The sequence below is a fragment of the Legionella qingyii genome, from assembly GCF_003184185.1.
The window spans coordinates 1-53,489 of record NZ_QHJG01000034.1 but is presented as its reverse complement, the minus strand read 5'-3'; the positions used below and the strand labels follow the sequence as shown (position 1 = coordinate 53,489).

Here is a 53,489-nt window from a genome sequence, read left to right as displayed (position 1 = left end):
CATTAAAACACAATGTTCACCAGCAATTGGATGAATCTTTTCAAAATCTTAATCAAGGGAAGGAGTTGATTAAGAAAGATCACCATGATCTAATGGACAAGAAGGAAGCCGCATTGAGAGAGGGGATGGTCAGAGCACAAAAGAATGTGATTTTAACCGAAAAACTACCAAGAACATGGGGACTTCATAATAAAGGAGAATAGGATGAATTATAAGGATTTAAAGTGTGCTATTGATGAGGATGTGGGTGCAATTACAGGTCTTCAACCCGATATTATTCCTGCTCGCTTTTATTATTGGAGTCTCTCGAAATTATTTTTAAATGGTCTCTTGATATTTTGGCTTATTACTTCAATCACGATTGCTTATGCAGGAATAGTTCATCCATCAAACGAAGGGCTCGCAAGAGAGGCTGCTTCTCAGGTGATTGGAGAATCAGTATTGATGGCATTTTTTATGAGTGCAGGTGCCATGTTCTTATTGTTTCAGGCACTTAATTTCTACATTCTTTTTAGGTTTCATTTGGAAAAAAGGCTTAAAACAGGATCTTTAGTTGTAAAAAAATTAAAACAGTTTTCGTACCTTTTTTTGGGGGTATTTGCTTTATTTTGTGCTCTATTTGCAAGTTATGGTGAATCTGCTGCAATCTTTATGTTCGTTGGATTTGCATTTTTTGGAAGCTTACTGGTTACCTATTTCCTAGTGAGTATGGAAATTAGTCGAATTGGTATAAGCACCATATTTACTCTAATCAACGAGTTTTTTCATAAAGGAAAAAAAATTGAGTTACCCTTGAGATAAACCAATAAAAAATCATTAAGAATTAATTTTAATCACTTTAAAGGCAGTGTTAGCTACTGCTTTGCCTAAAAGGTATAAGGAGAAAAACAGATGCGTGATGAGCCTAATTTCAAACACTATACTCGTGGTGGGCAAATTAGTTTCCATAATCTTCGCATGTGGGATCAAATTACTAAATCGTTAACCTTAATTTGCTTGTTGCTTTGGGTAGTGTTTACTGGGGTTATTATTTGGAGTATCACTTCTGTTGAAAAGCTACACCATGCATTTGCTTATTATTGGGCTCAATTTTTAAATGCTATTGGTCAAAATCATGTGTTTCATTTTTCTTTCCATGGAAAAACCTTCCAGCAAAATGTTCAGCAAATTCTTCATTATTCCTATTATCGTGATAATGCCAATGAGGTCATCAGAACTATGGGGCAATCGGCCTTAGTTGCATTTGGCATGGCATTTTTTATTGGAATAGGGTTTGCCATTTACTTTATTCGCCGAGGTAAAGAACAGAGTAAACATCAGTTTATTCGAGGAAGTCGAATCGATACACCAGCTCAGGTAAAAGAAATGATCCTAAATGATGCGGCACATTCCGACATTCATATTGATGATTTTCCTTTAATTCAAGGTAGTGAGGTGCAGCACCTATTAGTACATGGAACAGTAGGGACTGGAAAAAGCCAACTCATCATGAAGATCTTAGATGCTTTGAGAGCACGTGGAGATAGGGTCATTATTTATGATAAAGGGTGCTCTTTTATAACTCATTATTTTCGTGAAGACTGTGATATTGTTTTAAATCCTTTTGATGCACGTTGTCCTAATTGGGATATGTGGTGTGAAGCACCTCGGGATTCAGATTTTGAAAATATGGCAGAAAGCCTTATTCCTATGCATGGGGAATCTGATCCTTTTTGGGTGAATGCTGCCCGAACTGTTTTTGCATCTGTTGCATCTACCATGCGCCATGATAATGAGCGCTCACTTGATAAATTATTGCGGCTTTTATTAACTGGTGAATTTTCTACTTTAGAAGAGTATTTGCGAGGAACGGCTGCAGCCACTTTAGTCAGTGGTAAAATTGAAAAAACAGCAATTTCCATCCGTTCGGTAATCACGACTTATCTTAAATCATTGCAGTCTTTATCAGGTCTTGGGAAAGATAATAAGCCTTCTTTCTCCATTCGTGACTACATCCTTGATGAACATAGAAAAGGGTGGTTGTTTATTTCATCCAATGGAGAGCAACATAAAACTCTAAAACCACTTATGTCGATGTGGTTAGCCATGGCTTCCCTGACGCTTTTGAGTTTAACGCCAGATCGAGATCGACGTATTTGGTTTGTCTGTGATGAATTACCTAGTTTGCATAAACTTCCTTTACTTGGGGAGACGATCGCTGAAGTGCGTAAATTTGGTGGCTGTTTTCTTTTAGGGATGCAAAGCTTTTCACAGCTAACTAAGGTCTATGGTCAAAGTGGGGCTAGAGAAATTTTTGATTTACTCAACACTCGCTTTTTCTTCCGCAGTCCAAGCAGCGATATGGCGCGTCTAGTAGCTAGTGAGCTAGGGGAGGAGGAAATTGAAGAGTCTCGGGAAAATTATTCTTATGGTGCCAACAGCATCCGAGATGGTATTTCCTTAGGAAGTCAACGTGTGACTCGTCCTATTGTTGCATATCCCGAAATTTTGGAACTCAAAGATTTAACCTGTTTTTTGCGTCTTCCAGGCCCTTATCCAGTGACAAAGTTGCCTATTCAATTAATCCAACGTGATTCGCAAAGCTTAGGTTTTATCGAACGAAATGTACCTGAATCCATAACAGAGGATGTTTCAAGTGGGGATGAGGATAGTGAGTCCTTAGGGCAAGGTTTGGAACACAGCTCACAAAGAATGAAAGAACGCCAACTGATAGAATATATGGATTAGGGATAAAGATGCTTAGTATACAACCACTAAAATCAGCACAAGGTGCCGCAGACTATTATGCCGCTGCATTTAACTATTATGCAGGTGATGCAACAGCTATGCAGTGGTTGGGTAAAACTAGCTCACATTTTCAATTAAATGGGGTGATTGAAAAAGAACACATGTTGGCTTTGCTCGAAGGAAGGTTACCCAATGGACAAGTGCTGCAAAACCTAAAAGGGGAGCATCGACCTGGGTTTGACATGACTTTTTCAGCACCTAAAAGTGTATCCTTATTAGTTGGTTTAGGAGCAGCACCTGAATTAGTACGATTTCATGATGAAGCAGTTAAATATGCAATTGGTCAAATTGAACGTGAATTTGCCCAAACACGTGTTCGACGTGATGGTGAAATTTGTTATGAAAAGACGGATAACTTATTAGTGGCAGCATTTAGACAACCGAACTCACGGGCTAATGATCCTGCACTTCATACTCATTGTGTGACGATGAACATGACCTTTCACCAGGGAAAGATTCGTTCATTGGCCAGCGACCCCTCAAGAAATCATGGGGTGATTGAGCAAATCCAAAACAACGCCCATTATTGTGGATTGATTTATAGACAGCATTTGGCGAACTCGTTAAAAAAAGCAGGCTTTCCTCTTCGCATGGCTGGTGATGGTTTGTTTGAAATTGATGGTATTCCCGATGCAGTTTTGCGTGAGTTTTCACGAAGGCGAGAGGATATTGAGAAACATTTGGAAGAAAAAGGGTGGTCAGGAGCTAAAAGTGCTTCTGCTGCAACCCTTTTAACACGTCATGGGAAAGAGGATCAAGAAATGGATGTACTTGCGTTAGATTGGCAAGAGCGTGCTAAAGCTCTTGGATTTGACGCCCATCACTTTATCAAAAACCGCCATCAACATATTGAATCGCAAAACTGGTTTTCAGCTATTAAAGAGAAGCTCATTGCTTTAGTTAAAAAGAATAAACAACCCCCGGAAACAGGTGTGGCACTTGCATGTGTTCAGGTTGCTATTGAAACGTTAAGTCAGCGTACAGCAGTTTTTAGTGAACGTACTTTATTAAACGAAGCGATGAAACACAGCCTCATCTATCCTGAAGTCATCACCAAAGAAACGTTAATTACTGCAATTGGGCAAGAAAAAATAAACCAAAATCTGTATGAGGCTCAATGCCCTGAAACACGACAAACAGTTTTAACTACTCCTTGGTTACTTACAGTAGAAGCCGAAACCATTGCACGAATTGAAAACAATAAAAGGGCGTTATCCTCTATTGCATCAAAAGAACGACTGGAGTCTTTTCAGCGTGAGCGAAGTCAAATTTTACCTTATCCAATGACTGATTCACAAAAGCAATCAATGGTTGCCTTGTTAACTGGAACCGATCGCTTTTCTGCAATTCAAGGGTATGCCGGAGTTGCCAAAACCTCGATGCTTGCAGAAGCAAGGATGCTTATTGAGGAAAGAGGTTATCAGTTAAGAGGGATAACGGTTGCAAGCTCAGCAGCACATGAGCTGCAAACTAAAGCAGGTATTTCTACCGATGTATTTCCCATTGTGCATCAGGAGTTAAAAAAGGCACCTACGGCCTCTTTGTCTAAAACGGTATTTATTGTGGATGAAGCATCGATGCTTTCTGCACATCAAGGCCATGAGCTTTTAAAGCAAGTAGAACGAACAGGGGCTCGTTTGGTTTTGGTCGGTGATAAAGCACAATTACCCAGTGTTAATACAGGTAGGATTTTTAGTCTTACTCAGGAATATGGGATTGAAACGAATGTCATGGATGAAATTGTCCGTCAAAAGAATCAAAAAGCAAAAGATGCTGTAATTTGTGCAACAAAAGGGAATGTAAAAGAGGCTTTGGAGCATCTTAATGTGCAAACTCTAGGTACTCATGAAGAACGAATTCAGTGGATAGCAGATCATTGGTTATCGTTGATTCCAGAGGAGCGAGAAAAAACTCTTTTATTTGCTCCCACTCATGCAAATAGGGAGGCAATTACTCAAATTATTCGTGAAGGCCTTCAGAGTGAAGGGGTCTTAAAAGGTACATCACTTGAGCAAAAAGTTTTAAAAGCAAAAACGATTGAAGCGGTGCAACAGCGATTTGTTGCTTATTATCAAAAAGGAGATGTAATCCGTTTTAATCAGGATTTTCAAAAGGGGCGAATTAAGCAAGGGAGTTATTATACAGTCGGGACTATCACACAAGCACATCTTAGAGACAATGTTTTACCGATAGTTAATGAACAAGGAAAAGCAATTCAATTTGCGTTGAAGAACCTTCCCCATTACAAAACACATACGGCTCCTTTTGAGCGTGTCATAGAACTCTACGAAGCCAAATCACTCGAACTCTATGTGGGTGATAAAGTGATGTGGACACGTAATTTCAATAAAGACGGTATTCGCAATGGACAATGCGCCACAATTCAAGAAATTAATGATGAGGCAATTCTTTTTACTACTGCAGAGGGACAGTCTTTAACCCTTAAACAATCTCACTCTGCATTAAAACATCTTGATTACAGCTATGTGTTAACCAATTACAAAGTACAAGGGAAAGATGCTCCTTATGGAATTGGACTTATGGAATCTTATCATCGCTTTAGTGCTACTTTAAAAAATTTTTATGTGCAAATTTCCAGGGCAGTTCATGGTATGACCTTAGTCACCGATAATAAAGAAGAACTTATTGAGGCCATTCAAAGAAATTCAAATGAAAAGCCGGCTTCTCTTGATGTGATTTCAAGTAAGCAATTGATGAATCATGAAGATCGTTTTATGGGCAAGGCTCAATTATCAATCCAGTCTGTAATTGATAAGAAAATACTCTATGAAGCTAATCAGAGATTCGATCAATTACATCCTAAAAACAAAATTGAAGAGCTTTATTTCACCAAGAATAATAGCTACAACGAAAAGCCCAAAGAATCAATCAAGGAACTAGAACTATAATTTTGGAGATAAATCATGTCACGATTAACTATTTCATTACCTGATAATTTACACAATCGTATTTCATCACTAGCTATACAGCATGATGATTCGATGTCCAGTATCATTAATCGATTAATCCATGTTGGTCTACAGCACTGGTATGAGGGGCAACAAAAATCAAATCAGATTGTGGAGCAGCATTGTCAACAATTAATTATTCAAATGAATGCACTGATTAAAAATATGTCAGTAGAATTACTTAAGTTTAATCAAGAAGATTTTGAACAGTTGCAAAGGGCAGCGGTAGGGAAGTTTGCTGAATTAAGTAGCATGGCTACGAAGTGAGATATTGAAAGTTCATCATTGATTAATTATATCTTTGTAAGAACGAGCGGTCTTAGCAGCAAGCGATATCAGAATATAAATTAACGGTCATTGTAAAGGCGAGCAGAAATATTATGGCCAATAACACCTTTCCTTTAAATTTTCATTGCAATAAGTTCTTTAAAACTTAATGACTTGAGTAGTAGTTACAGTATTCAGATATAGTTTTGGAACATAATTTTCGGAAATCGAGCGATTTGTAAGATGGTGGGGGTTGGAAAGACTACACTATAAGAATATCTCAACGAGTAATGAGTTCTTATGAAAAATGTTCTTTTATTTAAAATTACTAAAGATGAATATTTAGATGACATCTTGGATGGTAATTTATTTATGAATACATATAACTTTTATAGAAAAACTGAGGAAAAAATTAATCGTGGCGATAAGCAAGAGGGAGTGGCATCTAGTTATCTAGCTGATTCTGTTAAGATTTCTATAACTAATTCTGAGGGAAAGCTTGTTCCGATTGGAGGCTTAATCAATAGAATTAATTTTATGTATCCCTTTGATCATCAAGTTAATATATTTTGTATGACCTTATTTGAACTTAATTTTTTAGAGGTGACAAATTTTAATTTTAAATTAGACAAAAGATTTTGCGGATTTGGTGATAAAGCGATATTAATTACACAACCACAAGAATTTATAGATAGAATTACAAAAAGTGTAAATGGAAAAAAATCTCCACCATGTTCCAACAAATTTTTTGATAAAGTAGATTATTTAGCTAATGAATATAGCGGACGAATAGGCTGCTTTTCTAAGCTCGAAGAATATGCATGGCAAAATGAATGGCGCCTAGCTATCTTAGATCCAGCTAGAATTGAATCTGAGCCTATTGTATTAAAAATAGGTAACATAGAATCTATATGTAGAGTATTTGAAACTGAATCACTCGCTAGGCATAGTGTTAAGGTTTCATTAAACGAGACTAGCCAATAGTGGAATTAATAGGTGGTTTCCCAAACGATGAAATATTACTAACCTAGTCTATTATTTATTAAAAAGATAAATAATTTTACGCAAGGAAAATGTCAATAGATAATAGTTTAATACTAAGGTACCCCGAAATTTCTAAAGAGTGGGATTGTATTAAAAATGACCCACTAACTCCTGGTGATGTTTCAAGCGGAAGCCAAAAAAAAGTTTGGTGGAGTTGTTCCAAAGGACACTCTTACAGGGCAACAATCGCCAACCGGACATATAGGAAAAGTGGCTGTCCTTATTGTTCTGGAAAAAAAGCGTGTAAGGATAACTGTTTCTCAACTTTGTACCCAGATATAGCAAAAGAATGGGATTTACAAAAAAATGAGAATAATAAACCAGAGCACTATACTCCAAAAAGTGGGAAAAAATTTTGGTGGAAATGTGATTTAGGTCATAGTTATTTATCTGCAATTAGAAGCAGAACTGCTGGTAGAGGGTGTCCTTTCTGTGCAGGAAAAATGGTATGTGCTGAGAATAGCTTAGAGAATTTATTTCCTGAAGTTTCTAAAGAATGGCATCCAAAGTTAAATGGCAAAAAGCGTCCTAGCAATTTTACCTATGGTTGTAAAGAAAAGGTATGGTGGTTTTGTGAAAAGGGGCATGTATATCAAACTGCAATATGTGAAAGAACAAGAAAGTCAGGTCCCACCTCATGTCCTTATTGTGCAGGAAAGAAAGTGTCTAAGGAAAATAGTTTATTAGCATTGTTTCCCGAAATAGCTAAGGAATGGCACCCTGACAAAAACCAGGGAAAGATACCTAACGAATATACAAAAGGGAGCGGACTCAAGGCTTGGTGGAAATGTCCCAAAGGTCATGAATATAAGGCCAGTATAGGGGCTAGAACAAGGGGGTCAGGTTGCCCAAATTGTAGTGGAGCCAAAGTATGTAAAGATAATAATATACAAGAACTATTTCCTGAATTAGCAAGCGAATGGCACCCTATAAAAAATGGAGAAGTTAAGCCTGAATTTTTTACAAGAGGTAGTAATTTTAAGGCTTGGTGGATATGTCCAAGAGGGCATGAGTATCAGTCTATTATTGGAGATAGAACTCGTGGTATTGGGTGTAAGTATTGTACTAACCAAACGTCAAAACCAGAGCTTAGAATTTTAACTGAATTGATGGTTGTTTTTGATGAAGTGATTAACCGAGAATCTATTGATGGGAGTGAAATTGATATATATATACCTGAATTAAAAATTGGAATTGAGTATGATGGGTATTACTTTCATAAAGGACAGAAAAAGACAAATAGAGACAATGAAAAAAACAAGGCTGTTGGCGACAGAGGCATTAAATTAATACGAGTTAGAGAGAAGCCGTTAAATAAAATAGACAGTTCAGATATTTGCGTAGGTAAAAATGAAATAACAAAAAAAGTTATAAATGAACTTTTGATAATCATAAAAAAATTAATACCCAATAAATTTCATCATAAGATTGATTCATACATAGGGAAAAACAAATTTCAAAATAGTATGACATTTAATCAATACCTATCTTATTATCCTGCCCCACTTCCTCAACACTCGTTGCCTGTTAATTATCCAGGGATTGCCCAAGAGTGGGATTACGAAAAAAACATGCCCCTAGTACCTGAAAGCTTTTCCTCTGGCAGTGGATTTAAAGTATGGTGGATTTGTCTATCTGGCCACTCATATGAAGCTACTATAGTTAAAAGGACAAATGGCCGAAACTGCCCTTTTTGCTCGGGAAAAAAAGTATCAAAAGAAAACTCATTTGCGTTAAATTATCCTTCTCTTGCAAATGAGTGGGACAATGATAAAAATGAGTTCTCAGTTGCTAAGTATACGAAAGGCAGTGGCTATAATGCCTGGTGGAGTTGCCTTCAAAACCACCACTATCAATCCCCAATAATTAGCAGAGTTCAAGGTAGCGGATGCCCTTATTGCAACAAAAGAGTAGTGACCAAAGATAACAATATTCAAATGATGTATCCAAATATAGCCAAACATTGGCACCCAACTTTAAATAAAGGCAAAAGTCCAGTTAGCTTTACTAAAACTAGTACTTTTAATGCATGGTGGAGATGTCCAAAAGGACATGAGTATTCTCGCTTAATAAGAACACAAATAAAATATAATGACTGCCCAAAGTGTACTAGCTTTGGAGTTTTATGCCCTGATGTAGCAAAAGAATGGCACCCTATAAGAAATGCTGAATTATCTTCTTTTGATTTTCAAAAATATAGTGGTAAAAGCGTTTGGTGGTTATGTCCTAAAGGCCATGAATACAAGACTGTTATTGCCTACAGGGCTGGCGGTAGTGGTTGCCCCTACTGTTCTGGTAATCAAGTGTGTTCAGATAATTGTTTTGCAAATAAGTACCCGAATTTGGCATTAGAATGGTCAGACAGTAAAAATGACTCTAAAACTCCGTTTGATTTTACCGCTGGTAGTAGTTATAAAGCCTGGTGGCAGTGTAAAAACAAACATATTTATCAGGCTGCTATTATTGACAGAGTGCAAGGCAATTCCTGCCCTTATTGTGCTGGTAAAAAAGCAAATGAAGATAATTCCTTAGCAGCAATATATCCAGCAATTGCTATTCAGTGGCACCCTTCTAAAAATGGTTCTTTATTACCTAGTCAGGTTACACCAGGGAGTGGAAAAGTAGCCTGGTGGATTTGTCCTCAAAACCATATTTATCAAAAAGTAATAAGGGATAGATGTCGGATAAAAAATAAAGACTATTGTCCACGGTGTAACAAGACAAGTGCTTTTTAACGGGTTTTAGGCTTTGTGTAGTGCTCACTAATTGAGAGCGCTAGCCTAACATAAATATATGATTATTTTTTATTTTGTGGTGATTAATTGGTGAATTAATGGTGAAATGGAGGCTGATTCCCTAATTAGATAGACGGATTTCTTTCACTAGACAATTCATCACGTATTCACCGGCATTTTTTTGCATTAAACATATAAAAATAGTTAAATATTATTATTAATCATGCAGATATAATGAATAATTTTATCGTGCGAAAGGTGTGTGTACTGTATATATAAGATAGATATTCTCATTGTCGATTACTTTGCAATTTTATCTACATTTGTTAATTATCATGAGCGCAACACAATTGCGTGTATGTGATTGGCTAAGTTTTCAGCTGATCATTCATGATCTTTGGGCATGTTTTTTTATTGCATTGATTACAGTTTCAGCGTGCTTTTCACTTTCATTAAATTCTCTTGGAAGATATTGATATTGTTTTAATGCAGAATTAATTGCATTGAGAATAATGTTTTCATTCTCAAGCTTTAGTTTTGGCCTATTGATTTTTATTAAACCAAACGCAGTGTTTGTTACATTATAATCACGTGCATAATGGAAAGGGATATTAGTGTAAATAATAGCATTGGGGAGGTTAGTGGGGTGTAGTTTTATAAGTTTATTATGTTCTTCTTGTATTTTTTTTATCTTTTCATTTTCAGCATATACATTCAGCTCTGGAAAATTCAGATCAACAAATATTAGGTAAGGTTGGTTTACCTCCTTTTCAATCGCATCTCTGAGTTTGTCGTACAAACGAATATTCTTAGCTTTCCCCTCTGTAGAGCCTAAGACATATTTTACATTACGTGTTTTTGCTTCAACTTGAACAGTAACCCCGGTTTGTATATGTGTCGCTTTACATTCAGTTACTTTCCCTACACCCAGGGTTTCATCAAATGGCTCTATGTTGAAACCAGCCCTTATCATAGTTGCCAGAACAAAGAGTTCGTATCTAGCACCATTAAAACCTTGTTTAGATTTTAATCTTGATATTAGTTTGTCAGTGATGTGGCCTTGATTATGTAAAACAAATAAATCGTACGCCAAATGTAAATAAGCAAGAGCGCTACCATTATGTTTTCTTGACTCAATCGGTTTGTTGGCGTCCATCACCGAACACTCACCATCGACTGCCCATGATAAAATTATGTGCCTTTCATTTTCCTGCTTTTTTAATTCATCATCAAACCATTCGTTACCTAGTGTAGTTTTTAGGTGTGAAGTTAAAAAATCTGCCGGTTCATCCCAATCTCCTTCTGGGGCATCGGATTGAATAAGACTACCTCCGAGAGCAACAAATCTTCTTCCTTGAAAAACTGAACTAACAATTTCAGGCGTGTAACCCATGTGATCATGGTGATATTGAGAACCAATTTTATGTTTTACTTGAAGCTCGTGAAACATTTGTTGTGTTTCTTTAGGTAAGTCATGAAAGTTAACAGTATTTTTTTTACCACAACAGTTTCTATATTTTTTTTTTGCTACCACAAGGGCATTTTCGATGGAGTCGAATAGTTGATTTTTTTTGCATTATGCAAACTCATCTAAAGATATAGGTCCATGATTATAGTGTGATTACTCACGAGAACATTATGGTTTATATTATCAGTATACTAATGATATAAAAGTAATAATTAAACTAGAAGATCTGTATTATACTTCTTCTGTTGTCTTATAAAATGACTTTTGAGCATTATCCATATTTAGAATTTGTTTCAATATATTGTCTATTCTTGTAATTTCAGACTTCCAGTCCCTAGACCAATCTTGTGACCAAATTCTCTCTATTCTCCATCCACGAGACTCCAACAGTTCCTGTCTAGTTTTATCACGATCACGAGCATAGGGCGTAGAATGAAATAATGCTCCATCACACTCTATTCCTAAAATAAAATTAGTTTGAATAACTGGATGATGAACTCCTAAATCGATATAAAAGCCACTTGATCCAATCTCAGCTGATACCTTATAGCCTAACTCTTCTAAACGGCGTTGGACATTTTTGCTGAATGAGCTTGTTTTTCGCGTAGTAATTGCACCGCCAATACCAAAGGAATCTAAGATAGCTTTTGCTTCAGGATAATTTTTATCATTGATTGCCTTTGCATATTTAAGATATCTTCCAAATAAAACCAAATCAGGGTTTTTTGTAAAATCTTTTTCTTCTGCTGGAATTAGATTTGGATCAAATGAGCAGAATACTTCTATGCTTTGTTTTGCACGAGTGATCGCAACATTTAGACGCCGCCCACCACCTTGTTTCGAAAGTGGACCAAAATTCATATACAATTTTCTACCTTGTGCAGAAGGTGCATATCCAACTGAAATGAGCACTAAATCTCTTTCATCTCCTTGAACATTTTCCAAGTTTTTCACGAAAAAAGGTATATCTGATTCGCCATCACTTAGCATTCTTGCTCTTTTTATATTATTTTTAAAACTTACATCAGAAAGTATTCTACGTTCGATAGCATCTTCAATTGCTAGCATTTGCGATTGTCCCATCGCAATCACACCCAAAGATTTTTCAGGATAAATTTGGAATAACAGAGCTAATCTGTCGACTAAGGCATCAGCCTCCACATTATTGCCTTCCTTTTGATTAAAATATGCATTATTTATTTGATGAAACTTAATAACTTCACCTTCAGTTAAATAATATGGGTTAGGGACTGCAATTAATCTGCCTCCATAAAATGCTCTATTTGAAAATGCAATTAGGGATTCAGAGCGGCTTCTATAATGCCATTCTAATATTTCAGAAGGATAAATTTGGGAAGCTAAATCTAATATACTTTGCGATAAATCCGATTCATTTTCATCGTCATCATCGTCAATAAATTCAATTGCTGAAAAGAAGTTTGTAGGGGGCATTTGTTTTGGATCACCTACAACAACCATAGAATTTGCTCTATAAATCGAGGGTATTGCATCTTCAACTCTTACTTGGGATGCCTCGTCGAAAATAATAATATCAAAAAGCCCCATTTCCATAGGTAGTATTTGGCTAATGCTTAAGGGACTCATTAACCAACAAGGCTTAAGTTTTAACATTGTAGAAAGTGCTCCACGCTCCATAATTTCACGTGGCGAAAGAACCTTACGTTGTTTGTTAGCTTCTTTCTTGAGTAAACTTAATCCTTCAAATTCCCCAACACCATTTCCCCATCTTTTGGAAACAGCATTATTTACGAATTCACGTGCAGAAAGTCGGTGTTCTGTTTCAATTTTTTTAAAGGATTCAATTTTTGTATGAAAATTATTTCGATCGAAATTTCTTAACCCAGGATATTGTGTAATGATTTCATCTATCCACCATTTGATCACTAAAGAAATAACGTATTGGTCCCAGGAGTCATCAATAGGAATGAGATTTTTAATTATTAGTTCTTTTGATAAATCACAATTAAAAGATGATCTTATGCTGTTTAAACATAAATCTATCTTATCTAATACTTCTAAATCTATCATCTTTTCAATAAGTAGATCATAATTATAATTTTCATTATCAGTATCTGAGACTAGTGGTTTTTCGAAATACTGATTTAGATTATCTTTTAACTTATCTAGTATCTCAATTTGCTCTTCCAAGTTAATTTTTGTCTGAGATAAGTCAGTAAATATTTTTTTAATTTTTATAGCAGATTGGCTGTTATAACTAGAGAGTTCAGGATTCGAGACTAAGCCTAATGTCCTCATGGCATCCCCGATACTAGTTATGGTTTTAAGTATTGGATTAATTGCATTGAAGGCTAGAATTATTTTTTCTGGATCTGACTCATTACTCTCTAATGGGAGTAACTTATTTTGAGTGATGGATTTGAATGATTTTATTGCTTCTTTTACTAATCGATATGATTTAAATGACTTATTTGTTCTATCCCAATTCGTTAGGAATTGACGTCTAAAACTCCTCATTCTCCAAAAATTTGGGGTGAACCAATCAAATACACTACGAGAAATAGAATAGTACATTTCAAGTTGTCGAATTATTTCGTCATCAGCGTTTTTATTTATCAAATCAAAATGAGACTTCTCGCTGTTAATTGTTTGTATTATTTCCTGGATTTCTTTTTGATATATCATTAAGCCAGATAAATCAGAATAAAACATGTCTGCAAATTCAAACCATTCAGAAGGTAGAGATAATTGACTTAACTCCATTAACTCATTAGATGAGGGGAGCGCTTCGATATTATTCACTCCAAGATCTTCAATCTGTATTTTAATTGCGGATATTGATTGTTCAGTGAGTTTAATTTTTTCGACCAAATCTGACATTACTTGTATAAAGCTATTGGTCAAAATAGTGTCATTTTTCCTATGAAGCCATGGATGATTAGGAATATCTTTCACTCTTGCGGCATACGCTTGCAGTTCGCTTAATTTTCCGCAAATGCTATTTAAGTCATCAAATGAATATCTTGCAAATAAATTGGCAAATTGAATATTCATTTTAACGTTTATTTGCTCAGAATGTAGTGTAAGTAACTCAGAAATATTCAATCCACTTGGATTGTGAACTGTTTCTAGTATTCGGTAATAATTATTGATTTCTGATTTAAGATTATCGAGTTCATTTGTAAGCAAATCCCATTGCTTTTCAGCTTGAGGATCATGATTTGCTTCAGCTAGTTCTAGAAATGAGCTATATAAGCTTTGTTTATTTAAATCGCTACTATGAATAAGTACTGATTGAGATACTAGGTTAGCTTTTTTTAATCGAGCATATACAACATCCAACGCGGCTCTTTTTTCTGAAACAAATAGTACTTTTTTACCTTTTGATATACCTTCTGCAATAAGATTTGTAATTGTTTGACTTTTTCCAGTTCCAGGTGGTCCTTGTATTACTGTTACTTTGCCTTTTGTTGTTTGATCTATAGCTCTATGTTGAGATGAATCAATATTTACAACAAAAAAATTATCTCGCTCTTTATAATCATCGAGAGCTTTTGTTCTTTCGTATATTTCACCTTTATCAGTAGGGATAGGTTTTCCGAGAAATAACTCTGATAAAATGGGATGCATTTCTGAATATTCAAAAATAGAGTCATAATCTCTAAGAAGTACAGTGCGGCTTGCATTAAGATGGTCTATTAAGACAATATCAATTAAATAAAACTGGTTTGCATTGACTTTGCTATATAGCTCATACTCTTTTTTCGAGAGAGCTTCTTCCAGGTTAACTGGAATCCTATCAACAAGTTCTCCTTCTTCATTTTTTACTATTTTAAAACGGGGAGGAATTTTGGGAAGAGCATCAGTAAATGATTCATCATGAATTACTGATTTACCATATTTATCTAGATAATTCTTAAACTCTTGTAAAGCATCGGATACCTGGTCAGATTCGAAGTGCTCTGGAAGCTTTATACCTAATTTTTGCCGAAGTGCAAGGCGTAATGATGGATTCAATTGTACAATATTATCTTCTAGCTTTAGACTCCATTTTTTTCTTTTATCCTTAATAACATCTACTGCAATTTTAAAAATTGGTGAGATTAATAACTCATCTTGCCTATAATTTGCGCTATCCCTCCAACAAAGAAATGGACCTAAAAGCCAAGCTCCAGGCATACCATATTCACGTCTAAACTTATCATCAGCAAGTCTTATTTTATCAAGTCTCTTAATTAAATCTGTGTTTTTAGTTTCTTCTAATAGAAGATGTTTAGTTAGATCAAAATCTGAGTTATTCATCAAGTCTTGGAATCTTGATGACATTGAGCGCATGGGTACAAATTTTTCTGAAATAATATCGTTATAAATATCTTCTGCTTTTGGAGCTTTTGATAAATTAATGCAATGCCCCCGACTTTCGCGATAATAAATTTCTTTATTTCTACGTGATAAGTTAGCTAAAAGGTCTCTATAACGTAAAATTTGTTTTTTAATAAAATCTAAAATTGACACAGCTTAATTTCCAATATTAATAGAAAATCCATTTCTACGCGATCAATCCCTTTATTAAGATTAAGGAGCTAGTAACGTTCAAGCAATGATGGTAAGGTACCGTCCTAAGATTATTTCTTAAATTAACCTTTTTTATCCAATACGATGTTTTAATTTATTCAGTGTTGATTAAAAATTTTTTGATTGTATATTAATGATCAAAAATCTTCCAATGAAAATCTAAAATTAATGCTGTTAGTAATATATTTAACCGTGATGAAAATGGGATTGCCTATTACGCCTCATTAGGGTAGTACCCTAGAAAATCAAAGGATGTTGAGGTATGAATAACTTTCATAAAAGAAACTTATTTGAGCGAATGAAATTTTAATTATTTTATTATTTGATAAATGCTTTGCGCTTAGCTTGATTGTCTCAATTTATAGTATTCCAAATCCGTTAACTCTTTTTCTAAGGTTTCTATATCCTCAATAAGTGTTATAGCTTGATCGCTTTCGATATTAATACCTTTATTATAAATGCTATCTACATCAAGCCCCATAGAGTTTAATCTTATTGAAAGAGGAGGATGACTATCTGTTGGGTGACTAGTATGTGTATTTCCTATTTCATTTTTCATGAAATCTTGTGGTATTTCTTTACATATTTGTGCAAAAAAAGTTGATATATTTATAATCTGCTTTCCTTCTGATAATACCTTTTCCATTTGTTGCTGAGTATAAAGCCAAACATATTGGTATATATGGGCTTTTAATAAAGCCGAACTCATTTCTTCTTTAGAAGATATTTTTATACCCACTGAGTCTGCATTTAACTCTCTCTTTCTACTAATGGCTTTCTCTGATTTTTCGAACGCTCCAATAAAAATATTCATAAAAATAAATGAAGGAAGCAAAGATAATTGCGCTAATCCTTGCTCATTATTAGAAGTATCTAACGATAAAATTGTATCGTTAGCTCGTCTATATATGGGATAAAATTTCCTACTCCATTTTGTATCTTCCCCTATAAAATGCCCCATTTCATGACCAAGGATAGCTAAAAACTCATTTTTTGAAAGCACTCTACAAAAGGGTAATGATATAAATAAACTCCTCCCCTGAACATTACCATCCAAACATAAAATATTTGCTTCTGTAACAAAAAAGGTCGGATCCATACCTGCAATGATTGTACTAGGTGCGTTAGTCCCCACTTTTTTTGCAACCGATTCGACAGTTTGCCATATAGTTGGATATTTTCTTTTGTCGAGTATCTTGCCAAAAACTTTAGCCTCCACATCTTTTATTGGAATAAATGATTTAATTAATACGTATATTGCAGTAATACCAGCAACTATTCCTAGACTTACAATCAACCCCAAATGGACTTTTTCAAAATAAAATGATTCAGCAAAATAAATACTAAAAATGAGGATACTTGCATTGGCGATTACCAATATTGCAGCTGAAATTTGTGACAACAATAAGCCGGGTTTAAATAAATAAAAAAGAATATTTCTATTATTTCTAGACAAAAAACCTAAAGTAAAAATTACGCAAAAGAGTAATGCAGTAAATGCTAAAGTTATTGATGAATAATATTTTAAGTTGTTTATTTGGTTGAATTCATCGCACACAGAATTTAATGCTGGATCCAGATCCTTTTCATTGCACAAAGTATTAAGTTTTAATTGATTTAAAACTTGCGGATTTTCCCTGATATCTATGCCCTTTTTATCCTTAAAAAGTTGAACAACTGTCTCTTCATATTGATTTTCATAACCATTTGAGACCATCCAACCAACTAAAACGCCTAAAACGGGTATTAAAGTGGTTAAAAATATAATGAAAATCCATTTTCTAAAATTATCCATCTAGCTCTCGCGGGCGGAGTATCTTAATTTAAATTTTAGACCAAATTAAAAACACTTTTCAGAAGTACTATAAAAGAGGGAGCACAAAATTTTTATTTGTCTGACATAGTAAGAAATTATCAATGTTTCCTAAATCTTAGAAAAAAAATAGAATCTTCGCCTACTGAATGTAGGCCCGTGTATTAAATTACACGTTAACCGAACTATTCTGTACTGGAGCGTTAAGCATTATCAATTTATTATTTTGATTCTCGTTTATTTTATAAACGATGTAGCTTATTAAAATGGTGGCGACTAAAAGAAGTAACTCAATTACTATCCACTCAAATAAATACATCTTAATTTCTGATAATGAATGAGGAGGATAGTAAGTATTTATTATGTGGCTTAAAATTCCAGCTCCAATAAATGATATCCACCATATCGGAATAATTAAGGGCGCGGACAAATTTTTCCAACTTTCGCCAGTGTTCGTGGCATCGGGTTGGCTTGCCTTCCATATTTCAGCCACCGCCTTAAATGGCCAATAAAGGCAAAGTAAGGGAATATAAAAACTCCATACGGACAAAGCAGGAGTAAACTCTAGCCCAGTAATACGTAAAGAAGATAAATTCTTGTTTGCCCTATATATCCATAAAGAAAAAGAAACAGCACATAAAATAAATATAATAACATTATACCTTGTCATGCTATCACTGAAATTTAATGAACTGATAAAATCTTGTCGTATAAGCTCTGAAGGACTACTAATGAGATTGTTTAGTAAATAAATTGAATACATATAAGATGATACTAACACAATTTTAAGTAAAAAAAACAAAGAGAAAAAAATTAGAACGGCCGTAGTAAATAGAGCATTAGACTGATAGGTTGTTCCTTCAATTCTCATCTCCAAACTCCATAGTATATTACAGTCAGCAATAAATGGTGTAATAAATATAGTATAGTTAAAAAATAAGACTTTAATTTTAAACAAAGATAAAAGAAAACTTTATGAACATAGGAATTTGCCGACTCTGCAATCAAAAGGGAGAGCTGAGAGAAAGTCATATAGTGCCAAAATTAATTTTTAGATGGCTAATCAGAACTTCAGCAACAAGCTATCTACGATTTGGAACCCAGATAAATAAACGCGTTCAAGATGGTTTGAAACTTTACTGGCTTTGTTCTGATTGTGAATGCAAACTTTGTACATGGGAAACATATTTTTCTAATAAAATTTTTCGTCCTTTACGTCATGTAGATCATGTAAGTTACAATAATAATTTTTTAAAGTTTGCAGTATCGCTTTCTTGGCGAGTATTGAAGTACTTTCAAGAGTTAGGAGGATTAAACGACTTCGATGACAAAATAGTAAAGGCGTCAGATCAGGCTTTGTTAAATTGGAAAGAATTCCTCTTTAATAATAATAAAAATCCTGGAGGGTATGAGCAACATCTTTATAATTTCATAGGGGAAGTAAGTTCCGCACATAGTGAGTTACCTGTAAATATTAATCGTTATCTACAAAGATCTGTTGAAATAGATGTACAAGCAAGTAAAAATATTGCCTTTGTATACACTAAGCTACCCGGGTTATTGTGTATAGGATATATAAAGCTAAATGATTCAAAGCCATGGAGAAAAACAAGAATATGTGTTCACAACGGTAGAATTGAGCCCATGGAATATTCAATTCCATTAGAGCTTTGGGATATTATTAAACAAAAAGCTGAGGAATCGCAGGTTTTACAAAAATCAATTTCAGAAAAACAGCAAGATAAAATTAAACAGGATTATCTGGATAATATTCAGGAAGCTAACAAATCAGGAACTATCGAAGCATTATCTAAAGACATTAATCTATTTGGAATAGACTTAGTATTTGGTAAAAAATAAACTAATATAATTTTAAATCATCAGGTAATGCTTCTTGAGCAAGACCTTTAATTAATTGATATGGTTCATCATAAGCACATTTTTCATTAACTACTATAGAAAATTGTGAAAGTAGTAATTCAAATGGTTCTGGATGAAGTCTTTTACCCATAGGCTTGCAGCCTACTCCTAGATATGTAGGAAAAACTCTATCTAATCGAATAATTGAGTTTGGTTTCTCAGGATTATTGGATTCAGGTAAGCAAAAAAATTGAGGATAGTGTAACGCTCGAATACGAGCGACTAAAATAGGTCCAAAGGTTCCGGGTTGCAACATCGTAGAAATGCTGAAAAAAGGCGCGACCAAATAACTTGTTTTTTCTAATTGTGACGCAAGTCTTCTCTGTTCAGATGAGCTTATAGAATCCATATTACTAGCTTGTATAGCAGATAAAATTATAACGGGTCTTTTTTTTCCTTTCGAAATTATTAATTCCTCAGTATCACCTAAATTCAACTTTTTTATTGGCAACCGTTCACGACTTGTAAAATGTACACTACTCATTTGTTTTATTTCAAAATTTGTAACACAATGTTCATCGGGGGTAGCTCTTTCAATATCCAGTATTCTTGTTACTTCTTCTACATTTGGAGTTGGCACCCAATAAATACTTCCAGGTTCTGGTTTTGTGCTTGGTGTATCTTCAAGGAATGTACTAAATACTTGCAGTATACCCATAATTATTCCATGTTAAGTTAATCACTTAAAGTTGCTTGGCCTTCTAGCCCTGTATCAAGAGGTTCTTCATCTAACATGTTTAATCCCTCGTAATAAACTTGATCGTAGGAGCCATGAGCTATAATACTTTTCTGTGTCCTAATATCAATAAGTATCCGAAGTTTATTACGAGCCTCTTTTATTGCTTTAGAAGAAATTTTTTTCATTTGTATAACACGATAATCATTTGGATTTTTCTTAATACAATTGGTGAAGTTTAAAATATCTCCTGGACGAGCATTTCTCATTGGATTTGTTTTAAAATAGACATAATCAAGTAATTTAGTTAAATTTTGCTGATATCTTTTCATGTCTGCTTGAATTCTTGACTGTACAGAGACAGATACTTTCAAATCAGCCAAATTTTCTGTTCTTTGATAATCAGTAATTTTATAAAGCACGCAATCTTTACCGTTTTCTTGAGATGTTGAAGGGATCGTAATAATTTTTTTCTTTGTTTCTAATGTATCTATATCCTTCATAACATTTGTTGAGAAAGGGCCATAATGCAAAAATTTCCATTCCCAATTTGGGGTAGTCTTTCCCTGACATTCTTCTGCCAAATATACTTCTAATAAATATAAATATTTAATTAAAGAAGTTTTCAGTAATGGTGAGATACCACAATTATGCGCCTCTTCTAGAATACCTAGGATTAACTGTTCATTATTCATCTAAATTAAACTTTATCTGCATTTATTAATTATTATACATTACTTGTAATAAGTAATTCCAAAAAATAGCATAAGAAGGACATTTTGAATCATATCACCATGTTCTATAACAACCACAGGGGTATATTCTTAATGGGGCTATTTAAGTCCAAATCAATTTGAAGAGTATCTTTTTAATGAAAGTTGCTTAACTGGGGTGTCACATTTTGGGTTGACTACGTCAGTTTTTATTATGAATCCTTAGACATGTCAATCTGGTTACATCATTACATGAGCAGTGGGTTTAAATATCAATGCTAAATATTGATCAAATAACTTGATGCAATCACAGATGAGTTCTTCTAGTGTATTTATCTTTTCCAATATAAGGTATCTTGCCAGGTCATGCTCCTTACATTCTGTTGCTAATGCAAAAGTATATTTCCTACTATTAAATTCTCTGGTTATTGTTAATCCATTAAATAATCCGAAAGAAACTCTTCCATACATGGTCCTCTTTTCATCGCTATGTAAATAAGTTAATTGAGACCAAGGTAATAATAGAAATTTAGCATCTTCTATTATGCGCTTAAGAGGATCATTCAAAATGAATTGTTCATCGCGATAAAAATCTATCCATTCGTCATGGGTGCAGAACCTATAGGTGGCTACATCATCTGATCCTAGAAAATAGAAATAATCACATCCTAAAGCTTTGAGTTTGCGAAAAGCTTGATAAAGCTGTAATTCGAACTTCTCAGGAAAAAAATTATGTAAACTTCCAACTTTTTGAATTGTACAGAGATCCATACTGCTACTTTTTTACATCCAGTGTTATAATAATTTACTCAAACTTTACTTGGATGTAAATGAAAAAAGTTACAATGCTCTCTGCATTTTTAGGGACATTAATTGAGGTTTACGATTTCACTATATTTCCTTTTTTGCTCCCCATATTGTCCGAAGTATTTTTTCCTTCCCATGCAAAAAATAGTGCTATTAATTTTACCATCTTAGCTTATGTCATTAGCTATATTATTAAGCCATTTGGATCTATCGGGTTTGGCTATTTAATCGATTATTTTGGTCGAAAAAAAATATTGCTGTTTACAACAGTGTTAATGACTGTAGCAACTTCGGCAATAGCTTTACTACCTCCAAATTTAATGGGTATGTATTATGGTGCTGGTTTAATTATATGTAGAATTATTCAGGGACTTTCAATTTCAGGGGAGTTTTCTTCTGCTATTATCATGGCTGTCGAGCAAGGGAGAAAATATCCGGCATTTTTTGGCTGTTTCGCTTTTGTGGGCGGCAGTACGGGATTGTTACTGGCGAACCTTAGCATCTTGATTCTTCTTTCTTTAATTCCACATGAACAAATTATTCAATTTGCTTGGCGTATTCCATTTCTAATAGGTTCATTAGGATGTCTTGTTCTGCTCTGTATTCGGAAGAGGATTGATAATCATTTTCTTGATGAACAGATGCAATTATCGGGTTTTAAAAAACTTATCAAAAATTATAAAAAAGAATTGGGGCTTACATTTATAGTATCAAATCTTTCCGCGTCCGCTTTTTATATTACATTTATTTTTATGCCTACATTCTTATCAACTTTATTAAATCTTCATTCACACCAACAATCAATTCTAATAACATTAATTGCTCTTTTTACTTATTTATCAGCTTTACCTTTTGGAGGAATATTGGCTGATAAAATAGGGGTTCTTAGACAAATAAAAATTGCATCAGTACTTTATTTGCTATTCTCATATGGGATTTTTGCTGTAATACCTCAGTTGGAAGGATTTCATTGCATGATAGTATTAGTCCTCTTTGCAATGATTCAAGCTTTTCTAAATTCAGCATTACCTGCATTTATAGTAACCCAATTCAAATTAAATCAGAGGGGAAGGGCGCTTGCCATTTCATATAACATCAGTTTGACATTATTCGGTGGATTAATGCCTTATTTAATTGTAACCTCCGAAAATCATCTGAATCCTGGCATTCCTATAAGTATTTGTGCCGCTCTATGTTTGATATTTATTCATTTTACAGGAAGAAAATATGGTTATTTACGAAGTGAACTTAACTATTCATGAAGACGTTTATACACAATTCCAATTATGGTTAAAAGAGCATGTAAAAGAAATGCTTCAATTTCCTGGATTTATAAAAGCTCGTATTTTAAGGCCGGAAGCTGAGAGTTCCTTGAGCCAAGAAAAGCTAACAGTACAATATCAATTAGAAGATAGAGAATCACTCGCTGTTTATTTTAATCAATCTGCAGCAAAAATGCGTGAAGATGGTATTAATCGATTCAAAGACAAATTCTCAGCCGAAAGAAGGATTTTCGAAGTGCAGGAAAATATTTTGAAATAATTATACGTTTAACACGTATAGTATATTGTATAAATACATTTTATAGGTATATAATGCATTTGCTTACATACACGTCAATGTATATCTATAAGGATGCAATTATGGAAAAAAAGGTTTTTAAAGAAGCAGAGGCAGCAAACTATATTTGTATGAGTCGTTCTTTTCTCTCTCAAGATAGGGCTTATGGAACTTTAGCAAATAGGACGCCTGGACCAAAATATATAAAGATAGGCCGATCTGTTAGATATTTAAAAGATGATCTTGACTCTTGGTTAGAACTGCACAGAAAATAATAAAGCTGTGATTAGATCACGGCTTTTCAAAACTAATATGTCTGAATTGCTCCGATACAGTATCTTTTAGTAAAGCATCTATCTGCGCAGCAAAAGGTTCATGGAAGGATGGGCGGCGAGGAAAAATTCTATCGTTTATCCAATAAACCGGCCATCCATCAGTAGTTTCAATACAATCTTTAGCAAAATTTGTAATTTTAAATTTTTCTTCAATTTGAATACAGCCACGTAAAAAGCTATCAACATAGGATTGGACAATTGGGAAGTCTTTAGTAGGAAGTTGATTTTCCGTTGAGGCTATAGTGTATATCCAAACTTGTTTTTGAGTTGAAAAGTTGGAAGATTGAGAGAGGAATACGAAATTCTCTGGATTAATTTGTTCTCTGCAATAAAAGCTTTCTCTTTTATCATAACTTTTAATGTTTGCCGGTTCGCTCAATTTGTAACTTACACCAATAAAAGATGAGCTTTTATTTTCAATGGCAGATAAAAATGTGGCATTAACTCCAGGTAAATTACCGTGTCCTGCCCAAATTCTTTTATATCCTTTTACCAAAATGGGAACACTCTCTTCAGCAGATGGATCTGTTCTTTTTTTGGATGCCTCATCAATTAAACTTCCATAGCCGACAATATATTGTGAAAGATTAGGATTAATGTCTGGGTGACAGTCAAAAGCAAAAGAATGGAGTGAGAACAACATTAAAAAAAATAACTCAAATTTCTTCATACAACTTTACTGTGTGTTTTTCCGTTTAATTAGTACCATGATACAATAAATTTGCACTTTATATGCACTTTATAAATTAAAACTTTGTTGGGGGGAATCCTTAACTCCTTGATTTATATGGTCGGAGTGACAAGAATCGAACTTGCGACCCCTGCCCTCCCGAAGGCAGTGCTCTACCAGGCTGAGCTACACTCCGCGCTGAGCAATAAGTAGTCTGGTACTGATAAATCTTGTGTTGACATCCCTGGTTTGCACGATACTCAGACTACTTAATACTAAAAAAATTAATAGCTTCTTTGCAAAGCAAATTGTGCCAAATTGATAAGCGCTTCTTTATATTTTGAATCGGGCAATATCATCAACGAGGATAATGCTTTGTCGATTTCTTGTGCTGCTATTTTTTTTGTATATTCTATTGCTTTTGTTTCTTCCAATGCGATAAGAATTTCAGGTAAGAAATCCAGGCTGCCTTGTTTCAGGCTGCTCATGATTTGCTGTTTCTGCAGTTCAGTTCCATGTTGTAATGCATGAATTAAAGGTAACGTAGCTTTCCCATCAGCTAAGTCGTCTCCTATGTTTTTGCCTATAGTTTTGGCATCAGAACAATAATCTAGAGCATCATCTATAAGCTGGAAGGCATTACCTAAATGGAGGCCATAGGAATAGAGACTGTCTTGCAGTTCTTTAGACGCGTTGCTGATCATGGGACCTATACAGGCAGCAGCTGCAAATAAAAGAGCCGTCTTCGCACGAATTACATCAAAATATTCATCAAAAGTTAATGCAGGGTTATGGCGGTTGGATAGTTGTTTTACTTCCCCACAGCTGATCTCGAGTGCGGTTTTGGCAAAGAGCTTAAGTACGGCTGTATTGCCGGAATCAACAATAAGCTCTATTGATTGGGTAAAGAGATAATCCCCAACCAGAATACTTGCTTTGCTGCCCCAGATGTCGTTTGCTGTCTGACGTCCTCTTCTTAGTGTAGATTCGTCAATAACATCATCGTGAAGTAAAGTGGCTGTGTGAAAAAACTCAACCATCGCAGCCAGAGTAATATGCTCTTTACCTTGGTAACCACATGCATTACTTGCTAAAAGAACCAACAATGGTCGTAGTCTTTTGCCGCCACTTTGTATTATATGGTGGGACATATCATCAATTAAGCCAATTTGCGATTCAATTTTATTTACAATTAAAGTATTAACTGCATCAAAATCGTCACTAACTAGTGCGCGTATACTGTCAATCGCCATTGTTTGTCCTCTACGATTCAATCAACAAATGCTAAGGTTTGAGCATACGAATTGTCAAGTAAAACTGGGGTTTACTTGAACTCATACATTAAATCGGAAATGCATTACATCTCCATCACAAACGATATAATCCTTGCCTTCCAGGCGTAACTTTCCGGCTTCCTTAGCACCTTGTTCACCTTTACACGCGATAAATGCATCGTATGCTATGACTTCTGCACGGATGAAACCTTTTTCAAAATCAGAGTGGATAACACCTGCTGCTTGCGGTGCTGTAGCTCCTTTAGGAATGGTCCAGGCTCTCACTTCTTTTACTCCAGCGGTGAAATAAGTTTGTAATCCTAACAACTCATAACCTGCACGAATCACTCGATGCAACCCTGGCTCGCTTAACCCTAAATCTTCCATGAACTCTTGGCGATCTGCTTCATCCAATTCGACCAATTCTGCCTCAGTTGCTGCACAGAGAGCGACAATACTGGCTTTTTCTTGCAAGGCTAAGTTACGCACTTTATCCAGTAATGGATTGTTTTCATAACCATTGTCATCGACATTTGCAATATAGAGTACTGGTTTTGCGGTGAGTAGAAATAGACGGCGTGCAATAGGTTCTTCCTCGGCACTTAATTCAAGAGTACGGACAGGGAAACCTTCATCAAGATGTGTCTTGATTTTTTCCAAGGTTTTCATTTCAAAAATTGCCTCTTTATTACCGCTACGGCTATTTTTTCCTGCTTTTAAGATGGCCTTTTCAACAGTTTCCATATCTGCTAAAGCCAATTCTGTATTAATTACTTCGATATCACTGAGTGGGTTCACACGACCTTCAACGTGCACTACATCAGTATTTTCAAAACAACGGACTACATGTGCAATTGCATCAGTTTCGCGAATATTGGCTAAAAACTGATTCCCTAAGCCTTCGCCTTTGGATGCTCCTTTCACAATGCCAGCAATATCAACAAATTGCATGGTGGCTGGGAGCGCTTGTTGTGGTTTTACTATCTCACTCAAAGCATCAAGACGGGGATCGGGAACAGTAACTATCCCGACATTGGGTTCAATAGTGCAGAAAGGATAGTTTGCTGCTTCAATACCTGCTTTGGTGAGTGCATTGAACAGAGTTGATTTACCAACATTGGGCAAGCCCACTATGCCGCATTTAAATCCCATGAGTAATACCTCTAATTGTTAAAACTATCGTGAGTCCGACATAAAAAGCAGAAAGTAACGTTCTACTTTTATGTCGTTAAACGGACGTTATCCCATAAAAATGTGAAACATTTTGTATGGGATTCATTCTAAATTATTAAGTTCGATATAAAAGGATAACTTATCTGTTTATATCGAACACACCTTAAAACCAAACTAACTGTTACTCCGTAATCTTATTCAGATCGAATAGGATTTTTTACCTTGCGAAGATGCAGTACCTAAACGTTCAATTGATTCATTGCTCTGGCCAAATCACCAGATAAGGCTAAGGGCATTGCCGCGATGCCTCTATCAATTGCATCATAAATTAATTGTCTGTCTTGTGCTGAGGGTTTACCGAGCACAAATTGATGAACTAAATCTCTATGGCCTGGATGGCCAATTCCAATTCGTAAGCGGTGAAACTCCGGGCTACCTAATTGGGCTATTATATCTCTTAAGCCATTATGACCGCCATGGCCTCCACCTGTTTTAAGTTTAATGCGTCCTGGAGGTAAATCCAGTTCATCATGTACAACCAGTATTTCTTCGGGTTGAATTCGGTAAAATTGACTAATAAGCCGAGTAGGCTGACCGCTGTGGTTCATAAAAGATATCGGCAAAACCAATTTACCTGAATGCTGATTTAATTCTAAATCAGCCAGTTCGGCTTGCATTTTCTTTTCCAATTTGAAAAAGACACTATGTCGCTGAGCTAAGGCGGAGACTAACCATGCACCGGCATTATGACGCGTATGTTCATAGACTGATCCGGGGTTACGCAAACCAATGATAAGTTTTATAGCCATGATATAGCTCTTTGATAGGGGTCGTAATTCTTGAGCTTATATAGCCAGGGCAAAGCGCTTAGGTAAACCCGGGTAAGTTTACACAAAATTTCCCGGGTTTTACTGTCGCATCACCGCGACTACGGTTTACATTTTTTCAATCAAACTTGAATATTACTCTTCATTTTTCTCAGCGCTAACAGTTGGCACAGCAGATGCTGGAACTTCTGTCGCTTCAGCTGCTTCTTCTGTTACATTTGCTCTGGGCATGTGAATGCTTACAACAGGCGCGTCATGACTTCCATCTGTAACATCAACAGTCAGTTGTACCCCTTTAGGCAATTTTAAATGAGATAAATGAACAACATCATCCATTTTAACGCCCGACATGTCTACTGTGATAAATTCAGGTAGATCTTTTGCTTGGCAACGGATTTCTACTTGAGTCATAGTATGGTTAATGATACCACCAGCTTTAATCCCTGGAGCTTTATCTTCGTTGACAAAGTGAACAGGTACTAATTTAATCAAAATGTCGGTTTTAGAAACGCGTTGTAAATCCATATGCATTACAACAGGCTTGTAGGGATGACGTTGCAATGCTTTTAAAATAACATGTTCAACTTTGCCATCGATTGTAATATCAAAAACACTGGAATAGATACTTTCAGTTTCCAAAGCTTTAACTACTTTGTTATGTTGAAAATGAATTGACATTGGCTTTTTATCACCACCGTAAATTACAGCAGGTACTTTATTTTCAAGACGACGTAGGCGGCGGCTCGCACCTTTCCCCATATCCGTTCTTGTTTGTGCTTCTAAAAGGATGTTTGACATTATATACTCCAAAAATTGATATAAGTTCTTTGTAACTATTCCGCACAGCGACTCAATCTGGCGTATTACCAAGATGTAAATGTGGTGAATTGATACAGTTCCTTTAAAATTTAATCCGCGACCAGATTAAACACCGGATAATGAATTAAAAAATCCGGAAAGGGTGGCGAAGTATACAATATTTTAAAATGAACTTGAAGTCATAGCCATAATTTCATAGAATATGCGACTTTATTGAATTTGTGATAGCCAATCAGGCGAATTGGAGAAATATTATGTATGCGGTAATCAAAACTGGCGGTAAGCAATACACCGTGAAGGAAGGTGATGTGTTAAAAATTGAATTACTGCCTGAAGATGTTGGCAATGAAATACAATTTGAAGAAGTATTAATGTTGGCTGATGGTGATACAATTGTTTGTGGTACACCATTAGTTGCCAAGGCAACAGTGAAAGCCGAAGTGCTTGATCATGGTCGTCACAAAAAAGTTAAAATTATCAAGTTTCGTCGTCGTAAGCACCACAGAAAACAAATGGGGCACAGACAATATTATTCGCAAGTTAAAATTACTGCGATAAGCAAGTAAGAGAGGATAGCAATGGCTCATAAGAAAGCAGGTGGTAGTACTCGTAACGGCCGCGACTCGAATCCCAAGTATCTTGGAGTAAAGCGTTATGGCGGTCAATTCGTTAATGCGGGTGAAATAATTGTAAGACAACGTGGTACACGTTTTCATCCAGGGCCTGGTGTAGGCTGTGGTCGTGATCATACCTTGTATGCCTTGGTTGAAGGTTTAGTACAATTTGTTGTCAAGGGTGACAAAAATCGTAAATACGTAACTATAGTTGCAGAAGCACAAGAAGCTGCTAACTAATTCCTACGGGAAACCAATATGCCGCGTACAGCGGCCTTGGTGTTATGATGTATTCTGGATTATGGTTTTACTTAATCCAGAATACATGTTATACCCAAATGCAATGTTGTTATTGACCCCGGCAACGGGGTTTTTTTTTATTTTGAGGTTGGTCATGAAATTCGTTGATGAGGCAGTGATAAAAGTAGAAGCAGGCCATGGCGGAAATGGTTGTCTAAGCTTCAGACGCGAAAAATTCATACCACGTGGTGGTCCTGATGGTGGTGATGGTGGTGATGGTGGAAGTGTATACTTTGAAGCCAGTACGGATTTAAATACCCTTGTTGATTTCCGTTATATGCGTCATTTTAAAGCGCGCAATGGTCAGCACGGTATGGGAGGAAATTGTACTGGGAAAAAAGGTGATGATTTAACGATAAAAGTACCCGTTGGTACTATGGTATATGATGTTGATACAGGAGAATTACTTGGTGACATTAAAGAACCAGACGTACCTGTATTAATTGCTCAAGGCGGATTTCATGGTTTAGGTAATACACGCTATAAAAGTAGTGTGAATCGCTCTCCAAGACAAACTACTCCAGGAAGCCCCGGGGAATCACGACATTTGCGTTTAGAATTGCGTGTTTTGGCTGATGTAGGCCTATTAGGATTGCCTAACGCCGGCAAATCTACTTTAATTCGCGCAGTTTCCAGTTCAAAAGCAAAAGTGGCCGATTATCCTTTTACAACGTTGCATCCAAGCCTAGGTGTTGTTAGCGTTTCTTCACATAAGAGCTTTGTGATGGCTGATATTCCTGGCCTCATTGAAGGAGCTTCTACCGGAGCTGGACTTGGGCATCGATTTTTAAAACATCTTTCACGTACCTGTGTGTTACTCCATGTAATTGATGTCGCTCCAATAGATGATAGTGATCCAGTTGCATCAGCTAAAGCAATTATTCATGAGTTGGCAGAATATAATCCCGAGCTTTTACATAAACCCAGATGGCTGGTATTGAACAAAATAGATATGCTTCCCGATGCAGCGAGTCGAGAGGAACGAATCCAGGACATAATAAATGGTTTGGGTTGGAAGGATAAGGTATTTGCTATCTCCGCGATCAATGGCGAAGGAACACAACAATTGTGCTATTCATTGATGCAGCTCATTGATGAGATGAAAGAGTCTGAAGCATAGCCATTCTGCAGCATGTTCAACTACTGAAGTCTTACGGTAGGGTATGTTATGGGTTTCACGACCTTTCTGAGAGTGATTACTGTAGTCAATAATTAATTGTGTTGTCCCATTTGTTGGTTGTTGCTGCCAATATTCTGCTAAACCACTTATATGAAAATACAGCTTATTTTTATGTACACTACTAAAATGGAGTAAATGATATATATGGGGTTTGGTCAGCAGTAATTGCAGTAATCCTCCAGTTGCTTCATCGATAATCGTTATTGGCTCATTGATACTTGCAATTAATTCGCGTAGGGTTTCAGAAGCTTTTTTCTCTACAGAACTAATAATGTGAGGCTCTAGAATCGGATCAACAATGGCTTTTATTTTATGCACCAAATTGGAAGTACAACGAACTTTAAATTCAATGTAAGGTGATTCCCAGCGATAGCCGGTTTGACAATCAATATTTTGAAGTGCATCCTCCAATTTTTGGGCTATTTCACTTTCAGCCAAACCAAATATTCGCCACTTAAGTATCTGTTTTTGGCTATGGGTGGTTTGCTGCAAAATAGGCATTATATAATTATTAAACATTGGCAAACATTCACGGGGTGGGCCAGGTAATAAAAAAAAGTTTTTATTATTCCACTGATAATGGCATCCTAAAGCGCTACCCACAGGGTTGGGTAAAAGTAGTGCTTGTTCAGGAAAAAGGCATTGTTGTAAATTTCCCGCATTTAGGGTTAGCTTGGCATCTCGTAAACGGTTTATTACGTGCTCAAGAGCTTCAGAATGTTGTACCAATGCCTCACCTGTAAATTGAGATAGGGCAAAGCGAGTAAGGTCATCGGTAGTTGGTCCAAGTCCGCCAATGATAATAATAATGTCATGCTTTTTTGTTAAGAACTGCAGGCAATTGACAATATCAACTTTTTTGTCGCTGCATGAAAGGTGAAGACCTAAAGATAAGCCTTCTGAACTTAAGGCATGGGCGATGTCGCGACCATTAGTATTTAGGGTATCGCCATGAATAATTTCATCACCAGTTGCTAAAATGGCTACGGTCATTGCCTATTTCCGAAGATCATATTGGCCTGATTTTATAGCATAATTTGAAAAATCTGTAATAGTTATTGACATTTATTCTGAAATTGCCTAATAACTAGAAAAGGTGGTTTTTTTTAAGATAAATACTGCTCTTTCGATTAATTTTAACAATCATTTGTGTGTAAAGGAGAAATTATGGAATTTTCAAGCCGTTATGTAGCGCATGTTCCTGACGCTCAAGGGTTTGTTAAATATTCTGCAGAAGAAAATAAGATCTGGAGTATTTTATTTGAAAGACAAATCAAATTAATAACAGGAAGAGCTTGTGATGAATTCATAACGGGATTAAAAACTTTAGCTATAAAGTCTGAAGTAATTCCTCAGATTCCCGATCTAAATGAAAGGCTTAAAGCAGTAACGGGCTGGCAAGTGTCTGCAGTTGAGGCATTAATTTCTGCTCGAGAATTTTTTGAGTTGTTGGCAACTAAACATTTTCCTATAGCTACATTTATTCGTAGTGAAGAAGAGTTGGATTATGTTAAAGAGCCTGATATCTTTCATGAAGTTTTTGGTCATTGTCCGATGTTGACGGATAAGGTATATGCTGAGTTTGTTTATGATTATGCTCAAAAAGTGTTAACCTTCCCTGAATCAGATTGGCCATTACTCCAACGTTTGTTTTGGTTTACAGTTGAGTTTGGTTTAATTAAGACCGCAAAGGGGCTGCGAGCTTATGGTGGTGGAATACTGTCTTCCATTAGTGAAACGGTATATAGTGTAGAAAGCGATATTCCGCTGAGAGTGATTTTTGAACCAATAGCCGCATTTCGCATGCCGTATCGTATCGACATGTTGCAACCAGTTTATTTTGTGATCAATAATTATCAGACTTTGTACGACTTTGTTTTATCTGACATAGGTAAACTTTTAGCTCGAACTCGAGAACTAGGGGAGTTTCCACCTTTTTTTAAGGTGGATCCAGATAACCCTAATATCCATATTAGAGCATGTTAATCTACGTATTGTAATGAACAGCTAGTCTTGTTAACATCGAGCAACCTAGTTTGTTCATTGGCTTTTAAGTCAAGGAGCATTATTTGATTAAAGTACTAATTGTTGATGACCATGCATTGGTTCGAATGGGTATTCGACGATTACTCGAAGATATGTCGGATGTAGAGGTAGTCGCTGATGCAGAAAGCGGTGAAGAAGCTTTGGCATTAGTAAAAAAACATTCTCCTGACGTGGTCCTTTTAGATATGAAAATGCCTGGGATTGATGGCTGGGAAGTAACACGTCGTCTAAAAAAATCAAATCCCCATGTTAAGGTTATTGCTGTAACCGCGATGTGTTCTGATCTGTTACCTACCCGTGTTTTGCAATTAGGCGCTATGGGGTATCTGACGAAAGAGTCAGGTGCAGAAGAAATGGCTGCTGCGATACGTAAAGTTGCCAAAGGAGAAAAATACCTTAGTGCTGAAATTGCTCAAAAAGTTGCGATTAATAGCTTGGAAGAAGTACAAGGTTCTCCCTTTGATGTATTATCTGAACGTGAAATGCAAGTGATGTTGATGATTACTAGTGGCATGAATGTGCAAGAAATTAGTGATAGGCTTTTCCTTAGCACCAAGACAATTAATGGCTATCGTTATCGCACATTTGAAAAATTAGGTATTAAAAATGATGTGGAGCTTACTTATTTAGCTCTGAAACATGGAATTATAGAAAATCCCATCGATTTAACGTCAGAAGATTAAAGGTCCTTGTGTGTGGTCTGGGTATTGCGTCTGACTTTTCCCAAAAGTATAGCACTGCCGCCTAGGCTACATTTTAAACCAAGAGTTACTGCTATTATTACATGAATATTTCTACTGAATTAGCGTTGTTTCTCACTAAGTTACCTAATGAGCCCGGTGTTTATCGTATGCTGGATGAAGTAGGCAATATTCTTTACGTAGGTAAAGCTTCCAATCTGAAAAAGCGGGTAACCAGCTATTTCAACAAACAAAATACAGGCATTAAAACACGATCTTTGGTGAGTCAAATCGCCTCTATAGAAATTTCTGTTACACGTAGCGAAACCGAAGCTTTATTATTGGAAAGTAATCTGATTAAAACATTAAAACCAAAATACAATGTTTTATTACGAGACGATAAATCTTATCCTTATATTCACCTTTCTAATCATCCTGATTTTCCACGTATAGAAAGCTATCGTTCTAAAAAAAAACCTCTTTCAGGTGATTTTTTTGGCCCTTATCCTAGTAGCGCCGCGGTAAAAGAAACTATAGTAACCATACAAAAAGTCTTTAAAGTTCGAAATTGTCGGGACAGTTATTTTAATGCACGCTCAAGACCTTGCTTGCAGTACCAGATTAAACGATGTACTGCTCCCTGCGTCAATTACATAACTCCCGAGGATTACAAACGTTCTGTACAAGACGCTATGCGATTTTTACAGGGTAAGTCCCAATTAATTCTTGATGAACTTGCCAAACGAATGGATAAAGCTGTAAGCGAATTAAATTTTGAAGAAGCAGCGCTTTTGCGGGATCAAATTAAAAGTTTGCGATTGGTGCAAGAACAACAGGGCGTTTTACAATTACGTGGGGATGCGGATGCTATTGCAATCGAGATTAGCCCTGGTTTTGCATGCGTCCAATGCGTGACTATTCGCGAAGGCCAAGTATTGGCAAGTCGTAGTTATTTTCCATCGGTACCTCAAAAAGGCTTAGAAGATGAACTCAATATCGACGATTTGTGGCAACAAACTTTTGATGCATTTATAGGATTCTATTATTTGGATGTTCCAGAGAAGATTCCTGCATTAATCATTACGAATCATGATTTGGTGGATCACCAGTCCTTAGAAGAGGCATTATCACAACAACGCGGTAAATTGTGTAAAATTCAAGTGAATCCTCGTGGCATTAAGTCCCGATGGATGGATTTTGCACTGAATAATTTACGTGTCTCGGTAGCCGAATATGTTACAAAACATTCTACAATCAGATCTCGTTTCCAAGAGTTAGAGCGGCTTTTGGGCCTTAAAAAGCAAATTGAGCGAATGGAATGCTTTGATATAAGTCACACGCAAGGTGAGGCAACTGTTGCATCGTGTGTTGTGTTTGATCATGAGGGGCCTTGTCCTAATGAGTATCGACGTTTTAATATCGAAGGAATTACTCCTGGAGATGATTATGCGGCAATGGAACAGGCAATTACCCGACGCTTTAAACGTTTGGTGGAAATTCAATCCCTACCTGATGTATTAATTATTGACGGAGGCAAAGGGCAAGTAGCGGTGGCCCAGAAAGTGCTTATGTCTTTAGGTATATCAACGGTGAACTTGCTGGGGGTGGCTAAAGGACCTTCACGCAAAGCCGGGTGGGAAAAATTGATTCTAGTGCATGAAGCACATGAATTGACTTTACCCGATGACTCTAAAGCCTTGCATTTGTTACAACATATTCGAGATGAGGCGCACCGATTTGCCATTACTGCTCATCGTAAAAAAAGACAAAAAAAGAGATTGGAATCAACTCTTGAGGATATAGAAGGAGTCGGAGCAAAACGTAGACAAGCATTACTGCATCGCTTTGGTGGGATACGAGAGCTTGCAAAGGCTCCACTGGAAGAAATTGCCAAAGTATCAGGAATTAGTGAACATTTGGCAAAACGTATTTTTCAATTTTTTCATGGCGAAAAAGTGTAGTCATAAAAAAATTGTAGCGCCGGATTGGCGCAGTGCGTTCCGGCAATCCTGAGTGCAATGAGGGGCTCCTATCAGGACATGGTGCGACAGCATGGAGATCCCTCGTTGCACTCAAGATGACGGGGTTTTGTACCTATGTTATTCATCAATAATTAGAATATTATTCATAACCCTAGCAAAAACTCTAATATTCGTACTAAACTTATTTTAGATATGCTCGAATAATAATTGGAATAAATTGATATTTAAGCACAAATCTTGCATATAAAAATAATAAGTAAAGGTGAGAGGGGGGGCATATGTATAAATTACTTTCAGCTGCATTGATGATGCTCATGGCTGCCATAGCGAATGCGGGTAATTTTTATGGCACAGGACTATGTGGATACCCACAATACGATTGTATTAAAGTAGAGTCAGGACAAAGTTGGGAGACTTTGTTTCCGGATGAAAATCAACGTGACATTGTTCAAAGAGTCAATCGGACCTATAACCCGTTATGGGCTGGCAAGATAATCGCGGTTCCGAAAAATTTAGCTTATCTCACTGTTTTTGACGTTGCACCTTTCCCATTAAAAATTCCAAATGAACATCAAAAACAAATTATTGTTGATCAGGATAAATTGGCCTTTGGGGCTTATGATGCCGAAGGTAATTTGGTGAAATGGGGACCTATTTCATCTGGAAGAGACCGATGCCCTGACGCTAATCGTTCTTGCCGCACTTTAACTGGGATTTATCGGGTGTTCAGTAAAGAAAATGAAAAATGTACATCCGATGTATTCCCCATAGGTAAAGGTGGCGCAAAGATGCCTTTCTGCATGTTTTTCCATAAGGGTTTCGCATTACATGGTTCCGACGATATCCCGGGAGTAAGAGCGAGTCACGGATGTGTGCGTATGTTTACCCAGGATGCTAAATGGTTAAATCTGAACTTTGTTGAATTATCCAGCGAACGAAATAATTTCATGGGTACAACGGTTATTGTACGTCCAATAAATGACAGTGAGTGAGAAATATAATGAATACAATAAATAAAATCACTTCAATTTCATTGATGCTTTTCTTAGGACTAATGTCTTCTGCACAACTTGAAGCAGCCAAAATCAAAAAGAATAACCCCCAAGAGGCACAAGCCAAGGCAGAAAAGGAAGAGGCACGATTTCCTATAGGATGTAGGCCGGTAGGATATAAGGAAAGTTTAAAAGTATTATCTCTTTTTCCTGGGAAAGAGGGGGCTTTGCAGTCTTTGTATTTTTTCTTTAATAAATCACCACAAACGGTCAGCTTGTACCAAATGCGTGATGAAGACAGTCAGTACACAACTCGATATAATCATTCGATAGGTGGTCGTCAATGGGCGGCGTTAGCTACAGGAGAGCCATTAGTTAAATTTATTTGTACTGCGGGTGATGGCAAAACTTCTTATGGAAAAATTATAGATTGTGCAGATACGATTAAAGTATGTGAATACGTTAATGTTAAGTTTGGTTTGAATAATAAAGGTAACTATTGGATAGTCGATGGCACAACGAGAAATGGGGCAGTTAATGAAGTAGTGCATTATGGCATAATACCTGGGGTATAAATCTGAAAATATAATGATAAAAATTCAGGTTACAATTGCCATGCAAAGAGGGAGAATTTTCATGAAATCGCTAGTACCTTGGGTCTGTTTATTCGTTGCATCAGCCGGCCAAAATGCTTTTGCTGATGAGTTTAGTGCTTATCGATTAGGGAATTATAATAAAGCAATAGAGCCTTTGATGAGTCAATCGGGGAAAAATGCAGTCGCCGATTACTACTTAGGACGGATTTATCTTTATGGATATGGTCAATTTAAAAATAACTTGTTGGCAATACGCTATTTTACCCAATCTGCACAAAAAGGATATCTACCTGCAATTCAACTGATGGCAAAATATACTTTATTGCATGAGAAGGATCCGCAACAAGCTTTTATGTGGTTTCAAAAAGCGGCCGATGCAGGAGATGTAGATGCCCAGATGTTTACCGCAGCTGCTTATATGTATGGAGTTGGGGTAAAGAAAAATACAGACGCGGCAACTCGGTATTATATTAATGCGGCAAAAAGTGGTAACTCTCTTGCGCAATTTACTTTAGCCAAGAATTTTATCGATAGCCGTAATTCATCAAATCGTAAATTAGGTCTTATTTGGTTAAATAAAGCAGTTGCCAATGGTAACCTTCAAGCAATAACCAGGCTGGGGGAGCTTTATCTTGCAGGTCAGCTGGTCGATAAAGATGAAAAGAAAGGCGAGGAATTATTAAATCAAGCTGCAGCTCAAGGCTTTGCACCTGCAATGGTGGCATTAGGTGAATTAGCTTTAGAACAAAATCAAAAAGAACAAGCTTTGCAGTGGTTTAATAAAGCAGGTGGTCAATCAAGTGATGAGGCCTATTTGGACTTGGCTCACATTTATTTACAACAAAAAAGTCCAATTTATGATCCTAAAACTGCATTTATGTGGACTTTGAAAGCAGCTCAGAATGGATTGCCGCAAGCGAAACGTGAGTTAGCTGATATGTATCAAAAAGGAATAGGCGTTGATACCAATCAAGATTTGGCAAAACAATGGCAGAATCAGGCAATTCAAGATGAAAGTGCAAAAAATCAGGAAGCAGCTTTAGCGCAAGCAGCATTGTGGCTAAGTAATGGGACAACCGATAAGCTCGAGCAAACTGATTTTCAAATGAAAGGAATACTTAGTGCTTGGCATAATCCTGCTGTATTAGGAGATTTTGCTTATAACCAAGCCCCCCAGCTGAAAAAGATAATGCGTCAGTCTATTTTTCAGCCCCAATTTGAATTAGTTCAGCCTAATGATGTTCCAATCACCAGTTATTACGATGCTCTCTTGAGTAAAATCCCAAGTTTCCAGGCAAATCAATGGACATATCCTCTTTATCCTTTAGACCCACAGCTTTCTGCTTTGGAAAGGATAAATGCCCCAATTTATGCTCAGTTGAATTTACCTGCACCTTATATAGATGCTAATTATTATGATTATGATGATAATTCACAGGCCAGTATCATGGATTTGTGGACTCAAGGTTGGCAAGCACAACTTAACTACATGTCTATGTTTAATCATTTATATTTTAGAGCGATATTAGGTGATGCTCAATCGCAGTTTCAAATCGGACAAATGTTTCAATATGGCATCGGTATAGCACAAAGTGATTCTTCAGCCATCATTTTTTATCAAAATGCGGCACAACAGCAACATTTGGGTGCAGAATACAATTTAGGCATTTTATATTTACAGCATGCTAAGGATAAAAATGATTATCAGCTTGCATTAAATGATTTAACGGATGCAGCGTTTAAAGGAAATAAAAAATCTCAATACGTTTTGGCCAGAATTCTATCCCAGGGGATAACTGGTCCGGATGGTACAGTTTATATTCAACCCAATCCAGAACAAGCAACGTCTATGTTATATCTGGCTGCAGCCAACAATTATGGTCCTGCAGAATATGAGCTTGCAGATAGCTTGGCGCGTCAAAATGATAGCGGTTTAAGTGTCAATGTAAGGAAGCACAAAATAGCTATGATTCGTCAATTGTATCAAGGGGCCGCAGATAGAGGCATTTCTCAGGCACTACTGCCTCTCGCATTTTATAATGCTATGGATCAGGATATGGCAAAGCAGGCGCAAGCTTTTCTGATTGCTAAAGAGCAAGCGACTAGTGGAGATGAAAACGCTGCGTTATTGCTGGGATTGCTCTATGACCGGGGTATTGGTGTTAAAGCGGATCCAGGACAAGCCATCACCTGGTATCAGCAAGCAGGACAAAACTCGGTAAGCGATTTTATATTAGGAACATATTCTGCAGAAGGGAAGGGTATTGCCCAAGACAAGACAAAAGGAATGGAGCAATTGCAGAAATCCGTTGATGATAAATTCTCATATGCAGATTTTAATATGGCGGTGTTGCAAAAGCAAAATGGACAAGACTTTTTACCTAATTTAATACGGTCTTATAAATTAGGTAACAGTCATGCAGGAATTGTTTTGGCCGATTTCTATTTGGCAGAAAATTCTGATCCAGAGAAAATGCAAGAAGCCAAACAAATTTATACTGGTTTGGCCGAAAAAGGAGATCAGTATGCACAATTGAAATTGGCTTTCATGCTGGAAAAGGGTTTAGGTTCCGAACCTAATCTGGCAGAGGCACAACGTTGGTATACTGCATCTGCAGAACAAGGAAATCCTCTTGCTCAATATCTGTTAGGTCAGTTTTATCAATTAGGTGAGAATGGCGAACCTGATTACAATTTGGCTAAGCAGTGGTATGAGAAAGCAGCCTTTGTTCTACCTGAAGCTTCTGTTGCTTTAGGATTTATTGATGAAACAGTCAATGATAATTATGCCCAGGCATTTAAGGCTTATCAACAAGCTGCTGCGAAAGGAGATCCTTTAGGAATATATGATTTGGCATTAATGTACTTATATGGCAAAGGAACACCAGTCAATTATCAAAAAGCGAGGGATTTATTTGTTGAAGCATCAACCCATCAAGTTCATGAGGCAATGAATCAATTAGGTGCAATTTATTTTAATGGCCTCGGACAATCTCGTGACACACAACAAGCTTTATCCTGGTATAAAAAGGCCGCAGATTTAGGTGATGACAATGCACTTTATCAATTGGGATTATTATCAGAAACAGGAGTAATTACCAAACTTGATTTTAATGATGCAATTAACTATTACCAACAATCTGCTGCTAAAGGTAACGAGAAGGCGATGTTGGCTTTAGCAAGAATGTATCATTATGGTTTGGGCGTTGAGAGAAACCCCAAAATGGCTGCAAGTCTTTATGAAAAACTCGCCGTACGACAAAATGCTTATGCACAGTATCAATTAGGTACTTATTACTTGGAGGGAACTGCTGGTGAGCGATCTCTTTCTAAGGGTAAGGAATTACTACAGCAGGCAAGTGATAATGGCAGCATACAGGCACGTAAAATTTTACAGAGAATGGAAGCACAAAATCAAGCTCGTGTGAGTTTTATTGAACCTGTATTAATGAATAAAGCCTCTTTTACTCCGGAGCAAACAGCTGATTTTATGTATCTGCAAGCATTAAATGAGTGGAATCAGGGGGATGAAGTTTTATCGCGTATGATTTTACAACGTTTAGTGACGCAGTTTCCAAATTTTGTACCGGCAAAACGTGCCATTGAGCAGTTGAATCAGGCAAAATTGGCCAGTATTTATGGATAGTTAGTTAATTCCTTGATTCCCCGGGCGAGATAAACAACGCCCGGGAAGCATAATTTATCGTTTGTTCATCTTTTCTGCCTGTTTATCGTTCCATTGATTCCAAATTAAAATTTATTCCATTTATTTTGGGATAAAATATTGCATATTTTATAATATTTACTCAAAATAGTTTTTGATTTATCTAGTATTCCAATAGAAAGTCTAACAAAATGACAGGAGTGTCACGATGAAATATACGATAACTTTTTGCGTATTTGATCATACTGTAGGAGGGAATCCTTTTTGGCATGGTTCTTTTTTTTTATCGATGCTGGATGAAAGCAAACAATTGCTTGAAGTTGTTGAGACTTGGGGCTTTTATGGTGTTACCAGTACCGGAGATAAAAGCAGTTGGTTGGAGCAATTTAAAAACAAATATCATTTAGATGTTGATTTCCAAGGCAATCATGGGATGCTAATTAATGAGGAAGTGCGTTTCATGGATCTTGGGCACGGTTTACATGGATACACTTTTGAGCTAACTCAGCATGAATTTGAATTGTTACAAAAGAGATGCGCACATGCTGTTGCAGAGCAAGAGGCTGCAATTAAAGAAATAGTAGGTGATGGTCAAAATTTTAAAGCAGATCCATCAAAAAAGGGAAGAATTTATCAAGAAGAAGCCTACTCCAGACAAATTTTTGAAATTGAACAAATAAAAGCCAAAATTGAAGGACGTCCTTCCAGGCTTAAGCCTTTTGATTTTCATTTATCATTTGATTTATCGGGACCTAGTCTGAAGAATTCCAATACCTGTAAAACTATGGCGGTTTCCCTTTTGGAAGGAATCTTAACCGACGAGCAACTTGCCCCATTTAAAAATTCCTCTTTGCCACGATTGATTCCAGGTTTAGAACCTATACTTTTGCATAGTGAGGGCCCTTTACACACACATAAAAAATCATCAGGTAAAGAAGTTTTTTATCGAGATATGAAACAGGATAAGGAAGTTAAATTATATTGGAGCGTACCCCCACAACGTTTTGATGAATTATCAGTGGATACCGAGAAGCTATTTAAAATCGATGAAGAGTATTGTGATGAAGTGAAATATATCGTCAGTCAGTTGCAGCGTTTGGAGTGGTTAATAAGAAATGCATCTTTACCTGAAAAATACAAAGAATATCAAAGGGATTTAATTCAGCGTATTGTTTCCTGTTATAAAGCATTTGCCATGATTGAGCCCAAAAATGATACTAAAATATCAGGTTGGCAAGGCTCAATTCTTGGTTTTTTTTCTGTTCCGAGAAGTAATGAAGAGAAAAAACTACAAGGTAAAATTCATCAGGCAAAAATGCTTTTAAACACTCTTTATATGGCCGTAGTAGATGGATGGTCGATTTATGATGAGTATCCTTCTGAGACCTCTACAACTGTAGATGGCGAAGACTATAACGTACTGGAAGCTTTAGTTTCTTACTTATCAACAGAAGATAAAAAGAGTCTATGTAAGATAGTAGGAAGGCCGTATTTGGAAGACGAAGTAACACAGGTAACTTTGCCGGTATAAGTACCCGTTTAGTATTTTGATCATAGCCTGGGTGAAGGCGAGTGCTGTAGCCAAGGGAGAGTATTAGTGCCGCATCCACCAGAAAAAATTTTGAACATAGCTCAATTTTTCCGAATGTAGCGAGGGAATCTCCAGTCAGGTAGTATTATAATAATGTTAATAGATAAGGTAGTCGTGAACTATTAAACGCTTTCAGCAGATAAAAAATCGAACCGGCAATTCCGGTTCGATTTTTTCGAATTGAACGATTAAGCAGCCATTGCCTTAACACGAGCTACTAGACGACTTTTAATACGAGCAGCTTTATTTTTATGAATTAAACCTTTACAAGCCGCTTTATCAATAATTGGTTGCGCTTTGGTGAAGGCAGCTTGAGCGGCTTCTTTATCACCTGATTCAACAGCTTTAATTACATTTTTGATGTAGGTGCGGAACATAGAACGTGCACTGGCATTGTGTTGACGTAGTTTTACGTTTTGGCGAGCACGCTTGATCGCTGATTTAATATTTGCCACTTAAAAATCTCCACTCATTCAGATGGTACAAAAAGATGATGATCATGCACAATGAGTTAGAATTTGTCAATAGACTTCTTTGTTTCTAAAGCATAAATTGATTCACTCTACGACGGTATGTGTCATTTATGCTCAAAATCAATTGAGTAATATGAAATCCTAATTATTCGTTCAATTTCAGTATAAAGACTATGACATCATATTTATAATTATGACAGTTGATACATTTAGGTATAATATAAGGTATTTTGCGCCTTGTATAAAAATTATGTCAGCAACAGATACAGAGATTATGGTACCTAAACGACAGAGCTTATTGCGTTCAACGACATTGGTTTCAGTAATGACCTTTATTTCACGTATTGTAGGTTTTGTGCGCGATATGGTGCTCGCCAATTTTTTTGGTGCTCAAGCAGGCATGGATGCTTTTTTTGTAGCATTCCGCATTCCTAATTTTATGCGTCGTCTTTTTGCAGAAGGAGCATTTGCTCAAGCGTTTGTTCCTGTGCTTGCTGAGTATCAAAAAACTCGTTCTCCAAGCGATGTACGTGTTTTTATCGCACGTATTTCCGGATATCTAGGTACTATTCTTAGTGTTGTCACTTTAATTGGGATATTTGCTGCACCAGTGATCATCTTTTTATTTGCCCCTGGTTTTAGTCATGACAGTGACCGTGCTGTATTGGCTACAGAAATGTTGCGTATTACTTTTCCATTTTTAATGCTCGTTTCACTAACAGCTATGGCTGGAGCGGTATTAAATACCTACGGTTATTTTGCAATCCCTGCCTTTACACCGGTATTATTGAATATCAGTATGATTCTTGTGGCGATCTATTTATGTCCTCATTTACCAAAACCTGTAGTCGGTTTGGCTTGGGGCGTGCTCATTGCAGGCATTGCGCAATTACTGTTTCAAATTCCTTTTTTGCATCAACGCAGTTTATTAGTAAAACCCCAGTTAGTCAGAAATGATGCTGGAGTGAATAAAGTGCTTAAGTTAATGATTCCAGCTTTATTTGGTGTTTCTATTGCCCAACTTAATTTAATGGTTGACAGTATTTTTGCTTCCTTTTTAAAAGTTGGAAGTGTGTCTTGGTTATACTACACCGACCGCCTTACTGATTTTCCATTAGGAGTTTTTGGTGTGGCGATTGCAACAGTGATTCTTCCTCATTTATCTCGAAGGCATGCGGAGCAGAGTATAAGCCAATATTCAAGTGCCTTAGATTGGGGATTACGCTCTATTTTACTTATAGGAATTCCAGCAGGTTTAGGATTATGTTTATTTGCTATGCCGTTGATTGCGAGTTGCTTTGCCTATGGTAAATTCACCGCTTATGATGTGATTCAGACTCAAAAAAGCTTAATCACACTTGGGGCCGGGGTGCCTGCTTTTATGATGGTCAAAGTATTAGCCTCTGGTTTTTATGCACGACAAGACATTAGCACTCCAGTTAAGGTGGGTGCGATTTCTATGATAGTTAATACTTTATTGTGTTCTATATTTATTTGGCATTTCGCTCACGCGGGTCTAACTTTAGCTTCCGCATTGGCAGGTTATGTTAATTGCGGTACTTTATTATTTTTATTAATTAAACGTGGGGTATTCAAACCTTCTCCTGGATGGTTAAAATACAGTATGCAATTACTCCTTGCTAATGCAGCAATTAGTATTTATTTAATTTTAATGAGTGGTACAGTAAGTTACTGGCTTGGTTTTTCCCCCGTGATGCGTCTAACCTTACTATCCGTCCATGTAACAGCTGCAGTAATCATTTATTTGTTAGTTCTGGGATTAACCGGGCTTAGACCTGCCCATTTCCGAGGTCAAGTGAAGGAATAAAAACATGCAAGCAAAGTTATTTTATGAGACTCAAGGTGAAAGGGCTATTCCTCTTTATTTGATTTCTCAAGGTCAATGGGAAGAGGAGGTAAGCATGCTTACTCCTGCGGTACAAAATTGTCTGTCCTTGCATCAATTTAAAGGGAAAATAGGTGATTCTTGTTTCATTCAGAATGCAGATGGTTTGATCGATAAAGCATATATTGGTACAGGTGATGGGAATCAAGTTCAGGCTTTAGCCAATGCAGCATTAATACTTCCTCCTAATATTTATCAAGTACAAGGAATATGTTCCCAAGAAGGAGCAATCAGTTGGGCTTTGGCGCAATATCGTTTTGAGGCATATAAAAAACAAGAAGTGCAACCACGGCTTTTAGTAGTTCATCCAGATAATTTAAATTCCATTTTGGCATTAACTCAAGCTCACTTTTTAGTGAGGGATTTGATAAACAAACCAACAAGTGATTTAGGTCCAAAAGAATTAGCTGAGGTAGTAGAACAATTAGCTGAAACACATAATGCGCAATTCAGACAATGGATTGGTGATGAATTGTTAAACGATAATTTTCCAGCAATTCATGCAGTTGGGCGTGCTTCTAAATCATCTCCCCGCTTGTTGTCATTAACTTGGGGAGATGAGAAAAATCCTCATATTACTCTGGTAGGAAAAGGGGTTTGTTTTGATAGCGGAGGCCTAGATATTAAATCGGCTTCTGGTATGCGGTTAATGAAAAAAGATATGGGTGGTGCTGCCCATGTAATAGGTCTTGCGCAATGGATTATGACGCGTAATTTACCGGTACGCTTACAAAATGCTTATTCCTGCTGTAGAAAATTCTATAGGTCCTGATGCATTTAGACCTGGTGATGTTTTAACCATGCGTAACGGCTTAACTGTGGAAGTGCATAATACGGATGCGGAAGGACGGTTGGTTTTGGCTGATGCTTTAGTAAAAGCATGCGAAGAACACCCCGATTTACTGATTGACTTTGCAACTCTAACAGGAGCTGCACGTGTTTCAGTTGGTACTGAAATTGCCGCACTGTTTACCAATAATGATCACTTGGCTGCAGAACTAACAGCGGCCTCTTATAAAGTGGTTGATCCCATCTGGCGATTGCCTTTATTTCCAGCGTACGAAGATTTGCTTCGCTCAAATATTGCTGATTTAGCTAACTCTAGCGATCATCCTTATGCAGGAGCAATTGTGGCAGGATTATTTCTGCAGCGCTTCGTAGCAAAATCCATACCTTGGATGCATTTTGATATTATGGCGTGGAACTTGGGTAATAGGCCTGGAAAGCCTGAAGGTGGAGAAGCAATGGGGTTACACACGGTTGCAGAATATTTGCTAAAGGTTTATGGATAACAAGAAAAAGTTGAGTTCAAAAGGAGATTCTGATGTTAATAACGTTTCATACTGATGCCTATGAAGATATAACCTATTTTGCAGATGTAGCTAAGCGTCTGCTTTCTTTAATGGGACATAGCGGCACTACTCCTGGTGCAATCAAATCAGAAAATCTTCCTGAAGCTTTGGAACGATTGCAGGCTGGCCTTAACAAAGAAAAAAAGGTGGTTGAAGAGGATGATGAAAACGAATCAGAAATCAGTTTGTCAAAGCGTGCTGTTCCTTTAATTAGTTTACTGCAAGCCGCAATAAAAAAAGATAAAGATATTCTCTGGGATTAATGTCCTGCTTTATCGTAATCGTTCACAACTAGTGTCATCCTGAGGAGCTTACGATGAAGGATTTACTACTTTGAGCATTATATTTTATTATGTTCATATCATCCGATGGAGAGCTCCCACTGCGCTGAGGATGACGTGTACTGGTGGGTATTCAGGATGACGAAACATTCGAATCAAAGAACCAGCACACTACTTCAATTCAATCTGATGCGTATGTAATTCGCAACCTTTGGCTCTATAGTCTCTGTAGTGTGCACGGCTTAATTCTTTCTCAGCTTCTACATTCACTACAATTTCGATAACACGCTTAAATTTAGGATAAAAATCTGGAATATAATTCGCAAGATTCAAGAGGATGTCGTTAAATCCTCTAGGTTCCCGTTCATAACCTATTTGTATCGGGGGAGGGGGTTCGGGGCCTTCACCTTGCAGGTTATGCGGAATAAAGCTTTCTTCTTTGAACGTCCATAGCAGCTCATCCAGAAATTCGGCATCTTGTTTGTTGTTGCATAAGACATAAACCTTATGTCCTTTAGCATAAGCTTTTTCCAAAAGACGACAAGCCACCGACCAGCGTGCATCAGTCTGGTCACTAGCTAATAGATAAAAATCAACGCGAATTGAGGGCATGGCGTATTATTTGAGTTAATAAGGGAACTGGTCTGCCAGTGGCATTACGATTTTTGCCGAAGATCCAGGCTGTGCCAGCAATGTCTAAATGTGCCCAACGATACTTTTCTGTAAAGCGAGACAAAAAGCAAGCTGCAGTGACACTGCTTGCAGTACGATCAAAACCCGCATTGATCATATCGGCTAAAGGACTATCAAGGGCATCTTGATAGTCATCATCTAAAGGCATGCGCCAGACTCTATCATTACTTTCCTTAGCCGCATCTTCAATCAATTGTGCTAATTCTTCATCTTGAGTCATAAAACCCGATGCAACAGTTCCCAGCGCAACAATAATTCCACCAGTAAGTGTTGCAACATCGATGACAAATTTCGGTTGATATCGCTCTGCATATGTCAGTGCATCGGCTAAAACCAAACGACCTTCGGCATCAGTATTAATGATTTCCACGGTTTGCCCGGACATACTTGTAACAATATCACCTGATTTGACGGAGGTGCCACTCACCATATTTTCAGCACTGGCAATTAAACCGATAACATGAACAGGAAGTTTTAACAAAGCACAAGCTTTTAAAGTACCTAATACACTGGCAGCACCAGACATATCATATTTCATTTCATCCATTGCATTGGCTGGTTTGATGGATAATCCGCCAGAATCAAAAGTAATTCCCTTGCCTACCAGAATGATTGGAGGAGCATCATCAGCTCCTTTGTAATGTATGTCAATAAGTCTTGGTGGTTGGGCTGACCCTTGTGCCACTGCTAATAAAGTTCCCATGCCCATTTGGTGCATTTCTTCCGGTCCCATCACTTTGCAGCTCATATTTTGGGCAAATTCTTTAGCTAATTGCATTGCTTGATCCCCTAAATAAGTAGGGGTACAGATATTAGCGGGCATATTGGCCAGATGACGAGTCAACTCAACACCTGCTGCAATTGATTGACCTAATTTTAATCCCTCTTCACTAGCATTCGGCAAATAAAAAGTTATAGACTCTAATTGATGAGGCTTCGCTTTTTTCTTTTTAAAATCGAGTAATTGATAGCGTTGATTATCGATTTGAACAATCATTTGTTCCAATTGCCAATCTGCTGAATAGTGCGTTATTTGAGGCAAACATAGGGTTGCAGAGCGAATTCGGTGTTTGATTAAAGCCCCTGTAATCTCTGTTATTCTTTTTTTTAGCTGAGATGGTGTGAATTTGGTTTGTTCACCACATTGAATGATTAATAAGCTACCATCCAGATCATGATGCCACTGCATATCACCAGCCTCGGAGGTTTTTTTAATAAGTCTACTAACTAAATTATGATGCTCCTTACTCAGAGCAAAATCAGCTAGTTCAGCATCAGAAAACACCCCAATAACAAGACATTCACTACTTGATAAGTTAGGTTTTTGCGTTAATCCGTAATTCATTTTAATAATCCCTAATGCCTGGCTTAGCCTGGGTGAAGCGCAGTATAACCCGGGAATTGTATTAATTAAACCTGGGCCGCGCTTCACCCAGACTACATTTGACTTGTAGTTTACCCAAACTTAGTTTGATTTTAAACAGGCAATTTACAGTCTGTTAATGGTTGTGTTGGTACAACAATTTGGACATTGATTCCTTTAATCGTTGGGCTATTTATTGCTTTTTCTAAATATTCAATCAATGGAACATCAACTACTTTACCATATTCTGATGAAGCTTGCCGAAAAAACAATTGACCTTTATTTCGAATTGCAAAGCCTAAATGAGAAATATTTAATGCAGTGCCAATTTTTGGGCTTAGCTCCCAATTGGGTCTTACGATTTCGATGATTGCACCATTAGGAATTTGTGCGAATAAATACATATTAGGTTTATTTTTTTCAGAAAATAGTGCAGTGAAGGGGATGTATGGAACTTCTTCTGAAAGAGTTTCCAATTGGGCCCCTTTCTTTTTTAATTCCATTAATCGTTCTTCTTCTTTTACCTTATCAGTGTTTACTAATCTGATTGTTTGAACAGTTTTATAGGCATACCAATTGGGTTTATTAATGATCGCATCAGCAATTTTTGCAACAGGTTGATTATTCTGATCTTTTATAGTTAGTGTAATGTCTTTAAGAATTCCATTTCGCTGATTATTTTGATTCCAATCCAGACCTGTAAAATGATTTCGTTGTAGATAAGAGACAGTTCCGTTTTTATAACGTATGCTTTTTATGCATCGTTGAAACGATGCAAGCGAATTTGCAACGGCCAATGATACAACGGTGTTGACGTAGGTATCACAGTCGAACGCATCTACACGATATTGAGGGTATTGATCGTATCGAGCCTTTGGTCCTTCACCTAAGGAACCAAGAATATATTGTACTCCTAAAAATTGACTGCTGACCCAATCTATTCTATCTGGCATGGAACTATTCGGCATGTTGCTTAGTCTATGGTATAGTTCTTCTATTGAGGAGTTAGCTTGTTTTTCGGCACTATCTGAGTCAAAAGCATGGCTTTGAAAAGAAATGAGAATGCAGGCTGCAAAGGCTAGATGTTTTAAGGGAGTGAGTGTGTACTTCATTAGTTTTTTCTATCTAAAGCCAAATAATGACTGCATTTTAACCCGTTCCAAAGTATGGAGGCAAGGATGCTGAATATAATTTGGTTAGGAATGATACTAATTTCAGTCGTCGTTGGCGTAATTGAGGGGCGTATTGATGAGGTGGCACGTGCTGTCACAGAATCGGCAAAACTAGGCTTTGAAATCGCTCTTGGTTTGGCAGGAATTATGTCATTATGGCTAGGAATAATGTCTATAGCTAACGAATCAGGTTTGGTTGCCTTACTAGGAAAAATACTCAGGCCAATTTTAAGACGACTATTTCCGGATATTCCTACGGAGCATCCTGCAATGGGAGCAATGACTATGAATATTGCTGCTAATATGCTAGGTCTTGCCAATGCAGCTACTCCATTTGGACTGCAAGCAATGAAAGAGCTGCAAACACTGAATCAACACGCACAAATTGCAACAAATTCCATGTGTACTTTCTTGGCAATTAATACTTCAAGCGTGCAATTAATCCCTGCTACCGCAATTGCCTATTTGGCGACCAATGGCAGTACGAATCCTAGCAGCGTTATAGTCAGCTCATTGATCGCAACGACCATTTCTACATTGGTCGCCATTATTTCTGTAAAACAATTAGCCAAATTACCAATGTTTCGTGTTGAAGGGAAAAACAGTCTATGAGTGGGTTTGCCAATCAATTATCCAATTGGATGCTTTTAGTTTTTATTGTAGGTATTCCTTTATATGCTGCGGCAGTAAAAAAAATTAATGTTTTTGATGCATTTATTGTCGGTGCGAAACAAGGTTTTGATACTATTTTAAGCGTTGTTCCCTATTTAATCGCTATGATAGTTGCTATAGGCATGCTGCGTGCCTCAGGTTTTTTTAGTTTAATGGCAAATCTTCTTTCACCGCTTTTAGCTATGATAGGTATGCCTCCAGAAGTATTACCGTTGGCTTTGATTCGACCTTTTTCTGGAAGTGCTTCAACGGGAATGATGGCGGAATTGATTCATCAATATGGCGGGGATTCACTCATAGGCAAAATTGCAGCAACTATGATGGGAAGTACAGAAACGACATTTTATGTCATTGCTGTATATTTCGGTTCTATAGGAATTCGGCGCACGCGGCACGCTATACCCGCGGGTTTATTGGCTGATCTTGCTGGAATTATTGCATCAGTACTTGTTTGTCGCTATTTATTCGGATGATAATAACTGAGAGCTATTGTAGCTTTGCCAGAAATTCATAGGGTAGCGAAATATACGGCGCCCTCGAAAATTTGGCACATGCATGAATTATACAGTTCTGCTTTAGATTATCCTATTTTTGTTTTCTTCTTGCCTTTGCCAGCATAATTTGCTTTTTCCATTGATTTCAAGTGAGCAAACACATTACGCACTTTCGCTTTAAATTGAGCCATTTCTCGCGCAGGAACAGGAGATGCTGTAGGCAAATAAGTTGTAGTTGGATTTCTTGGTTGATTATGAACATGCAGTTCATAATGACAATGAGGGCCTGTCGCAAGACCTGTTTGGCCAACATAGCCAATAACTTGGCCTCGTCTTATTCTGCTTCCTTTGGATAGACCTTTTGCAAATCGAAGCATGTGTCCATAAAGCGTACTGTAGGTTTTATCGTGTTTGACTTCAATCATATTACCGTACCCATTGTGTCTGCCAATACTAACAATAGTCCCATCACCGACAGATTGAATCGGAGTACCAATCGGTGCTGCAAGATCGATACCTTTATGGGCTCTTTTATAGTGTAATATTGGATGATATCTTGAAGTAGTAAAGGTCGAACTGATATGACTAAATTTAATGGGATAGCGTGAAAATGCTTTTTTAAAGCTTTCTCCCTTAGGGGTATAATAGTCACGAGTGCCATTTCTACTGATATGGCGTACGGCCTGAGCGGTTTTACCTTGATTGGTGTAGCTTACGGCAACAACATCACCAATGCCCACCATTTTGTTTTCCACATAGAACGTATCATAAGCAATAGAGAATCGATCTCCACTACGAACAGAACGCGAAAAATCAATTTCTTTACGCAAGATAGTAGTCATTTGTTGAATTAATTTCCTCGGGATCCCTAATTGTTGGGCTGTTGCGAATAAGGAACCTTTGACTACACCCGTTACATAACGCTCTTGGGTTTTTACTTTTTTGGAATCAATTTTCGTTTTATAAACTGCCCCATCCCTATAAACTGTAAGTGTCTGTATGTTGTTCATCGGGATAATTAATTTTTCTAATTTATTCTTATTAATTAAAAATTTCAGTTCTTGACTTGGTTTTATTGCAGTAAGCGCTTTAGCATAAGGATTTTTTTGCATCACCAAATGTAGATTTTGGGCAGTTAATCCAAGTCGCTTAAATATAGTGGCCATAGAGTCACCAGATCTAGGTCTAATAGTTTGCCATTCATTGTCCTTGGCAATTTTTTTAACTGGTTGAACCGCTTTAACAGCGTTTTGTGCAACAGTTTTAGCTGTTTCTTCTGTCAGATCGGGTTTAGACTCTTCAACAATTTGCTCTTCTTCATTTTGAAATGCATTTTCTTGATAAGCTTCATCTTGATACTCTTCTGATTCATCTTCATCAAGATCAGGTAAGGCAATGGATTGAGTTGTAGGTCCCTGATGTGAGTTATGTGAAAACTTTTTTACAAGGAAATAGGGGAGTGAAAAGGCAATAATCAAGGCAAAACCCATTAATACCTTAGATGGATTAGATTTTTTATTTTTATTCGTTTTTCTTTTTTCGATATATATATAAGGTTTTTTATCCATTGTTTGCCTATACATTGCCATCCGGAATCATGCTATTGTCTGCATTTTATTAAATTTCGGGTGACAAATTATCTTAAATCACCTTTTAGGTATGGCAGGAAATTGCCAACCGGGCTAAGATACTCGGTGTGAGAAGATAGGTCAATCATTTATAAAGGTTTTGATGTCATGATAGTTGAAGATTCAGTTTGTTCCGAGCTAATAAGAGGCTGTGAGGAGGTACTTCCCCAGCATGAATTGGAAAAAAAATTACAAAAAGGAACTACCTTAAAAATAAAAGCAGGTTTTGATCCAACTGCACCTGATTTGCATTTGGGACATACTGTATTACTTAATAAGTTACGACAATTTCAACAACATGGTCATGAAGTCATTTTTTTAATTGGTGATTTTACGGCGATGATTGGCGATCCAACTGGGAAGAATGTCACACGTTTGCCACTTAGTCCAGAAACAGTTCTTAATAATGCCAAGACCTATCAAGAGCAAGTTTTTAAAATTTTAGACCCTCTTAAAACAAGAGTAGCATTTAACTCGCAGTGGCTTGCAAAATTCAATGCAACAGATTTAATTCGTCTAGCTGCAACCCACACAGTTGCACGTATGTTAGAGCGTGATGATTTTAACAAACGATATACTACAGGTCAGCCAATCGCAATTCATGAGTTTTTATATCCTCTACTTCAGGGTTATGATTCTGTGGCACTCAAAGCAGATATTGAACTGGGTGGTTCGGATCAAAAATTTAATTTATTAATGGGGCGCGAATTACAAAAGCATTATGGTCTTGAACCACAAGTTGTGATGATGACTCCATTGATTGAAGGCTTAGATGGTGTGAAGAAAATGTCTAAGTCACTAGATAATTATATTGGTATTAGTGAGCCAGCATCCGATATGTTTGGTAAAATTATGTCAATATCTGATGAATTAATGTGGCGATATATAGATTTACTGAGTTTTAAAACAGGAAAGGAAATTCAGGCTTTAAAGAAATCAGTAATAGACGGTGCGAATCCTAGAGACATAAAAATTGATTTTGCTAAAGAAATCGTGGCGCGCTTCCATGATCAAACACAAGCAGAACATGCACATAAAGAATTTATAGAACGATTTCAAAAAGGGATTATTCCTGAAGATTTAGAGGAACAAACAATAACCTCGAATGAATCGCTTTCTTTAGCTCAAATATTAAAGCAAATGAATCTAACTCAAAGTACTTCAGAAGCGATTCGTTTGGTAAAACAGGGTGCAGTTAAAATAGATGGAGAAAAAGCTGAGGATGCATCACTTGTATTATCTACAAATAAGACCTATATAATACAAGTTGGCAAACGTAGAATTGCCAAGCTGCATTTACAATAAACAGAGTGTCATCATTTTTTTTAAAAAAATGAAAAAAGTGTTTGACACTGTTGGCGAAATCAGTAGAATACGCAGCACGCCTTCGGGGCAAGTT

Annotated in this window: 44 protein-coding genes, 1 tRNA gene and 1 pseudogene; 27 read left to right on the top strand and 19 right to left on the bottom strand. The window is 36.7% G+C overall.

What is annotated here, in order from left to right; genetic code table 11:
* The 7 genes from DGG96_RS17055 to DGG96_RS17025 all read left to right on the top strand — a co-directional run.
* A partial coding sequence (locus DGG96_RS17055; protein WP_133249340.1) for a hypothetical protein occupies nt 1-203 on the top strand: 203 nt, incomplete at its 5' end.
* A 1-nt stretch (nt 204) separates the two neighbouring features.
* Nucleotides 205-801: a hypothetical protein gene (locus DGG96_RS17050; RefSeq protein ID WP_110143750.1), complete on the top strand. Its 597-nt coding sequence runs from the start codon at nt 205-207 to the stop codon at nt 799-801.
* A 90-nt stretch (nt 802-891) separates the two neighbouring features.
* Nucleotides 892-2,727: a type IV conjugative transfer system coupling protein TraD gene (traD, locus tag DGG96_RS17045; protein ID WP_110143749.1), complete on the top strand. Its 1,836-nt coding sequence runs from the start codon at nt 892-894 to the stop codon at nt 2,725-2,727.
* Nucleotides 2,728-2,735: 8 nt separating this feature from the next.
* Nucleotides 2,736-5,696: a MobF family relaxase gene (gene mobF, locus DGG96_RS17040; RefSeq protein WP_110143748.1), complete on the top strand. Its 2,961-nt coding sequence runs from the start codon at nt 2,736-2,738 to the stop codon at nt 5,694-5,696.
* A gap of 15 nt (nt 5,697-5,711) precedes the next feature.
* Nucleotides 5,712-6,023: a hypothetical protein gene (locus tag DGG96_RS17035; protein WP_110143747.1), complete on the top strand. Its 312-nt coding sequence runs from the start codon at nt 5,712-5,714 to the stop codon at nt 6,021-6,023.
* A gap of 300 nt (nt 6,024-6,323) precedes the next feature.
* Nucleotides 6,324-7,007 (top strand): hypothetical protein, encoded by a 684-nt coding sequence (locus DGG96_RS17030; RefSeq protein WP_110143746.1) that lies wholly within the window; start codon nt 6,324-6,326, stop codon nt 7,005-7,007.
* Nucleotides 7,008-7,096: 89 nt separating this feature from the next.
* On the top strand, nt 7,097-9,802 hold the full coding sequence (locus tag DGG96_RS17025; protein ID WP_110143745.1) for a zinc-ribbon domain-containing protein: 2,706 nt from the start codon (nt 7,097-7,099) through the stop codon (nt 9,800-9,802).
* Nucleotides 9,803-10,190: 388 nt separating this feature from the next.
* On the opposite strand, the gene DGG96_RS17020 is transcribed toward DGG96_RS17025, so the two are convergent.
* From DGG96_RS17020 to DGG96_RS17005, 4 genes are all read right to left on the bottom strand, one after another.
* Nucleotides 10,191-11,336, bottom strand: a complete 1,146-nt coding sequence (locus DGG96_RS17020; protein ID WP_127059491.1) for a hypothetical protein — start codon at nt 11,334-11,336, stop codon at nt 10,191-10,193.
* A gap of 165 nt (nt 11,337-11,501) precedes the next feature.
* Nucleotides 11,502-15,764 (bottom strand): AAA domain-containing protein, encoded by a 4,263-nt coding sequence (locus DGG96_RS17015; RefSeq protein ID WP_110143743.1) that lies wholly within the window; start codon nt 15,762-15,764, stop codon nt 11,502-11,504.
* 400 nt (nt 15,765-16,164) lie between these two features.
* Nucleotides 16,165-17,619, bottom strand: coding sequence for a M48 family metallopeptidase (locus DGG96_RS17010; protein WP_110143742.1), 1,455 nt, complete (start codon nt 17,617-17,619; stop codon nt 16,165-16,167).
* 187 nt (nt 17,620-17,806) lie between these two features.
* Entirely contained in the window at nt 17,807-18,508 is a 702-nt protein-coding gene (locus DGG96_RS17005) for a DUF4328 domain-containing protein (protein ID WP_110143741.1), read from the bottom strand.
* A 104-nt stretch (nt 18,509-18,612) separates the two neighbouring features.
* On the opposite strand from DGG96_RS17005, the gene DGG96_RS17000 reads away from it, so the two are divergent.
* The gene (locus tag DGG96_RS17000) at nt 18,613-19,497 is read left to right on the top strand and encodes a hypothetical protein (protein ID WP_110143740.1); all 885 of its coding nucleotides are present in this window, start codon (nt 18,613-18,615) and stop codon (nt 19,495-19,497) included.
* A 1-nt stretch (nt 19,498) separates the two neighbouring features.
* Here DGG96_RS17000 and DGG96_RS16995 read toward each other — a convergent pair whose 3' ends face one another.
* From DGG96_RS16995 to DGG96_RS16985, 3 genes are all read right to left on the bottom strand, one after another.
* Nucleotides 19,499-20,215, bottom strand: coding sequence for a hypothetical protein (locus tag DGG96_RS16995; RefSeq protein ID WP_110143739.1), 717 nt, complete (start codon nt 20,213-20,215; stop codon nt 19,499-19,501).
* Nucleotides 20,216-20,232: 17 nt separating this feature from the next.
* Entirely contained in the window at nt 20,233-20,928 is a 696-nt protein-coding gene (locus DGG96_RS16990; RefSeq protein WP_110143738.1) for a hypothetical protein, read from the bottom strand.
* A gap of 258 nt (nt 20,929-21,186) precedes the next feature.
* Nucleotides 21,187-21,717 carry an autoinducer binding domain-containing protein gene (locus tag DGG96_RS16985; RefSeq protein WP_110143737.1) on the bottom strand — a complete coding sequence of 177 codons (531 nt, stop codon included), beginning with the start codon at nt 21,715-21,717 and terminating at the stop codon, nt 21,187-21,189.
* Between the two features lie 59 nt (nt 21,718-21,776).
* On the opposite strand from DGG96_RS16985, the gene DGG96_RS16980 reads away from it, so the two are divergent.
* The 3 genes from DGG96_RS16980 (at nt 21,777) to DGG96_RS16970 (ending at nt 23,588) form a co-directional block, all read left to right on the top strand.
* A complete protein-coding gene (locus DGG96_RS16980) occupies nt 21,777-23,015 on the top strand; it encodes an MFS transporter (RefSeq protein WP_110143736.1) in 1,239 nt (412 codons plus the stop codon).
* On the top strand, nt 22,981-23,295 hold the full coding sequence (locus tag DGG96_RS16975) for a DUF4286 family protein (RefSeq protein WP_110143735.1): 315 nt from the start codon (nt 22,981-22,983) through the stop codon (nt 23,293-23,295). The genes DGG96_RS16980 and DGG96_RS16975 overlap by 35 nt, the downstream gene beginning before the upstream one ends.
* Before the next feature lie 101 nt (nt 23,296-23,396).
* Nucleotides 23,397-23,588 (top strand): helix-turn-helix transcriptional regulator, encoded by a 192-nt coding sequence (locus DGG96_RS16970; protein ID WP_110143734.1) that lies wholly within the window; start codon nt 23,397-23,399, stop codon nt 23,586-23,588.
* Between the two features lie 16 nt (nt 23,589-23,604).
* Here DGG96_RS16970 and DGG96_RS16965 read toward each other — a convergent pair whose 3' ends face one another.
* From DGG96_RS16965 to DGG96_RS16940, 6 genes are all read right to left on the bottom strand, one after another.
* Nucleotides 23,605-24,318: a gamma-glutamylcyclotransferase family protein gene (locus DGG96_RS16965; RefSeq protein WP_110143733.1), complete on the bottom strand. Its 714-nt coding sequence runs from the start codon at nt 24,316-24,318 to the stop codon at nt 23,605-23,607.
* A 118-nt stretch (nt 24,319-24,436) separates the two neighbouring features.
* Nucleotides 24,437-24,514: transfer RNA gene (locus DGG96_RS16960), tRNA-Pro, on the bottom strand.
* A gap of 88 nt (nt 24,515-24,602) precedes the next feature.
* Nucleotides 24,603-25,571, bottom strand: coding sequence for a polyprenyl synthetase family protein (locus DGG96_RS16955; protein WP_110143732.1), 969 nt, complete (start codon nt 25,569-25,571; stop codon nt 24,603-24,605).
* Nucleotides 25,572-25,652: 81 nt separating this feature from the next.
* A complete protein-coding gene (gene ychF / locus DGG96_RS16950; protein WP_110143731.1) occupies nt 25,653-26,744 on the bottom strand; it encodes a redox-regulated ATPase YchF in 1,092 nt (363 codons plus the stop codon).
* Between the two features lie 260 nt (nt 26,745-27,004).
* The gene (gene pth / locus DGG96_RS16945) at nt 27,005-27,574 is read right to left on the bottom strand and encodes an aminoacyl-tRNA hydrolase (RefSeq protein WP_110143730.1); all 570 of its coding nucleotides are present in this window, start codon (nt 27,572-27,574) and stop codon (nt 27,005-27,007) included.
* A 153-nt stretch (nt 27,575-27,727) separates the two neighbouring features.
* On the bottom strand, nt 27,728-28,390 hold the full coding sequence (locus DGG96_RS16940; RefSeq protein WP_110143729.1) for a 50S ribosomal protein L25/general stress protein Ctc: 663 nt from the start codon (nt 28,388-28,390) through the stop codon (nt 27,728-27,730).
* 275 nt (nt 28,391-28,665) lie between these two features.
* On the opposite strand from DGG96_RS16940, the gene rplU reads away from it, so the two are divergent.
* The 3 genes from rplU (at nt 28,666) to cgtA (ending at nt 30,445) form a co-directional block, all read left to right on the top strand.
* On the top strand, nt 28,666-28,977 hold the full coding sequence (rplU, locus tag DGG96_RS16935; protein WP_110143728.1) for a 50S ribosomal protein L21: 312 nt from the start codon (nt 28,666-28,668) through the stop codon (nt 28,975-28,977).
* 12 nt (nt 28,978-28,989) lie between these two features.
* Nucleotides 28,990-29,265: a 50S ribosomal protein L27 gene (rpmA, locus tag DGG96_RS16930; protein ID WP_110143727.1), complete on the top strand. Its 276-nt coding sequence runs from the start codon at nt 28,990-28,992 to the stop codon at nt 29,263-29,265.
* A gap of 154 nt (nt 29,266-29,419) precedes the next feature.
* Nucleotides 29,420-30,445, top strand: coding sequence for an Obg family GTPase CgtA (gene cgtA, locus DGG96_RS16925; RefSeq protein ID WP_110143751.1), 1,026 nt, complete (start codon nt 29,420-29,422; stop codon nt 30,443-30,445).
* On the opposite strand, the gene DGG96_RS16920 is transcribed toward cgtA, so the two are convergent.
* Entirely contained in the window at nt 30,401-31,498 is a 1,098-nt protein-coding gene (locus tag DGG96_RS16920; RefSeq protein WP_110143726.1) for a competence/damage-inducible protein A, read from the bottom strand. The genes cgtA and DGG96_RS16920 overlap by 45 nt on opposite strands.
* A 174-nt stretch (nt 31,499-31,672) precedes the next feature.
* Here DGG96_RS16920 and phhA point away from each other — a divergent pair, with 174 nt between their 5' ends.
* The 7 genes from phhA (at nt 31,673) to DGG96_RS16885 (ending at nt 41,996) form a co-directional block, all read left to right on the top strand.
* Nucleotides 31,673-32,491 carry a phenylalanine 4-monooxygenase gene (gene phhA / locus DGG96_RS16915; RefSeq protein ID WP_110143725.1) on the top strand — a complete coding sequence of 273 codons (819 nt, stop codon included), beginning with the start codon at nt 31,673-31,675 and terminating at the stop codon, nt 32,489-32,491.
* Between the two features lie 83 nt (nt 32,492-32,574).
* On the top strand, nt 32,575-33,234 hold the full coding sequence (letA, locus tag DGG96_RS16910) for a two-component system response regulator LetA (protein WP_058466537.1): 660 nt from the start codon (nt 32,575-32,577) through the stop codon (nt 33,232-33,234).
* A gap of 101 nt (nt 33,235-33,335) precedes the next feature.
* Nucleotides 33,336-35,192 carry an excinuclease ABC subunit UvrC gene (uvrC, locus tag DGG96_RS16905; RefSeq protein ID WP_110143724.1) on the top strand — a complete coding sequence of 619 codons (1,857 nt, stop codon included), beginning with the start codon at nt 33,336-33,338 and terminating at the stop codon, nt 35,190-35,192.
* A 299-nt stretch (nt 35,193-35,491) separates the two neighbouring features.
* Nucleotides 35,492-36,205 carry a L,D-transpeptidase gene (locus DGG96_RS16900; RefSeq protein WP_110143723.1) on the top strand — a complete coding sequence of 238 codons (714 nt, stop codon included), beginning with the start codon at nt 35,492-35,494 and terminating at the stop codon, nt 36,203-36,205.
* Nucleotides 36,206-36,213: 8 nt separating this feature from the next.
* The gene (locus tag DGG96_RS16895; protein WP_110143722.1) at nt 36,214-36,780 is read left to right on the top strand and encodes an endopeptidase IV; all 567 of its coding nucleotides are present in this window, start codon (nt 36,214-36,216) and stop codon (nt 36,778-36,780) included.
* A gap of 61 nt (nt 36,781-36,841) precedes the next feature.
* Nucleotides 36,842-40,447 carry an SEL1-like repeat protein gene (locus DGG96_RS16890; RefSeq protein ID WP_110143721.1) on the top strand — a complete coding sequence of 1,202 codons (3,606 nt, stop codon included), beginning with the start codon at nt 36,842-36,844 and terminating at the stop codon, nt 40,445-40,447.
* Nucleotides 40,448-40,673: 226 nt separating this feature from the next.
* Nucleotides 40,674-41,996, top strand: a complete 1,323-nt coding sequence (locus tag DGG96_RS16885; protein WP_110143720.1) for a hypothetical protein — start codon at nt 40,674-40,676, stop codon at nt 41,994-41,996.
* 248 nt (nt 41,997-42,244) lie between these two features.
* Here the strand turns inward: DGG96_RS16885 and rpsT are convergent, their stop codons facing one another.
* Nucleotides 42,245-42,511 carry a 30S ribosomal protein S20 gene (gene rpsT, locus DGG96_RS16880; protein WP_110143719.1) on the bottom strand — a complete coding sequence of 89 codons (267 nt, stop codon included), beginning with the start codon at nt 42,509-42,511 and terminating at the stop codon, nt 42,245-42,247.
* Between the two features lie 268 nt (nt 42,512-42,779).
* On the opposite strand from rpsT, the gene murJ reads away from it, so the two are divergent.
* From murJ to DGG96_RS16865, 3 genes and pseudogenes are all read left to right on the top strand, one after another.
* The gene (gene murJ, locus DGG96_RS16875) at nt 42,780-44,357 is read left to right on the top strand and encodes a murein biosynthesis integral membrane protein MurJ (protein WP_110143718.1); all 1,578 of its coding nucleotides are present in this window, start codon (nt 42,780-42,782) and stop codon (nt 44,355-44,357) included.
* Nucleotides 44,358-44,361: 4 nt separating this feature from the next.
* Nucleotides 44,362-45,727, top strand: a pseudogene (locus DGG96_RS16870) (leucyl aminopeptidase family protein).
* 32 nt (nt 45,728-45,759) lie between these two features.
* Nucleotides 45,760-46,050, top strand: coding sequence for a DUF1840 domain-containing protein (locus tag DGG96_RS16865; protein WP_110143717.1), 291 nt, complete (start codon nt 45,760-45,762; stop codon nt 46,048-46,050).
* A gap of 189 nt (nt 46,051-46,239) precedes the next feature.
* On the opposite strand, the gene DGG96_RS16860 is transcribed toward DGG96_RS16865, so the two are convergent.
* The 3 genes from DGG96_RS16860 to DGG96_RS16850 all read right to left on the bottom strand — a co-directional run bounded on the left by DGG96_RS16860 (nt 46,240) and on the right by DGG96_RS16850 (nt 49,236).
* Entirely contained in the window at nt 46,240-46,680 is a 441-nt protein-coding gene (locus tag DGG96_RS16860; RefSeq protein ID WP_110143716.1) for a DNA polymerase III subunit chi, read from the bottom strand.
* A complete protein-coding gene (locus tag DGG96_RS16855; RefSeq protein ID WP_110143715.1) occupies nt 46,661-48,106 on the bottom strand; it encodes a leucyl aminopeptidase in 1,446 nt (481 codons plus the stop codon). The genes DGG96_RS16860 and DGG96_RS16855 overlap by 20 nt, the downstream gene beginning before the upstream one ends.
* Before the next feature lie 131 nt (nt 48,107-48,237).
* Nucleotides 48,238-49,236 (bottom strand): N-acetylmuramoyl-L-alanine amidase-like domain-containing protein, encoded by a 999-nt coding sequence (locus DGG96_RS16850; protein WP_110143714.1) that lies wholly within the window; start codon nt 49,234-49,236, stop codon nt 48,238-48,240.
* A 66-nt stretch (nt 49,237-49,302) separates the two neighbouring features.
* Between DGG96_RS16850 and DGG96_RS16845 the strand changes: the two genes are divergently transcribed.
* Both DGG96_RS16845 and DGG96_RS16840 read left to right on the top strand, forming a co-directional pair.
* Entirely contained in the window at nt 49,303-49,908 is a 606-nt protein-coding gene (locus DGG96_RS16845) for a nucleoside recognition domain-containing protein (RefSeq protein WP_165831638.1), read from the top strand.
* Nucleotides 49,905-50,441 carry a spore maturation protein gene (locus tag DGG96_RS16840; RefSeq protein ID WP_110143712.1) on the top strand — a complete coding sequence of 179 codons (537 nt, stop codon included), beginning with the start codon at nt 49,905-49,907 and terminating at the stop codon, nt 50,439-50,441. The genes DGG96_RS16845 and DGG96_RS16840 overlap by 4 nt, the downstream gene beginning before the upstream one ends.
* 107 nt (nt 50,442-50,548) lie before the next feature.
* Here DGG96_RS16840 and DGG96_RS16835 read toward each other — a convergent pair whose 3' ends face one another.
* Complete coding sequence (locus DGG96_RS16835; protein WP_110143711.1) at nt 50,549-52,030, bottom strand: M23 family metallopeptidase; 1,482 nt, start codon at nt 52,028-52,030, stop codon at nt 50,549-50,551.
* A gap of 168 nt (nt 52,031-52,198) precedes the next feature.
* On the opposite strand from DGG96_RS16835, the gene tyrS reads away from it, so the two are divergent.
* Nucleotides 52,199-53,395 carry a tyrosine--tRNA ligase gene (gene tyrS, locus DGG96_RS16830; RefSeq protein WP_110143710.1) on the top strand — a complete coding sequence of 399 codons (1,197 nt, stop codon included), beginning with the start codon at nt 52,199-52,201 and terminating at the stop codon, nt 53,393-53,395.
* Nucleotides 53,396-53,489: the final 94 nt, after the last annotated feature.

Coding starts and splice junctions, on each gene's coding strand:
- DGG96_RS16865 (WP_110143717.1), top strand. CDS start 45,760: ATGTTAATAACGTTTCATACTGATGCCTATGAAGATATAACCTATTTT.
- DGG96_RS16860 (WP_110143716.1), bottom strand. CDS start 46,680: ATGCCCTCAATTCGCGTTGATTTTTATCTATTAGCTAGTGACCAGACT.
- traD (WP_110143749.1), top strand. CDS start 892: ATGCGTGATGAGCCTAATTTCAAACACTATACTCGTGGTGGGCAAATT.
- phhA (WP_110143725.1), top strand. CDS start 31,673: ATGGAATTTTCAAGCCGTTATGTAGCGCATGTTCCTGACGCTCAAGGG.
- DGG96_RS16900 (WP_110143723.1), top strand. CDS start 35,492: ATGTATAAATTACTTTCAGCTGCATTGATGATGCTCATGGCTGCCATA.
- DGG96_RS16990 (WP_110143738.1), bottom strand. CDS start 20,928: ATGAATAATGAACAGTTAATCCTAGGTATTCTAGAAGAGGCGCATAAT.
- DGG96_RS16855 (WP_110143715.1), bottom strand. CDS start 48,106: ATGAATTACGGATTAACGCAAAAACCTAACTTATCAAGTAGTGAATGT.
- rpmA (WP_110143727.1), top strand. CDS start 28,990: ATGGCTCATAAGAAAGCAGGTGGTAGTACTCGTAACGGCCGCGACTCG.
- DGG96_RS16965 (WP_110143733.1), bottom strand. CDS start 24,318: ATGAAGAAATTTGAGTTATTTTTTTTAATGTTGTTCTCACTCCATTCT.
- DGG96_RS16850 (WP_110143714.1), bottom strand. CDS start 49,236: ATGAAGTACACACTCACTCCCTTAAAACATCTAGCCTTTGCAGCCTGC.
- DGG96_RS16980 (WP_110143736.1), top strand. CDS start 21,777: ATGAAAAAAGTTACAATGCTCTCTGCATTTTTAGGGACATTAATTGAG.
- DGG96_RS17035 (WP_110143747.1), top strand. CDS start 5,712: ATGTCACGATTAACTATTTCATTACCTGATAATTTACACAATCGTATT.
- tyrS (WP_110143710.1), top strand. CDS start 52,199: ATGATAGTTGAAGATTCAGTTTGTTCCGAGCTAATAAGAGGCTGTGAG.
- ychF (WP_110143731.1), bottom strand. CDS start 26,744: ATGGGATTTAAATGCGGCATAGTGGGCTTGCCCAATGTTGGTAAATCA.
- DGG96_RS17010 (WP_110143742.1), bottom strand. CDS start 17,619: ATGGATAATTTTAGAAAATGGATTTTCATTATATTTTTAACCACTTTA.
- DGG96_RS16955 (WP_110143732.1), bottom strand. CDS start 25,571: ATGGCGATTGACAGTATACGCGCACTAGTTAGTGACGATTTTGATGCA.
- rplU (WP_110143728.1), top strand. CDS start 28,666: ATGTATGCGGTAATCAAAACTGGCGGTAAGCAATACACCGTGAAGGAA.
- DGG96_RS16920 (WP_110143726.1), bottom strand. CDS start 31,498: ATGACCGTAGCCATTTTAGCAACTGGTGATGAAATTATTCATGGCGAT.
- cgtA (WP_110143751.1), top strand. CDS start 29,420: ATGAAATTCGTTGATGAGGCAGTGATAAAAGTAGAAGCAGGCCATGGC.
- uvrC (WP_110143724.1), top strand. CDS start 33,336: ATGAATATTTCTACTGAATTAGCGTTGTTTCTCACTAAGTTACCTAAT.
- DGG96_RS16940 (WP_110143729.1), bottom strand. CDS start 28,390: ATGTCAAACATCCTTTTAGAAGCACAAACAAGAACGGATATGGGGAAA.
- DGG96_RS17030 (WP_110143746.1), top strand. CDS start 6,324: ATGAAAAATGTTCTTTTATTTAAAATTACTAAAGATGAATATTTAGAT.
- DGG96_RS16885 (WP_110143720.1), top strand. CDS start 40,674: ATGAAATATACGATAACTTTTTGCGTATTTGATCATACTGTAGGAGGG.
- DGG96_RS16985 (WP_110143737.1), bottom strand. CDS start 21,717: ATGGATCTCTGTACAATTCAAAAAGTTGGAAGTTTACATAATTTTTTT.
- murJ (WP_110143718.1), top strand. CDS start 42,780: ATGTCAGCAACAGATACAGAGATTATGGTACCTAAACGACAGAGCTTA.
- DGG96_RS16890 (WP_110143721.1), top strand. CDS start 36,842: ATGAAATCGCTAGTACCTTGGGTCTGTTTATTCGTTGCATCAGCCGGC.
- DGG96_RS16845 (WP_165831638.1), top strand. CDS start 49,303: ATGCTGAATATAATTTGGTTAGGAATGATACTAATTTCAGTCGTCGTT.
- mobF (WP_110143748.1), top strand. CDS start 2,736: ATGCTTAGTATACAACCACTAAAATCAGCACAAGGTGCCGCAGACTAT.
- DGG96_RS16970 (WP_110143734.1), top strand. CDS start 23,397: ATGGAAAAAAAGGTTTTTAAAGAAGCAGAGGCAGCAAACTATATTTGT.
- DGG96_RS16995 (WP_110143739.1), bottom strand. CDS start 20,215: ATGGGTATACTGCAAGTATTTAGTACATTCCTTGAAGATACACCAAGC.
- DGG96_RS17050 (WP_110143750.1), top strand. CDS start 205: ATGAATTATAAGGATTTAAAGTGTGCTATTGATGAGGATGTGGGTGCA.
- DGG96_RS17005 (WP_110143741.1), bottom strand. CDS start 18,508: ATGAGAATTGAAGGAACAACCTATCAGTCTAATGCTCTATTTACTACG.
- DGG96_RS17025 (WP_110143745.1), top strand. CDS start 7,097: ATGTCAATAGATAATAGTTTAATACTAAGGTACCCCGAAATTTCTAAA.
- pth (WP_110143730.1), bottom strand. CDS start 27,574: ATGGCTATAAAACTTATCATTGGTTTGCGTAACCCCGGATCAGTCTAT.
- DGG96_RS16835 (WP_110143711.1), bottom strand. CDS start 52,030: ATGGATAAAAAACCTTATATATATATCGAAAAAAGAAAAACGAATAAA.
- DGG96_RS16975 (WP_110143735.1), top strand. CDS start 22,981: ATGGTTATTTACGAAGTGAACTTAACTATTCATGAAGACGTTTATACA.
- DGG96_RS16895 (WP_110143722.1), top strand. CDS start 36,214: ATGAATACAATAAATAAAATCACTTCAATTTCATTGATGCTTTTCTTA.
- DGG96_RS17000 (WP_110143740.1), top strand. CDS start 18,613: ATGAACATAGGAATTTGCCGACTCTGCAATCAAAAGGGAGAGCTGAGA.
- DGG96_RS16840 (WP_110143712.1), top strand. CDS start 49,905: ATGAGTGGGTTTGCCAATCAATTATCCAATTGGATGCTTTTAGTTTTT.